The sequence below is a fragment of the Pseudofrankia sp. EUN1h genome, from assembly GCF_001854645.1.
Taxonomy (GTDB): domain Bacteria; phylum Actinomycetota; class Actinomycetes; order Frankiales; family Frankiaceae; genus Pseudofrankia; species Pseudofrankia saprophytica.
This window is the reverse complement of sequence record NZ_MBLN01000048.1, coordinates 230,687-273,932: the sequence shown is the minus strand read 5'-3', so window position 1 is coordinate 273,932 and position 43,246 is coordinate 230,687. Positions and strand designations below refer to the sequence as shown.

28 protein-coding genes are annotated in these 43,246 nt (G+C 73.2%); 8 read left to right on the top strand and 20 right to left on the bottom strand.

Annotated features, from left to right (window positions below):
• Positions 1–926 precede the first annotated feature (926 nt).
• The 5 genes from mftE to BCD49_RS14820 all read left to right on the top strand — a co-directional run bounded on the left by mftE (position 927) and on the right by BCD49_RS14820 (position 4,138).
• Positions 927–1,727 (top strand): mycofactocin biosynthesis peptidyl-dipeptidase MftE, encoded by an 801-nt coding sequence (gene mftE, locus BCD49_RS14840; protein ID WP_083401458.1) that lies wholly within the window; start codon positions 927–929, stop codon positions 1,725–1,727.
• Positions 1,728–1,765: 38 nt separating this feature from the next.
• Positions 1,766–2,614, top strand: a complete 849-nt coding sequence (locus BCD49_RS14835) for an LLM class flavin-dependent oxidoreductase (protein WP_071041580.1) — start codon at positions 1,766–1,768, stop codon at positions 2,612–2,614.
• Between the two features lie 86 nt (positions 2,615–2,700).
• The gene (locus BCD49_RS14830; protein WP_007517909.1) at positions 2,701–3,543 is read left to right on the top strand and encodes a mycofactocin-coupled SDR family oxidoreductase; all 843 of its coding nucleotides are present in this window, start codon (positions 2,701–2,703) and stop codon (positions 3,541–3,543) included.
• Between the two features lie 16 nt (positions 3,544–3,559).
• Positions 3,560–3,880 (top strand): hypothetical protein, encoded by a 321-nt coding sequence (locus BCD49_RS14825; protein ID WP_007517911.1) that lies wholly within the window; start codon positions 3,560–3,562, stop codon positions 3,878–3,880.
• A 51-nt stretch (positions 3,881–3,931) separates the two neighbouring features.
• Complete coding sequence (locus BCD49_RS14820; protein ID WP_027140473.1) at positions 3,932–4,138, top strand: RNA-binding S4 domain-containing protein; 207 nt, start codon at positions 3,932–3,934, stop codon at positions 4,136–4,138.
• Between the two features lie 174 nt (positions 4,139–4,312).
• On the opposite strand, the gene BCD49_RS14815 is transcribed toward BCD49_RS14820, so the two are convergent.
• The 4 genes from BCD49_RS14815 to BCD49_RS14800 all read right to left on the bottom strand — a co-directional run bounded on the left by BCD49_RS14815 (position 4,313) and on the right by BCD49_RS14800 (position 8,126).
• The gene (locus tag BCD49_RS14815) at positions 4,313–5,554 is read right to left on the bottom strand and encodes an ROK family protein (protein ID WP_007517914.1); all 1,242 of its coding nucleotides are present in this window, start codon (positions 5,552–5,554) and stop codon (positions 4,313–4,315) included.
• Positions 5,555–5,932: 378 nt separating this feature from the next.
• Positions 5,933–6,133, bottom strand: coding sequence for a hypothetical protein (locus tag BCD49_RS14810; protein ID WP_007517915.1), 201 nt, complete (start codon positions 6,131–6,133; stop codon positions 5,933–5,935).
• A 234-nt stretch (positions 6,134–6,367) separates the two neighbouring features.
• Positions 6,368–7,327, bottom strand: coding sequence for an electron transfer flavoprotein subunit alpha/FixB family protein (locus tag BCD49_RS14805; protein WP_007517917.1), 960 nt, complete (start codon positions 7,325–7,327; stop codon positions 6,368–6,370).
• Between the two features lie 13 nt (positions 7,328–7,340).
• Positions 7,341–8,126 (bottom strand): electron transfer flavoprotein subunit beta/FixA family protein, encoded by a 786-nt coding sequence (locus tag BCD49_RS14800; RefSeq protein ID WP_007517918.1) that lies wholly within the window; start codon positions 8,124–8,126, stop codon positions 7,341–7,343.
• 770 nt (positions 8,127–8,896) lie between these two features.
• Here BCD49_RS14800 and BCD49_RS14795 point away from each other — a divergent pair.
• Complete coding sequence (locus tag BCD49_RS14795) at positions 8,897–10,309, top strand: hypothetical protein (protein ID WP_007517922.1); 1,413 nt, start codon at positions 8,897–8,899, stop codon at positions 10,307–10,309.
• Between the two features lie 211 nt (positions 10,310–10,520).
• Entirely contained in the window at positions 10,521–11,633 is a 1,113-nt protein-coding gene (locus tag BCD49_RS14790) for an endonuclease/exonuclease/phosphatase family protein (RefSeq protein WP_007517924.1), read from the top strand.
• Positions 11,634–11,784: 151 nt separating this feature from the next.
• On the opposite strand, the gene BCD49_RS14785 is transcribed toward BCD49_RS14790, so the two are convergent.
• The gene (locus BCD49_RS14785; RefSeq protein WP_007517925.1) at positions 11,785–12,765 is read right to left on the bottom strand and encodes a pirin family protein; all 981 of its coding nucleotides are present in this window, start codon (positions 12,763–12,765) and stop codon (positions 11,785–11,787) included.
• Positions 12,766–12,889: 124 nt separating this feature from the next.
• Positions 12,890–13,666 carry an enoyl-CoA hydratase/isomerase family protein gene (locus tag BCD49_RS14780; RefSeq protein ID WP_007517926.1) on the bottom strand — a complete coding sequence of 259 codons (777 nt, stop codon included), beginning with the start codon at positions 13,664–13,666 and terminating at the stop codon, positions 12,890–12,892.
• A 289-nt stretch (positions 13,667–13,955) separates the two neighbouring features.
• Between BCD49_RS14780 and glgX the strand changes: the two genes are divergently transcribed.
• On the top strand, positions 13,956–16,439 hold the full coding sequence (glgX, locus tag BCD49_RS14775) for a glycogen debranching protein GlgX (RefSeq protein WP_071041579.1): 2,484 nt from the start codon (positions 13,956–13,958) through the stop codon (positions 16,437–16,439).
• 102 nt (positions 16,440–16,541) lie between these two features.
• On the opposite strand, the gene BCD49_RS14770 is transcribed toward glgX, so the two are convergent.
• From BCD49_RS14770 to BCD49_RS14705, 14 genes are all read right to left on the bottom strand, one after another.
• Positions 16,542–18,842 carry a pentapeptide repeat-containing protein gene (locus tag BCD49_RS14770; RefSeq protein ID WP_051466228.1) on the bottom strand — a complete coding sequence of 767 codons (2,301 nt, stop codon included), beginning with the start codon at positions 18,840–18,842 and terminating at the stop codon, positions 16,542–16,544.
• 224 nt (positions 18,843–19,066) lie between these two features.
• Positions 19,067–21,622, bottom strand: coding sequence for an alpha-glucan family phosphorylase (gene glgP, locus BCD49_RS14765; RefSeq protein ID WP_071041578.1), 2,556 nt, complete (start codon positions 21,620–21,622; stop codon positions 19,067–19,069).
• A gap of 269 nt (positions 21,623–21,891) precedes the next feature.
• Complete coding sequence (gene acs, locus BCD49_RS14760; RefSeq protein WP_071041577.1) at positions 21,892–23,913, bottom strand: acetate--CoA ligase; 2,022 nt, start codon at positions 23,911–23,913, stop codon at positions 21,892–21,894.
• 184 nt (positions 23,914–24,097) lie between these two features.
• On the bottom strand, positions 24,098–24,961 hold the full coding sequence (locus BCD49_RS14755) for a hypothetical protein (protein ID WP_007517931.1): 864 nt from the start codon (positions 24,959–24,961) through the stop codon (positions 24,098–24,100).
• On the bottom strand, positions 24,958–26,187 hold the full coding sequence (locus tag BCD49_RS14750) for a cysteine protease StiP family protein (RefSeq protein WP_007517932.1): 1,230 nt from the start codon (positions 26,185–26,187) through the stop codon (positions 24,958–24,960). The genes BCD49_RS14755 and BCD49_RS14750 overlap by 4 nt, the downstream gene beginning before the upstream one ends.
• Positions 26,184–27,575 (bottom strand): phosphoribosyltransferase family protein, encoded by a 1,392-nt coding sequence (locus BCD49_RS14745; RefSeq protein WP_083401456.1) that lies wholly within the window; start codon positions 27,573–27,575, stop codon positions 26,184–26,186. The genes BCD49_RS14750 and BCD49_RS14745 overlap by 4 nt, the downstream gene beginning before the upstream one ends.
• Complete coding sequence (locus tag BCD49_RS14740) at positions 27,575–28,768, bottom strand: HpcH/HpaI aldolase/citrate lyase family protein (RefSeq protein WP_071041576.1); 1,194 nt, start codon at positions 28,766–28,768, stop codon at positions 27,575–27,577. The genes BCD49_RS14745 and BCD49_RS14740 overlap by 1 nt, the downstream gene beginning before the upstream one ends.
• Before the next feature lie 382 nt (positions 28,769–29,150).
• Positions 29,151–30,608: a glycoside hydrolase family 26 protein gene (locus BCD49_RS14735; protein ID WP_007517935.1), complete on the bottom strand. Its 1,458-nt coding sequence runs from the start codon at positions 30,606–30,608 to the stop codon at positions 29,151–29,153.
• Between the two features lie 628 nt (positions 30,609–31,236).
• Entirely contained in the window at positions 31,237–35,721 is a 4,485-nt protein-coding gene (locus BCD49_RS14730; protein WP_071041575.1) for a hypothetical protein, read from the bottom strand.
• Positions 35,722–36,212: 491 nt separating this feature from the next.
• A complete protein-coding gene (locus tag BCD49_RS14725; RefSeq protein ID WP_071041574.1) occupies positions 36,213–37,904 on the bottom strand; it encodes an Hsp70 family protein in 1,692 nt (563 codons plus the stop codon).
• Positions 37,905–38,004: 100 nt separating this feature from the next.
• A complete protein-coding gene (locus tag BCD49_RS14720) occupies positions 38,005–38,928 on the bottom strand; it encodes a hypothetical protein (protein WP_007520237.1) in 924 nt (307 codons plus the stop codon).
• Positions 38,925–39,596, bottom strand: a complete 672-nt coding sequence (locus BCD49_RS14715; protein WP_007520238.1) for a TerD family protein — start codon at positions 39,594–39,596, stop codon at positions 38,925–38,927. The genes BCD49_RS14720 and BCD49_RS14715 overlap by 4 nt, the downstream gene beginning before the upstream one ends.
• A 289-nt stretch (positions 39,597–39,885) precedes the next feature.
• Positions 39,886–41,031: a DUF475 domain-containing protein gene (locus BCD49_RS14710; protein WP_035927421.1), complete on the bottom strand. Its 1,146-nt coding sequence runs from the start codon at positions 41,029–41,031 to the stop codon at positions 39,886–39,888.
• 477 nt (positions 41,032–41,508) lie between these two features.
• Positions 41,509–42,084, bottom strand: coding sequence for a TerD family protein (locus tag BCD49_RS14705; protein ID WP_007520242.1), 576 nt, complete (start codon positions 42,082–42,084; stop codon positions 41,509–41,511).
• Positions 42,085–43,246: the final 1,162 nt, after the last annotated feature.

Genomic DNA, 43,246 nt, shown 5'->3' with positions numbered 1-43,246 from the left:
CCAAAGGAACCTTACAAACCCCCACAGACAACACCACCAACCCGGCATCAAACCAGACCAGCAGCGCCACCCGCGGAACGGGGTATTTATGGCACTGACTTCTATGGCACGCTGTTGAGTTCTCAAGGAGCGGACACGCCCGCTTCCATCGCTCTCGCGACTTTCACGGGGTTACCGGCTTCACCGGGTTCCGCTTGAACCGCTCATCCGCCGATTTTTCCGGCTGACTTGCTGTTCGGTGTTGTTACCGTACCGTTTCCGGCGAGAGCCTGTCAAATTGCCTCGGTGTGAGGAACTTGCGTTCTCTCGCCTGGCCCAGTGGGCCTCTTCGGCGGAAGCGGACGATGCCTTCGAGGCACCTAGTCCGAACTTTCCGCTTTTGAGGCTAACCAGCCTTGTTGCTTGGTGTCAAATCGCTCCGACTTGCGTCGGCGACCGCCACGTCCCACTACCCGCGGAGAAACCGTCACTCCACGCGGGGTGGGGACGCCGGTGTCTCCAAGTACTGAAGTTCGCCCATTGAGCGCGTAACCCGCCTGAGGCGAGTCGCGTTACCGGGCTGGTTCAGAACCTTACTCCCTGAGCAGGGCCCGACCGGCGGGGGGTGTCACCACCCTGGTGCGGTGCGGATCCGTACTCCACCAGCGCGAGGCGCCGGTTCGGAGCAGCAGAAGGCTAACAGTACACACGATCGACTCGGATGTCGAGGGCATGACTGTGACGGTGGACACATGTCGATGTCGACTCTGCTAGGCCTACCCGGGCTGGAGCTCGCTAAACCTCGGTCTTCCGGGCCGGCGCCGACGGAGCCGGCCACGCGCCGGACCCGGGGCTCGGCCCGGGGCCCGGCCCGAGGCCCGGCCCGCGCACCGGGCCTGCCGGGACGTGGGACCGCGAGCGGCCGCGAGAGTCATGCTGCTTGGAATATGAGCCCCTCATCGGCATGGCCTCCCAGGCATCGACCTGATGGGCCGGGCGGCCCGCGCCGGACAAAGCTGGGCGGGCTGCGTTGGACCGAGCTGGCCGACCCTCGTCCGATCCTGCTCCTGCCCCTCGGCAGCACCGAGCAGCACGGCCCGCACCTGCCGCTGGACACCGACACCAGGGTCGCCACGGCGATCGCGTCCGCGGTGGCGGTCCGACTGCGGGGCCTGCTCGTCGCCCCTGCCCTCGGCTACGGCGCGAGCGGTGAGCACGCCGGTTTCCCCGGCACCCTCTCGCTGGGCACGGCCGCCCTCGAGCTGGCGCTCGTCGAGCTGGTGCGGTCGGCCGACGAGACCGCGGCCGGCGTCGTCCTCGTCAACGGGCACGGCGGCAACGCGGCCGCGATCCACAACGCGACCCGGTTGCTCGCGGCCGAAGGACGGCGGGTGCTCGCCTGGGCACCGCGGACGGCGGTGGCGACCGCCGCCGGCGTCCCCGGTGTGGCTCGGGACCTGCATGCCGGACGGATCGAGACGTCGCTGCTGCTGCACCTCGCGCCCGAGCTGGTCCGGCTCGACGCGGCGGCCCGAGGCCCCAGCCCGGCGGTGGCCGACMTCGTCCGCCATGGCGTCCTGCCGCTCAGCCCGTCCGGCGTGCTCGGCGACCCGGCCGGCGCGAGCGCCGCCGAGGGCGCCGCGCTGCTGGACGCGTTCGTGACCGATGCCGTCGCGGCGATCCGAGCCTGGCCTGGATACGCCGACCAGCCCGGCGTCGGCCAGGCGGATCCCACCGGGTCGCGGTAGCCGGGCCCCGGCCAGATACCCCGTGGTAGAAGCAACAAATGCATTGCGGCATCTGCGTGCCGAACATCGGCGAGTTCGTCGACCCCCGCCGTGTCGGTGATCTTGCCCGACGGGCGGAGGCCGCCGGCTGGGACGGTTTCTTCGTCTGGGACCACGTGGTCTTCCCGCACGGCGGCGCGCTCGACGTAGCCGACGCCTGGGTGCTGTTGACGGTGGTGGCGCTGGCGACCGAGCGCATCRGGTTCGGGCCGCTGGTGACGGCGCCCGCGCGGCGCCACCCGGGGACGCTCGCCCGGCAGACCACCTCCCTGGACCGGCTCTCCGGCGGTCGGCTCGTGTTCGGCGCGGGCCTGGGATTCACCCTCGAGGCGGAGTTCGGCACCTGGGGCCAGCCGGTGGAGCCACCCGTGGTCGCCCGGCGGCTGGACGAGAGCCTGACGGTGCTGGCCGGGCTGTGGTCCGGGGAGCGGGTGGACTTTCATGGGTCGCAGGTGACGGCCGCGGACGTCACCTTCGCGCCCACCCCGGTGCAGCGGCCGCGACCGCCCGTCTGGATCGGCTGCAACTGGCCGGCGCGGGCCCCACTGCGGCGAGCGGCCCGATGGGACGGCGTCGCGCCGATGATGATCGACCCGCGGGACGGGTCCTGGAACCCGACCCCGGCCGCGGTGGCCGAGATCGTCGCCGCCTTGCGGGAACAGCGCGTCAACGCGGACCCGTTCGACGTGGTGATCACAGGCCGGACCGCCGAGCAGCCGGCCGCGGCACGGGCGGCCGTGGAGCCGATCGCGGCGGCCGGGGCGACCTGGTGGCTGGAGGGCTTCCGGCCGGAGCCGGGGGGATACGACGCCGCCCTGCGCCGTATCGAGGCCGGCCCGCCGCGCTGAGAATCCCGCCGCGAGTCCCGCCACGCCGAGTGAGAATTCCGCCCCGAGTCCCGCCGCGCTGAGAACGAGGAGAAGACCGACCAACAATGGCCTCATCCCACGCCACGCCGACAGAAGCGGACGCGGTGGCGGCAGCGACCGAGGCGCCGGTGGCGTTGGTCACCGGCGCGGCCCGCGGGCTCGGCGCCGCGGTGGCCCGCGCGCTCGGCGCCGCCGGTTACCGGCTGGTCCTCACCGACATCGCCGTGGCGGACGCCGCCGACGCGTCGGCCGGCGGGGGAGGCTACCCGTTCGCCACCCGCGCGCAGCTCGAGGCAGTGGCCGCCGCCCAGGCGGAGGCGATTCCCGTCCGCGCCGACGTCCGGAGCCAGGCCGACATGGACGCGGCGGCGCGGACGGCACTCGACCGCTTCGGCCGGCTCGACGCGGTCGTCGCGGCCGCCGGAGTGATCGCCGGCGGGCCGCCCGGCTGGGAGACCGACGACGAGACCTGGCGGCTGCTCCTGGACGTCAACCTGACCGGCGTGCTCATCACCGCCCGGGCCACGCTGCCCGCGTTGCTCTCGGCGCCTGCCGGCCGGTTCGTCGCGGTGTCGTCGGCAGCCGGCACCCGGCCACTTGCCCGGCTCGCCGCCTACTCGGCGTCCAAGCACGGGGTGGTCGGCCTGGTCCGTAGCCTCGCCGCGGATCTCGCGGGTACGGCCGTCACCGCCAACGTCGTCTGCCCGGGCTCGATGGACACGACGATGCTCGCCGAGACCGCGAAGGTCTACGACCTAGCCGACCCGGGCGACTTCGCCCAGCACGCCTACCTGCGCCGGCTTCTGGACCCCACCGAGGTCGCCGCCGCCGTCGCCTTCCTCTGCTCACCCGCCGCCGGCGCCCTCACCGGCGCCGTCATCCCGGTCGACGGCGGCTTCACCGGCTGATGAGGATCACCAGACGATGAGCGGGAACGGTGCGCCGGGTGACCCGACGGGTGCCGCCCATCGCCACGACACGGTGATGTGGGAGGTACGGGCAGCGCCGGGACGGCTGGCGGACCTGCTGGAGTGGGTACGCGACACGGCAGTGCCGGAGCTGCTCGAGGGGCCCGGCTGCCTGCGTGTCGACGTGTACGACGCGGCGGACGAAAGGGTCGTCGTCATCGCGCGGTTCGCCGGCGCCCCTGCACGGCTGCCCGAGCCGCCGGCAGGTCTCCTGCGCCGCCCGGAGCACGCCTGGCCGTTCCGCCACCTGTCGACCTACGGCCCGACCCGCTCCTGAGCGGTGGGGACGCGTGACCGGGGCGGGACGCGCGTCCGGCATGCTGGGTCGGTGCGAGATATCAAGATCAAGGATGAGATGATCCGGCTCGGCCAGTTCCTGAAGCTGGCGGACCTCGTCGAGTCGGGCGGTGACGTCAAGTCGCTCCTCGTCGACGGCCTGGTCCGCGTGAACGACGAGATCGAGACTCGGCGCGGCCGCCAGCTGGCGCGCGGCGACGTCGTCGCCGTCGGCGAGCAGTCCGCGCGCGTCGGCTGATCGGCGCTAGGCCAAAGGCCACGCGACGATGGCGAAGCCTCGCGTGGCCGGAGGCCATCTGCTCGGCGCTAGGCCAAAGTCGCTCCCCCGGAAGATCGGCTGACGCCGACCTCCCGGGGACCCCCGCGGCGACGATGGCGAAGCCTCGCATGGCCGGAGGCCATCAGACACGGCCTAGCCGACCCAGGCGTAGCAGTCGGGGACCAGGATGAACGCGGCTGCGCCGCGCAGCGCGACGTCGTTCGGGGCGGAGCTGGGTTCGACCGGGACCGCGCGGGCGAACTCCATGCCGGTGTGCCGGTCGTAGGCGTCCCGCAGCGCGTCCCAGAACATCGGCCCGGACTGGGAGAAGCCGCCGGCGACCGTGACGAGGTCGAGGTCGAACGTGGCCGCGCAGGATGCCAGCGCGACGCCCACCGCGTTGCCGGACCGGGCCAGCGCCGCCCGCGCGATCTCGTCGCCCGCCGCCGCCGAGGCGGCGAGCGCCCGCCCGTCCGGCGGGGTTCCTGCCGGATCGGCGAAGCCCGGGGTTCCTGCCGGATCGGCGAAGCCGATCTGGGAGGTCTGCTGGGAGGTCTGCTGGGAGGTCTGCTGGGAGGTCTGCGGCTCCTCAGCCGGCCCGGGCCCGCCGTCGGTCGGGCCGACTTCGACGGGCTTCCAGCCCTCGTCGAGCGCCCAGGCGACGGTGCGCGGACCCGACGCGATCGCCTCCAGGCAGCCGACACCGCCGCAGACGCAGTCCGGCCCGGCAGGGTCGACGACGATGTGGCCGACGTGCCCAGCATTGCCGGACCGCCCGTGGTAGAGCCGCCCGTCGAGGACCAGGCCGCCGCCCACCCCGGTCGAGACCGTCACGGCGAGCAGGTTGCGCGTGTCCCGGCCGGTGCCCATCCAGTGCTCGCCCGCGGCGAGCGCCACCGCGTCGTTGTGGACGAGCACCGCCAGGCCGCCGAACTCCTCACGCAGCCGGGCGCGCAGCGGGAAACCCCGCCACGACGGGATGTTCAGCGGCGAGACCTCGCCTGCCGGCCAGATCATCGGTCCACCGCAGCCGACGCCCACCCCCGCGAGGCCGGCGTAGTCATACCGTCCACCCAGACCAGCGTCGCCAAGGGCCGCGTGCAGGCATTCAACGGCGGCCGCGAACGTGACCTCGGGATCGAGGGTCTTCGGCATCGCCCTGCGCGCGCGGCCGAGGACCGAGCCGTCGGCGTCGACGACGCCCGCGGCGAGCTTCGTCCCGCCGACATCGAGCGCGAGCGCGGTCCGGTTCCGGCCACTCGCGCCGCCGAACCCCGCCGACGAGGTCACGGTGACCGTCGTGGTCGTCGTCGTGGTCACCGGTCCGGCAGTCACGGTGACCGGCCCGGTGGAGCTCGTCGCCGTGTGCGTATCCCGACTATCGCCCGTCGCCATCGCGCTCAGTTTTCCTCTTCCTCGGTTGCCAGCGGCGCCAGCCGCGACCCGCTGGCACCGCCCTGACGGACGGGGCCGCATGCCACCTTGCCGGATCATCATCGCGCACCGGCGGCGGCTGTCCCGTCGTTCTTTGCCAGGCACGCGGAAGTCGCGGCAAAGATGGGCTCGTCTTGTTCTGCGCCCGCGCCCGACTGGCTCCTGCCGTTACCACCGGCAGCCGAGCGAATGCGCCGACGCGGACTCGCGCGCAGTACTATGCGCGACGCCGACCAAGGTACTCAATCGGGCCGGGTCCGAGCAGGTCATTGTCGACCGGATTCTCCGGGCGCCGCGGCCCTGGGCGTGAGGACGCGGACGTATGCGGGCCGGTCCCGGTTACCCCTGCGGGCGGTCGTCCGAGAAGCCGTCCGGCGCGGCCGGTGCCCCTTCTGGTGCCGCTTCCATCCCGCGCGCGGGGTCGGGGGTATCCGCACGCCAGGGGCGGTCGCGTTCCCACATCTCCCAAGGGAGGATCTGCTCGCCGGGACGGTCGTGCGGGTCGTAGGCATCGAAGGCGTCGAGGTCGAAGGTCCGCACGGCCCACCTCCGCTGAGGATGTGCGCCACCGGCGACCTCGGCATCGCCGGTGTCACTCCCGGTGGCGACCGGTGCAGTCATCATCGCCGCAGGCCGGAGCAGAGACCACCGATTCCGAATTGACCACCGGCGCGCCGCCAAACGCCGAGACGGCCGGGTTCCGCCCCGTTTGGGCGGCGACCCGGCCGTCTTTGCGTGTGTCCGTACTACCCGGACGCGAGCTATCGCGTCGTCTCAGCCCTTGCGCTTTTCGACCTCATCGGTCAGCTGCGGGACGACGTTGAACAGGTCGCCAACCAGGCCGTAGTCGGCGAACTCGAAGATCGGCGCCTCGGGGTCCTTGTTGATGGCGACGATGGTCTTCGAGGTCTGCATGCCCGCCCGGTGCTGGATGGCGCCGGAGATGCCGACCGCGATGTAGAGCTGCGGCGAGACGGTCTTGCCGGTCTGGCCGACCTGGTTCTGGTGCGGGTACCAGCCGGCGTCGGTCGCGGCGCGGGAGGCGCCGACCGCGGCGCCGAGGGTGTCGGCGAGCTTCTCCACCAGCGCGAAGTGCTCGGCGGCGCCCAGGCCACGGCCACCGGAGACGACGACCTGCGCCTCGGTGAGGTCCGGCCGGCCCGACTTGGCCTCCGCGACCCGGTCGACGATCTTCGCGCCCTTGGCGACGTCGGAGATCGTGATGTCGACGGGAACCTCGGCCGGCGAGGCCGGCGCGGCGACCGGCGCCGTCGAGTTCGGGCGGACCACGATCACCGGTGTGCCCTTGGTGACCTTGGAGTTGACGATCGTCGACCCACCGAAGATGCCCTGCGTGGCGACCAGTTCCTCGCTCACCGCGGTGGCGTCCCAGATCAGACCCGATTCGGTCTTCGCGGCGGTCCGCGCGGCGATCTCCCGCGAGTCGGACGTCGCGGCGACCAGCACCGCCGTCGGCGACGTGTCGCCGACCAGCTTGGCGAGCACCTCGGCGACCGGCGCGCCGACGTAACCGGCGACGTCGTCGGACTCGACCACGTAGACCTTCGCGGCGCCGTACTCGGCCAGGTAGGGCTTGGCCTTCGCGTAGGTGCCGGGGGCGCCGGTGAACACCGCCGACGGCTCGCCGAGCGAACGGGCGAGCGTCAGCAGCTCGCCGGTGACCTTCTTGGGCTCACCGTCGGCGTGCTCGACGAGAACGAGTACCTCAGCCATAGATCGTTACCCCTCAGATGAGCTTCTGCGCCGCGAGGAAGTCGGCGATCTTCGTGCCGCCGTCACCCTCGTCCTTGACGATGGTGCCGCTCTGCCGCGGCGGCGCCGGCTGGGAGTCGACGACCGTCGAGCTCGCGGCGGCGAGGCCCACCGCACCGGCGTCGAGGCCCGCGTCGCCGGCGGACAGCGTGGTCAGCGGCTTCTTCTTCGCGGCCATGATGCCCTTGAACGAGGGGTACCGCGGCTGGTTGATCTTCTCGACGACGCCGACGACGGCCGGCAGGCTCGCCTCGACCAGCGCGTAGCCGTTGTCGGCCAGACGCTCGATCGACACGGTGCCCGCGCCCGGGTCGACGGTCACCTTGCGGGCCTGGGTGAGCTGGGGAAGCCCCAGCCGCTCGGCCAGCAGCGCGCCCATCACACCGCCACGCGCGTCGGAGGCCTCGGTCGCCGTGATGACGAGATCCGGGGACAGCGTCGCGATGACCTTCGCCAGCGCGGCGGACGTCTGCAGCGCGTCCGAGCCGTGCAGCGCGTCGTCGGTCAGGTGCACCGCCTTGTCGGCACCCATGGACAGCGCCTTGCGGATCGTCTCGACGGCCTTCGCCGGGCCCATCGTGACGACGGTGACCTCACCGCCGTGCGCTTCCTTGATCTTGAGGGCCTCTTCGACTCCGTACTCGTCCATCTCGTTCATGACGTTGTCGACGCTGACGCGGTCGACCGTCTTGTCCGCGGCGTCGAGCTTCTTCTCCGCCCAGGTATCAGGAACCTGCTTGACGGTAACGACGATGTTCACGCCTAGGGGCCTCCGTAGCCAACATAATCAGGTGTCCAGTGCTCTTGACATGGTGGCATCGGTCGCCGCGACATGCCCGATGATCGGCGGCGTGATGCCGGACGCATTGCGTCACAATTCCCCGTCGGTCCGGCAGTCACCCGCGACTGAGTAACCCGGTGGTCCCGGCCGGCTTCCGACCCAAGATCGCCGAGGCGGGCGGCCACGCCGCCGTTCTCGTCCCGTCCGTCCACCCGCTCACGCACTGTCGATCGCCGCTGCCGGCGGGGCGCGCCGGTAGGCGCTCCAAGGGCGTCCAGCTGACGCCGTCCACCTGATGCCTTTTCCTAAGGCCTTTCTACCTGATGCCTTCCCGCCCGGGGAGGCATCAGGGCAACCAGTCCGTCCAGCGACCGCCCATCACCCGGTGACGGGTGGCTCGCGGCCGTTCATCCGCGGCGGCCAGCCGGCCGGTGTTTGTCCATCACCCGTCGGTGCCACTTGCCGCGCACGGACTCGCCCGGGAGGGCGCGAACTCGTCACGACCCCGCCAACCGCTAGTTGGGGTCATTTTCCCCTGTCCGTGACCGTTTGTGGGGCCGACAGAGGGTACCCATCGTCACGGATCCGAGCGGCAGACCCGACACGCCGCCCCCCGAGACCGTGCATTCGCCCGTGACTCTGCACACTCTCTCGGTGAGAAGTCACGAGTCGGCTACTTTCTGGCCCTGGATACGCGTCAGGCGACGACTCTCCCACGTTAAGTAACAGGATTTGAGCCCGGGGGTTCGATGTCCAGCTCCACGCCCGCCAGCGACCCCACCTCACCCAACGTGTTCGACCGCCTGCTGCGCGAGTCCGGTGTCTCCGACACCCGGTTCGCCAGGCAGGTGAACAGCCGGGCCCGCCACCACCGGCGGATCGAGCTCGGGCTGGCGCGCACGACCGTGGGGCACTGGCGGCGTGGGATGCGGCCCCGCGACCCGATGGTGGCCGAGCTCGCCGCCGCCGAGGTGTCGGCGCTCGTCGGCTACCCGGTCCTGCCCGTGGACCTGGGCTGGCGCGGGGAGCACTACGGGCGCGAGGACCTGGGACTGCACGTCGCCGACACGCCTGTCCAGACCGTCAGGACTCTGGCTGGACTCACGGGGCGGGACATGCGACGTCGCGAGCTGCTCGGAGACTCGACGGCCTTCGTCGCCAGCGCGTTCGCCGAACCGGTGCTGTCGAGCATCACCGGCGTCGTCCGGCGGGCGCTGCGCGCCAGCACCGAGGCCGCGGGCGGCAGCAACGCCGCCATGATCAGGGACATGACGGAGACCTTCCGCCGGCTGGACGCGCGGTTCGGCAGCGGGGAGATCCGCAACCAGGTGATCACCTTTCTGCATGACCGCACCCGGGCGGCGATGAGCGACGAACCCGACACCGAGCTGTGCAGCGCGCTCGCGGAGCTCACCCAGTTCGGCGGCTGGCTCGCGCAGGACAGCGACCGGCAGGCACTCGCGCAGCGCTACTACATCCAGGCGCTCAGCCTCGCCGAGCACGCCGACGACGTCCAGCTCGCCGGCCGGGTGCTCGCCGCCATGAGCGACCAGGCCGCCCGGCTGGGATACAACCGRCAAAGCCTGTCGATGGCGCGCGCCGCGGTGGACCGGGCACATCGCCTGGCCGCGCCCACAGTCGAGGCGATGCTCCACGACAAACACGCCTGGGCGTTGGCCCGGGCAAAGGACGAGTCCGGCTGCGTGGAGGCGCTCACCGCCATGGAGCGCGCGATCGAGCGCGGCTCGCCCGGCGACGAGCCGGCGTGGGCGTCCCACTACAACGCGGGTGACGTCGCCGAGTGCGTGGGCCACTGCTACCTGCTGCTGGACCGGCCGGAGCAGGCCACCGAGCACCTGGTCGAGGCGCGCGGCCTGCAGGTCAGCTCCCGAGCCAGGACCCGCAGCTACGCGGAGGCCGACCTCGCCATCGCCTACCTGCGCGGGCGCTCACCCGACCTGGAGGCCGCCCTCGACGCCGGCCAGCGCGCCGTCGACTACGCCGGGCCGGTGTCCTCGGTCCGGGTCACGGACAAGCTGCGCGAGCTCGACACCGCGTTCGACCCCTACAGCGGCTCGGTGACCGTGCAGGAATGGCGCACCAGCGCCGCCACCGTCCTGCGGCGTTTTCCGCCCGTCGGCGGCCCCGACACCGCCCGGTAGCCGTCGCCCTTCCGAGCGGCTCGTCCCCACGCCCGCTTCCGGCGCCACCTGTGGCCGTCTCGCCCGAACACGGACGACGACCCGCGAGCGACGGACGACAGGCGACGGCGACGAGCGACAGGCGACGGCGGGCTGTGATGGTCGTCTCACGTGGATCACGCTCGGGTAGGCCGGGTATGGGGCGGGCGTGCGTAACCGGCACCCTGATGGGGTGAGCAACACGGGGGAAGGCGCCATCGGGGGCCCGACCGGCGTCGGCACCGGCGCGAAACCAGCCACGACCCGGTCGGACATCGAGACCGCGAAGCCGGGGTGGTACCCGGCCGACCTCGGGCGCACGCTGCTCGCGGCGGCGGCCTGGCTGGTCGTGGGCGTGCTGAGCGTGCTGGCGCTGGGCCGGCTGGTGTACCTCGACGACGCGCTGAGCTGGCCGTACTCGGCGTTGAACGCGCTGACGCCACTGCTGTACCTGCCGGTCTACGCCGCGCTGATCGTCGGTTTCGGGCTGAGGCGCAACGCGCTGATGCTGGCGACGGTGCCGCTGATCGGGCTGCACCTGTTCTGGACGGTTCCGGAGCTCTGGCCCGGTGCGGCGGAGAAGGCGCCAGACGGCGCCCAGCAGGTCCGGGTGCTCTCGGCGAACCTGCTCTACCACAACACGTCCGCCGGGCGGCTGGGCACTCAGATCGAGGCGACGCACCCCGACATCGTCGTGCTCGTGGAGGCCTCACGACTCACCCTCGGCGAGGTGCGGAAGTCGGGGGCGCTCGCCAACTATCGCTATCAGCTGGACAAGTCGGCCGAGGGCGCGTTCGGCTATGCCGTCTACTCCCGTTACCCGCTGTCCGACTGGGCCGCGCCCACGGTCGGCGGTAAGCCGCTCCCCCGGATGACCGTCACCCTCGGCGGCGGCCGGCGCTTCGTGATCTATCCGGTCCACACGATCGCCCCGACGAGCGCCGGGGACACCCAGCAGTGGCGCGCCCAGCTCGACCAGCTGGCCACCGAGGTGCGCGGCTCCCGGCTTCCGGTCGTGCTGGCCGGCGACTTCAACGCGACCCGCGACCATCGCCCGTTCCGGCGGCTGCTGAGCTCCGGCGTCCGGGACGCGCACGACGCCGCCGGCACGAGCTGGAGCCCGACCTGGCCCGCGACCACCCTCCTGCCGCCGGTGCTGCGCATCGACCATGTGCTCGCCTCGCCGGCGTTCGCGGTCACCGGCTACCAGCGGGGCGGCCACGACGGCAGCGACCATCTCCCGGTCATCGCCGACCTGGCGCTGCGGCCTGCCCCACCGATTGGCTACGTCCCGGGCCAGGGCTAGTCCGCACGGCCCATCCTCAGATCGCTAGGCAGCCAATCCGGACCTCCCAGATCGGCTCCGCAAGCTCCACCGATCCGGCAGGGACCCCGGGGGACCCCACGGAGGGCGAACGCGGAAGACCGGCGCACCGGAAGCCCGGAGCGTCGCGCGGTCAGCGCCAGGGCGGGGGCGGCGCCGGGACGCGGCCGAGACGGGAGGCCACCGGGCCGAAGCGGCCGGCGCCGTCGCGGTCCGCCCACTGCTCGGACGCCGCGGTCAGCTCGGCGCGCGAGCGGCCGACGAAGTTCCACCACATGACGATCGGCTCCTCGAACGGCACGCCGCCGAGCAGCAGCACCCTGGTCGGTTCGGTGGCGTCGAGCGCCAGCTCGTCGCGGCCCGCGCCGAGGTAGGCGAGCTGGCCGGGCCGGGCCACCGGCTGGGCGCCGGCGGCGGGGGCCGAGCCGTTCCCGACCCGCGCCGCGCCCTCGGTGACCACCAGCGCGTACTCGAAGTCGGGCCGCAGCGGCAGGACCACCCGGCCGGGCCGCAACGCCAGGTCCGCGCCCACCAGCTCGGTGTCGCGGCGAGCCGGCGAGGCCGTCCCGGCGAGCTCCCCGACCAGCACCGTCGCGACGGCGTCGCCGATCTCGACGCGCGGCAGCTCGGCGTGGTGCTCGAAGGCGGCGGGGCCGTGGCGGGTGGCCTCCGGCTGCGCCACCCAGAGCTGGACGCCGTGCAGCGCGCCGCGGTAGTCGGTGCCTTCCTCCGCGTGGACGACGCCGTGGCCCGCGGTCATCAGGTTCAGCTGGCCGGGCCGGACGACCTGCTCGGAGCCCAGGCTGTCGAGATGGCGCACCTCGCCCGCGAGCAGCCAGGTGACGGTGTGCAGGCCGGTGTGCGGATGCGGGCCGATGTCGATGCCGCGCGCGCCGGCGGCCGCGTCCGGCGCCACCGCGAGCGGCCCCAGGTGGTCGGCGAAGCACCAGGCGCCGACGGTGCGCCTGGCGCGGACCGGCAGTGCCCGGCGCACCGGGACCGCCCCGACCGTCTGCGACCTGCTCTCGGTGATCTCCACGACCTGCCCGTCGGCCCGGGCTTCCGGCATCCGTGCGACGGGGACGACGTCCGCGCCGGTCACTGGTCCGCTCATCGCCAGCAGCCCCCTCCATGATTCGCGTAGCCAAGATAGTTTCTTACGCAACAACATGGCGAGGGTCGCCGAAAGTTCCCGGGTTGGCGGTTCCCGGACGCTCGGCGCCGCTGGCGGCGACGGTCTATCGGCCGGTGAACTTGGCCTTGCCCGGACCGTTCTGCTGGAACGACTCCATGCCGTTCTTCTGGTCCTCGGTGCCGAAGAGGCCGACGAAAAGGCCGGTCTCCAGCCGTAGCGCCTCCGACAACCCCGTCTCCAGGCCGTCGTCGATCGCGCGCTTGGCGGCCGCCAGCGCGAGCGCTGGGCCGTCGGCGTACTGCTTGGCCCGCCGCACCGCCTCCGCGTAGACCTCGGCCGCCGGGACGACGGCGTCGGCGAGCCCGATCGCCAGCGCCTCCTCGGCCCCGATCTGGCGACCGGAGAAGACCAGCTCCTTGGCCCTGGCCGGCCCGACCAGCCGCGGCAGCCGCTGGGTGCCGCCGGCGCCCGGGATCACGCCGAGCAGGATCTCCGGCTGGCCGACCTTCGCGTTGTCCGCGAGGATCCGGAAGTCGGCGCACAACGCCAGCTCGAGACCACCGCCGAGCGCGTAGCCGGTCACGGCGGCGAACACCGGCTTGGGAATCCGGGCGACGAGCTCGAACGTCTCGGTGAGCTCGGTCGCCCAGCTCGCCATGGCGGCGCGGTCCTGGGCCGCCATCTCCTTGATGTCGGCACCGGCCGCGAACACCCGCTCGCCGCCGTAGATCACGACGGCGCGGACGTCGGCGCGCCGGGATGCCTCCAGCGCCACCTCCCGCAGCTCGGCCGTGAGCTCGGCGTTGAGGGCGTTCACCTTCGGCCGGTCCAGCCGGATGGTCCCTATCCCGTCCGCAACCTCTAGTCGTACGACCGCCACCGGTCGACCTCCTTGTCCCGCCATCCCTGGGCCAGGCGCCCACCACGCGCCCCGGCCGTCGCCCCGGCCTCGCGGGCCCGGCCGCGGCGCCTCCTGTGCCGACGACCATCGCACCGCGCGGCGGCCCGCGCCGGCCCGACGATGGTGACGCATCTCACGGGACCGCCCGAGGCGGGTGCCGGCGCGCCGGCTGCGGGAACGTCAGCATGATCGGCCGACGTGCCGCCGCCCGTCCACAGGCGTCCCGTTCACCCGGACGCGATCAGTGCGTTCCGTTAGCGTCACCGATGTGTCGTACACGTTCGAACCAGGTCTCACGCGCCAGGACCCCGCGCGCCTGCACGTGCTACCCGGCGCGCCGTACCCGCTCGGTGTGCTGCCCGACGCCGGCGGGGTCAACGTCGCCGTGGTCGCGCCGGGCGCCGATGCCGTCGAGTTCTGCCTGCTCGACTCGGACTCGCCGCTGGGCGAGGGCGGCCCCGGCCGCGGCGAGACCCGGTACCGGCTGCCCGAGCGGTGCGGCGGCGTCTGGCACGGCTACGTCCCCGGCGTGCGTCCCGGGCAGCGCTACGGCCTGCGCACCCACGGGCCGTACGACCCGGAGCGCGGCCTGCGCTACAACCCGGCGAAGCTGCTGCTCGACCCGTACGCCCGGCGGGTGACGGGCACGCTGACGCCGAACCCTGCGATCTTCGGATACGCGGACGGCGACCCCTACGGCCACGCGGCCGACGGCCAGGACTCGACGCCCTTCGTCCCGGTCGGGGTGGTCACGGCCCTCCCGAGCACGGCCACCGGGCGCTCCCCCGCGCCAGGCCGGCGCGGCGGGATCGGCGGCCTCCCGGCGGCGGACCCGACCGCCAACCGGCCCGGCACACCGTGGCGGGACACCGTGATCTACGAGCTGCACGTCCGGGGCTTCACCAAGCTGCACCCGGCGCTGCCGCCCGCCCTGCGCGGCACCTACGCCGGCCTCGCCCACCCCGCCGTCCTCGACCACCTGACCGGTCTCGGGATCACCGCCGTCGAGCTGCTCCCGGTACACGCCCACGTCTCGGAACCGATACTGGCCGAACGCGGGCTGACCAACTTCTGGGGCTACAACACCGTCGGCTTCTTCGCCCCGCACCCCGGCTACGCGGCCACCGACGACCCGGTCACCGAGTTCCGCGCGATGGTGGCCGCGCTGCACGACGCCGGCATCGAGGTGCTGCTCGACGTCGTCTACAACCACACCGCCGAGCAGGACGAGCGCGGCCCGACGCTGTCGATGCGCGGCCTGGACAACACCGTCTACTACCGGCTGGAGCCCACCGACCCGCGGCGCTACCGCGACGTCACCGGCTGCGGCAACACCCTGAACGTCACCTCGCCGCACGTCGCGCGGCTGGTCTGCGACTCGCTGCGCTACTGGGTCACCGAGATGGGCGTCGACGGCTTCCGCTTCGACCTCGCGGCGGCGCTCGCCCGCAACCCCGACGGCTTCGACCCGGACGCCCCGCTGCTGACCGCGATCGGGCAGGACCCGGTGCTCGCCCAGGCGAAGCTGATCGCCGAGCCGTGGGACGTCGGCTGGGGCGGCTACCAGGTCGGCGCGTTCCCCGCGCCCTGGGCGGAGTGGAACGACCGGTTCCGCGCGACCGTGCGCGAGACCTGGAGCGGGCGGGCGACCAGCGCCGCCGATCTCGGTTACCGCATCACCGCGTCGTCCGACCTGTTCGACCATGGCGGGCGCCCGCCGTGCTCGTCGGTCAACTTCGTCACCGCGCACGACGGCTTCACGCTGGCCGACCTGGTCTCCTATGAGCACAAGCACAACGAGGCGAACCTGGAGGACAACCGGGACGGCGACAACAACAACCGGTCCCGTAACCACGGCGTGGAGGGGCCGACCGACGACCCGGTCGTGCTGGAGCGCCGCCGACGGGTGCGCCGGGCGATGCTCGCGACGCTGCTGCTGTCCGCCGGGGTGCCGATGATGGTCGCGGGCGACGAGCTCGGCCGCTCGCAGGGCGGCAACAACAACGCCTACTGCCAGGACAACCCCGTCTCCTGGCTCGCCTGGCCGACGGCGCGGTCTGGCGGGCGGCCCGGCCGATTCGGCGGCGGCTGGTGGCCACGGCGCGCGGAGCGGGCCTCCGGCGCGGACAGCACGAACGGCGCGAACGACTCGAACGGCGGCGGGGAAGGCGCCGACAGCGGGCCGGGCAACGGGAACGACGGTGCTGGTCCCAGGGGTGCCAGCGCCGGCCCGCTGGCGTTGGAGGCACCGGCGCCCGACCCGGCCGGTGAGGACCAGGGCCTGCCCGAGCTGGTCTCCTGCCTGCTGGCGCTACGCCGGGCGTCACCCGCGCTGTGTCGAKGGCAGTTCTTCCACGGCGGCCAGTCCAGTGACACGCACCGCGCCGACATGACCTGGTTCCTCGCCGACGGCACCCAGATGTCCGACGCCGACTGGAACGCGCCCAATCCGGCCACCGTCGTCGCGTTCATCGCCGGCGACAGCCTCACCTGGCTCGGCCCGGACGGAACACCGGCAACCGGCGACAGCCTGCTGCTCATCCTGCATTCCGGCGAGGAGGACGTCGACGTCCACCTCCCCGGCGCCCCCTGGGCGTCCCGCTACGACCTCATCCTCGACAGCGCCGCCACCGACCTGACCGGCCTGCGCACCGCCGTCGAGGATCCCCGCTGGCCCCTGGCCACCTACTCCGCCGGGGGGACCCTGCGCGCGAGCTGGTCCTCCGTCGTCGTCCTACGCGCCCACCGCTGACGGATCGGGCGGCGGCGTCTCGTCGATCCCCAGGCGCCGCGCGCCGTTGGCGAAAGCAGCGTTTCCCCGCCCGCTCCACCACAGCGGCCGAACTCCTGAAGGTCAGCCGCGGAGCACCGGTTCCGCCTCCGGGAGGCGGCGGATGGCCGGAACGTGACCGTCGAGCTCGCCGGCCTCGAAGCGGACACCGTTCATGAGCCACCAGAACGCGCCGTCGCTCGTGGGGCCGGCGAGCAGGTACGAGCCGTCAGCCAGCAGGGCCGCCCATCCCTCCGGCAGGCCGACCAGCGTCGCCAGGACGCGCCCGTCCGCGGCGTCCCACAGCCGGATCGTCCCGTCGTCCCCCGCGGAGACGACGCGGGTGCCGCCGGGGCAGAAGGCGACCGACCCCACCGAGCCGGTGTGCCCGGACAGCTGGCGCAGTTCCCGCCCGTCCGCCGCGTCCCACAGCCGCACCGTACCGTCGCTCCCGGCGGTCGCGAGGCGGATGCCGTCCGGCGAGAACGCCAGCGCGCGCACCCTCGAATCGTCCCGGCCCGGGAGGGTGCGCAACGCCCGGCCACGCGCCGTGTCCCACAGCCGCACGGTCCCGTTGTCGCCCGCGGCGGCGAGGCGAGCTCCGTCCGGCGAGAACGCCAACGCCCATACCGGCCACTCGAAGCCTTTGAGCCTCCGCAGCAGCCGACCGCTCGCCACCTCCCACAGCCGCGCCTTCCCATCGCTGCACCCGGCGGCGAGGCGGGTGCCGTCCGGCGAGAACGCCACGTCCCACACACTGAAATCGCCGCGGCTCACGAGCGTCCGCAGCAGCCGACCGCTCGCCACGTCCCACAGCCGCGCCGTCGCGTCGGACCCGTTCGTGGCGACGCAGGCGCCGTCCGGCGAGAACGCGAGCGTGCCGACCCCGCCGGGGCCACCGTCGAGGTGGTACCGCTCCCGGCCGCTCGCCGTGTCCCAGACGCGCATCGTGCCGTCGGATCCGGCGGAGGCGGCCAGGGTCCCGTCGGAGGACAACGCCGCGTCGCGCACGGCGCCTGTGTGGCCGGCCAGCCGATGTAGCTGATGCCCGCTGGCGAGGTCCCACAGCCGCACGGTGCCGTCGTCCCCGGCGGCGATGAGGCGGTCGCCGCGCGGGAAGAGCGACACCGCCAGGACTGCGCCGTTGTGAGGGGTGAACGTACGCAGTAGTCGGCCGGTGGCCACCTCCCACAGCCGAGCCGTCCCGTCGTCCCCGACGGTCGCGATCGTCATGCCGTCCGGCGAGAACGCCACGGCGGACGTCTCCTCGGACTGGGTCGCGAGCTCGCGGATCTCTCGTCCGCCGGCCGCGTCCCACAGCCGAGCCGTCCCGTCCTCGTCTCCGGCGGACGCGAGGAGGGTGCCATCCGGCGAGAACGCGACAGCGGTGACGCCGGAGGGGTGGCCCGTCAGCCGGCGGACCTCGCGGCCGCTTGCGACCTCCCACAGCCGAACCGTCCCCTCGTCCCCTCCGGTGACGATCTGGGCGCCGTCCGGCGAGAACGCGACCGACCGCACCGCGAAGCCGCCGTCACCGAGCACGTGCAGCCGCCGCCCGTCGGCCGTCTTCCACAGCCGCGCCGTCCCGTCGTACCCGGCGGCCGCGACCACGGCCCCGTCCGGCGAGAACGCGACCGACACCACCGAGCCGGTGTGGCCGGTGAGCTCATGCGCCTGCCACCCGCTGACGACCTCCCACAGCCGCGCCGTGCCGTCGTCGCCGGCGGAGGCGAGACGGGTGCCATCCGGCGAGAACACCACCGCCTGCACGGATCGCCGGTGACCGGTGAACCGGCGGATCTCGCGCCCGCTGGTCACGTCCCGCAGGCTGACCGTCGCGTCGGGCCCCGCCACGGCGACCAGCGCACCGTCCGGCGAGAACGCCACCCCACACGCGAGGGAGTCGTCGCAGACGAGCTGGCTCAGTTCCCGCCCGCTGGCCACATCCCACAGCTGTGCCGCCCCGCCACCGGAGGTGGCGAGCACGGCGCCATCCGGGGAGAAGACGACCGTCTCCAGCATCGCGGGTGCCCCCGCAGTGACGAGCCGGATCTGGTCGCGGCCGGCGACCGCCGCGTCGGCCAGCTCGCGGCTGACCAGCATGGCCGGGTCGAGCGTGCACGACAGCAGCGCCGCCCGGCGGAGCCGCGCCCCGGTGAGCGACGCCCCCGTCAGGTCGGTGTGGATCAGCCGCGCCCCGCTCAGGTCCGCTCCGGTCAGGTCCGCGCGGGCGAGAGAGACGCGGTCGAGCACCGCGCCGGCCAGGACTGCCCCGCGCAGGGTGGCCCCGGCGAGCGTCGTGTGGATCAGCCGCGCGTCCCGCAGGTCCGCGCCGGTCCAGTCGACACCGGCGAGATCCCGCCCGAACAGCTCAGCACCTTGCATATCCACGTCATCGCCCCTTGTGACGTCCCAGCCACCGTGCGGGAATTCTCGACGCGGATCTCGGGCATGCGCAGTCGTGGAGATGACGCCGCGTCCGGACGAGCGGTGTCCGCCGCACGACGGGCAGTGCCCGATCCGGCGGGCACCCCGCGGAAACGACCGTGCCCGGGCCGACATGGTCGGCCCGGGCACGGGAACGTGACTCGGCGGTCAGGTGGCGGTGATCAAGGAGTGGTGATCAGGCCGACCTCGGCGGAGCTGGCGAGGAGGGGGTGGGCGGGCAGGACGTTGACGGTGTAGCCGAACGGGCCGGTGCGCGAGAGCGGGATGGTGCCCTCGAAGCGGTGGCCGCCGCCCTCGGCGTCGCCGGCGGGGTGCAGGTCGAGCGTCGCCGGGTCGAGCAGCCGGTCGGTCTCGTCGACGCGGCCGTAGGACGCCCGCACGACGACGTCGGACGCCGCCAGCTGGCCGAGCTCGACCGTGGCGCGCACGACGAGCTCCTGGCCGACCTGCGGGGTGTCGCCGAGGCCGGTCGAGTCGACGTTGACGACCCGCACGCCCGACCAGGCCGAGCGCACCTTCGCCTTCCAGCCCGACAGGCCCCTGGCGCCGCCGAAACCGTCGGCCGCCGCCGCTCGCGCGGACACCCCGGCGGGGACGTAGTACTTCTCGACGTACTCCTGGACCATCCGGGTCGCGAGCACCTTCGGCCCAAGGGTCGACAGGGTGTGGCGCACCATGGCGGTCCAGCGGCGCGGCACGCCGTCCGCGCGGTCGTAGAACCGGGCGGCGACGGCGTTCTCCAGCAGGTCGTACAGCGCGGCCGACTCGATGCTGTCGCGCCGGTCCGGGTCCTCGACGCCGTCGGCGGTCKGGATCGCCCAGCCGTTCTGGCCGTCGAACATCTCGTCCCACCAGCCGTCCCGGATGGACAGGTTCAGGCCGCCGTTGAGCGCCGACTTCATCCCGGACGTGCCGCAGGCCTCCAGCGGGCGCAGCGGGTTGTTCAGCCACACGTCACAGCCCGAGTAGAGGTAGCGGGCCATGCCGATGTCGTAGTCCGGCAGGAAGACGATCCGGCGGCGCACGGCCGGGTCGTCGGTGAACTGGACGATCTGCTGGACGAGCTGCTTGCCGCCGTCGTCGGCCGGGTGGGCCTTGCCCGCGATGACCATCTGGATCGGCCGCTCGGCGTGCAGCAGCAGCCGGGTGAGCCGGTCGCGGTCGTGCAGCATGAGCGTGAGCCGCTTGTAGGACGGYACCCGGCGGGCGAAGCCGATGGTCAGGATGTCCGGGTCGAAGACGTTGTCCACCCAGTCGAGCTCGCCGGCGGCGGCGCCGCGGGCGAGCCACGAGGCACGCAGCCGGCGGCGCACCTCGGCGACCAGCCCCTCGCGCAGCTCCCGGCGCGTCGACCACAGCACCTCGTCGGAGATCTTGTCGATCTTCGCGAAGCCCTGGCCGTCCGGGGAGAGCAGCGGCGGCTCCGAGTCGCGGTCGGCCAGCTCGATGAGCGTCCGCGAGACCCAGGTCGGCGCGTGCACGCCGTTGGTGACCGAGCCGATCGGCACGGCGGCCGGGTCGAACCCGGACCACAGGCCGTTGAACATCTCCCGGCTGACGATGCCGTGCAGCGCGCTCACGCCGTTGGAGCGCTGCGCGAGGCGCAGGCCCATGTGCGCCATGTTGAACATGTTCGGGTCGGGCTCGGCGCCCAGCGCGAGCACCCGCTCGACGGGCACGCCGTCCCAGGCGTTGTCGCCGCCGAAGTGCCGGGCGACCATGTCCTTCGGGAACCGGTCGATGCCAGCCGGGACCGGCGTGTGCGTCGTGAAGAGCGTGCCCGCGCGGGTGGCCTCCAGGGCCTCGTCGAAGCTCAGCCCGCCGGCGGCCAGCTCGCGGATCCGCTCCAGCCCCAGGAAGCCCGCGTGGCCCTCGTTGGTGTGGTAGACGTCGGGCGTCGGCGCGCCGGTGACCTCGGAGAACACCCGCAGCGCCCGGACCCCACCGATGCCGAGCAGCATCTCCTGCAGCAGCCGGTGGTCGGTGCCACCGCCGTAGAGCCGGTCGGTGACGCCCCGCTCGGCTGGCTGGTTGTCCTCGACGTCCGAGTCGAGCAGCAGCAGCGGGACCCGGCCGACCTGCGCCTTCCAGATCTGGGCGTGCAGGGTGCGGCCCTCGGGCAGCCCGACGGCCACCTTCTGCGGGACGCCGTCGGCGTCGGTGAGCTGGGTGAGCGGCAGGCCGTGCGGGTCGATGCCCGGGTAGCGCTCCTGCTGCCAGCCGTCCCGGGACAACGACTGGACGAAGTAGCCGGCGCGGTAGAGCAGCCCGACGCCGATGATCGGCACGCCGAGGTCGCTCGCGGTCTTGAGGTGGTCGCCGGCGAGGATGCCCAGGCCGCCGGAGTACTGCGGCAGCACCTCGGTGATGCCGAACTCCGGCGAGAAGTAACCGATCGCCGACGGGGCGCCGGGAAGATTCCGCTCCTGGTACCACAGCCGAGCGTTCAGGTACTCCTGAAGCTCGTCGAAGGCGTCGGTGAGCCGGCGCAGGAAGCGGCGGTCACCGGCGAGCGCGACCAGTCGGCCGTGGTCGACCTCGCCGAGCAGGCGGACCGGGTCACCCTTCGTAGCCCGCCATAGCTCGGGATCAACAGACTCGAAAAGGTCAAGCGTCTCCGGGTGCCACGACCAGCGGAGGTTCATGACAAGGTCGGCGAGCGGAGCCAGCTGCTCGGGAAGCTGCGCGCGGACGGTGAACCGTCGGAGTGCTCTCACGAAGACGTCAGCCTAGACAGTGCTCGTGAACTGGCCACGCCCGGGTCTCACCCTTGGGTTACCAACAAGAAAACCCTTCGACATCACGGGTGAAATGGGACACCGATGCTCCGATAGTGCCCCATTCCAGACCGTGTTGACATTTACACCTTCGAGCCATCGCGCGGCACCGCCGGCCCGTCGCCGCTCGCGGCGACGCGTGTCAGCGGCGGAGCGGGGGCGCGGCGGGGAGCGGGCCGAGGCGCCGCTCGCCTCGACCCGCTCCCGTCCTACTTCTCGTCCGCGTCGGCCTCGGCGACCTTCGTCGCGAGGGCCGCCATCACGGCGGGGTCACGCAGCGTCGTCACGTCACCGAGCGCACGGCCCTCCGCGACGTCCCGGAGGAGCCGACGCATGATCTTTCCGGACCGGGTCTTCGGCAGGTCGTCGGCCCAGATGATCCGCTTCGGCCGGGCGAGCTTGYCGATCCGGGTGGCGACGTGGTCACGCAGCTCGGCGACCATGGCGTCGTCGCCGACCCGGTCGCCGGCGAGCGTCACGAACGCCACGATCGCCTGGCCGGTCTGCTCGTCGGCCTGGGCGACGACCGCCGACTCGGCGACCGCCTCGTGCGCCACGATCGCCGACTCGACCTCGGCGGTGGACAGCCGGTGCCCGGAGACGTTGATGACGTCGTCGATCCGGCCGATGATCCAGAAATAGCCGTCCTGGTCGAGCCGAGCCGCGTCGCCGACGAGGTAGACGGTCGGGCCGAACCGGGAGAAGTACGTCTCGACGAATCGCTCGTCGTCCTTGTAGAGGGTGCGCAGCATCGACGGCCACGGTTTGGTGACGACCAGGACCCCGGTGCCCTCGGAGATGGGCCGGCCGTCCTCGGACAGCAACGCCGGGCTGTAGCCGGGCAGCGGCCTGGTCGCGGAGCCCGGCTTCGTCGGGGTGACGCCCGGGACCGGGGAGATCATGATGGCGCCTGTCTCGGTCTGCCACCACGTGTCGACGACCGGGCAGCGCCCGCCACCGATCACCTTGTGATACCAGAGCCACGCCTTCGGGTTGATCGGCTCGCCGACGGTGCCGAGCAGGCGCAGCGAGCTCAGGTCGTGCCGGTCGGGGTACTCGGCGCCCCATTTCATGCACGCGCGGATCGCGGTCGGCGCCGTATAGAAGACGGTCACCTTGTATTCGTCGATCAGCTTCCACCAGACATCGAAGTCCGGGTAGTCCGGCGCGCCCTCATACATCACGCTGGTAGCGCCGTTCGACAGCGGGCCGTAGACGATGTAGGAGTGGCCGGTGATCCAGCCGACGTCGGCGGAGCACCAGTAGATCTCGGTCGCCGGGTCGATGTCGAAGACCGTGCGGTACGTGTAGGTCGCGCCGAGCAGGTAGCCGGCCGTGCTGTGCAGGATGCCCTTCGGCTTCGCCGTCGAGCCCGAGCTGTAGAGGATGAACAACGGCGCCTCGGCCGGCATCGGCTCCGGCGGGCAGACCGGGTCCGCCGCGGCGACCAGCTCCTCATACCAGACGTCCCGGCCGGGCGTCATCGGCGCGCGCTCGCCACCGAGGCCCGCCGCGCCCACCGCCTCCACGACGATGATGTGCTCCAGGCTCGCCAGGTCGCCCATCTCCGCGTCGACGCCCGCCTTCACCGGCGCGGTGCGGCCCTTGCGGCGCGCGCCGTCGACGGTGATGAGCACCTTCGCGTCGGAGACCTCCATCCGCTCCTTCACCGCCGACGGGGCGAACCCGCCGAAGACGACGTTGTGCACCGCGCCGATCCGGGCGCAGGCGAGCATCGCCGCGGCGACCTGCGGGATCATCGGCAGGAAGATGCCGACGACGTCGCCCCGGCCGACGCCGAGCGAGCGCAGCCCGTTCGCGACCCGCTGCGTCTCGTCGAGCAGGTCGGCGTAGGTGATCGCGCGCCGCTCGCCCTCCTCGCCGGCCCAGTGGAACGCGACCCGGCCGCCGTGGCCCGCGGCGACGTGCCGGTCCAGGCAGTTCGCCGAGACGTTGAGCTCCCCGTCCTCGAACCACTTGTAGAACGGCGGGTTCGTGTCGTCGAGGACCTCGGTGAACGGCCGGTCCCAGTTCAGCAGCTCGCGCGCCTTGGTGGCCCAGAAGGCGACCGGGTCATCCGCGGCGGCGGCCACGTCGGCGCCGACCGGATGGCGACGGGTGAAGCCGGCCGGCGGATCGAAGTTCTCCACCGCGAGCAGCCGCTCCAGCTCCGCCTCGAGCGTGCCCGCGACCCTCGCCGGCCTGGTGTCGGTCTCGTCGGTGGTGCTCACGCGTCCTCCTACGTCGTCGAGGGAGTCGGACCGCCCGTTCCGGCCCGGTCCGTCTCTACCACGGCGGTGAACGTCGCGTCGATCGCCAGTGCGCCGGGCGGCACGGGCCAGGCGGCCAGCGGCACAGGTCCGGTCGACGGCGGACCAACACGGTGCCAGGCGGTACCACCCGCGCGGCAAGCGGTCATGGCTGGGGCACGGGTAGGGCGGGGAGACCGTCGACGAGGCCAGCGAGGTGGGCGAGCAGCTCCTCGCCGGCGAGGAGACCGGGCGCCGCCGTGACGTGCAGGTTGGGGGCGGTCCAGTCGCGGTCGTGGAGCTCGCCGTGGGCGGGGCGGACGGCGGTGTCGGCCGCGAGCAGCATCGGGGCGTCCAGCAGCGAGTCGCCGGCGGCGGCGACCCGGTCGGCGCCGGCGCGGCGGGCCACCTCGGCGAGCGCGGCCTGCTTGGTGAGCGCGGCCGGGACGAGGTAGACCTTGCGGCCCTGCACGGAGACGGTCCAGCCTTCGGCCTCGACCTCGGCGGTCACCTCGGTGAGGTCGGGGATGCCGTCGCGGTCGTAGGCGACCAGGTAGACGAACACGTCGTCGGCGACCCTGGTCAGCCGGCACCAGCCACCGGTGGCGAGCCGCCCGGCGACGTCGAGCATCGCGGCGAGCGGCGCCCCGGCGCGCAGCCTCTCCGCCACCGTGGCGGCCCAGGCCGGGTCGGGTTCGCCGTCGACGAGCAGGTGACCGCCGTTCGCCGCGACGGCGTAGGCCGGCGCGACCCCGAGGTCGACCCGGCGGTACTGGCCGAGCGTGCGGGTCGTCACCGGCACCAGCACGGCGCGGCCGGCGAGCTCGGCGACGCTGGCGAACGCCGCCTCGGTCATGAACGCCGCCGGTTCGCCGTCGAGGTGCTCGACGGTGACCAGGGGCGGCTCGGCGGCGCCCTCGGGCAGCCGGAACGAGCGCCGCGAGAAGATCAGCGTCTGGTCGAGGTCGCACGCCACCAGCCACCGCGGCGCCGGCGCGGCCTCGCCGGCCGCGGCCTCCGGGAGCGTCACTGGCCAGCTTCGGTGGCCGGGCGGTACCGGGACTGCGGGGTGTGGAACTCCGGGGTCTCCCCGTCGGCGCGTACCGGGCGGACGAGGCCGACGCAGGAGAACGGCAGGCCGGGCATCTCCTCGACCGGCACCCCGCGCGCCTCGGCGAGGGCCAGCACGTGCGCGAGCTCGTCGGCCCGGCCCGGGGCGATCAGCACCCGCCACGGCACCCGGCGCAGCAGCACCCGGGTCGCCTCGCCGACGCCCGGCTTCACCATCGCCACGTCGGGGATGTCGTACCGCTGCGCGATCCGCTCGACGGCGGCCCAGCCCTCCCAGGTCGGCGTCCGGTCGCCGGCCCACAGCCGCGGCCAGGTCTCGGCGACCTCGTCGGCGACGTCGGCGAACCGGGCGACGACCGTCTCGACGAAGTGGCGGGACAGATCGTGCGGTTCCAGCTCGCGGTAGTACTTCGCGCCGTGGAAGTCGTCGGGGCCGATGTGCTCGGCGTTCAGCACCGTCCGGCTGACCAGCCCACTGACCGTGGAGTTCAGGCAGGCGCTGGGGATGAGGAAGTCGTCGCGGGTGCCGTAGAGCGGCACGCACCTGGCGGGGTCCGCGAGCACCGCCAGGGTGTCGTCGAGGCCTAGCGGGACGACTGTCTCGGTGAGCACCCGGGTCATCACGCCCTTGCCCGTCCAGCCGTCGACGAACTGCAGCGCGGCCGGGTCGTGGCGGTCGGTGAGGTGGCGGACCGCGTTGAGGTCGACCCCCCTGTCCTTGATCACCGAAATCGCGTAGTGCGGCACGTCGAGGCCGTAGCGGAAGGCGTACCAGCGGCGCATCAGGATGCCGATCGGCGTGCCGGCCCGGGCGATCGAGACCAGCACCGGCGCGGGCTTGGCGACCCGGACCAGCTCGGAGACCAGGCCGGCGGCGAGCGCCACCCGGGTCGCCGAGCGCTCCAGGGCCTGGCGGTAGAGCGCCAGGTAGCCCTCGTCCGGCTGGTACTCGACCGGCAGGTCCTCCGAGTAGTGCCGGCCGCGCTGCATGTCCTCCTCACGGTCCTCGGTGGGCCGCTCGAGGGCGACGGCGGAGAGGTCCTTGAGCAGGAACGTGACGTCCGCGGGGTGGTAGGAGCCGGAGCCGATCGTGCCGGGCAGGCCGGCGCCGGGCAGCGCGTCCGGTGGGACCGGGCCGGCCGCGGGCCAGCCGGCGGCGGGCGTCGTCGAGGTGCTGGCGGTCATCGGGCGGCCGCCGGTACGAAGGACGGCAGCGTGACGACGGTGACCGGCGCGCAGCGCCGCAGCGCCTCGACCAGGCCGGCGGGCCGTGYCGCCCCCTGCGCGCCGGCGCCGTCGTCGGTGCCGTCGTCGACGACCACGACGATGTCGTCGTAGCGGCCGGGCGCGACGTTGTAGACCTGGCTGACGCGGCCGGGGTCGTCCGGCGCCGGGAACTCCAGCGCGCACCGGATCGCGTAGCCGGGCACGTCGAGCGGGTGCACCGGTGAGCGGGTGGTCGACTGGTAGCGCACGTCGCCGCCGGTCGCCCGGCCGAGCGCCGCGGCAAGCCGCATCGGGGTGTACATGAGCTCCTCCGTCCCCAGCACGAGCGTCCGCCCGCCCGGCTCTGCCAGCCGGTCCGCGATCGCGGCGGCCACCTCTCCGACCGTCTGGTCGAGCAGTCCCCGATGGCGCGGCGCCCAGCCATGCCGCCCGCCGTCGGGCAGCTGGGCCGGCCAAGGCGGGCGCAGCCACGTCACCGGTCCTGGCGGGCCCGGCGGTGCCGCCGCGAGGTGTCCAGGCGCGTCACGCTCAGGCCCACCGCGTTCAGGCTCACCGCGCTCAGGCGCGCCATGGCGTTCGCGCAGCGCCCGGGCCCGGTCTGCCACGTCGGGCGGCACCGCGACGGTCGCGGACACGAGCGAGACCACGTCGACGGGCACGCCCAGCTCGGCCGCCAGCTCGTCGAAGCGCGCCCGCGCCGCCGCCGGCCGCGCGTCCAGCAGCGTGGCCACCGTGTAGGCGGGGCGCCAGGCGAGCGCGTGCATCGCCCGGATGGTGCCGAGCGCCGTGTTGCCGGTGGACAGCTCGTCGTCGACGAGCAGCAGCGGGCGGGGGTCGGTCAGCAGCCGCGGGTCGGCGGGCAGCAGCCAGTGGTGCACGGCGTGCGAGTGCGCCTCGGCGAGCTCCAGCTCGGAGCGCATCCCGGCGACCGCGCGGCGCGTGGTGTGCAGGTAGTCGGCGCCGGCGAAGCCGTCGGCCACCGCGTGCCCGAGGGCGGTCGCCGTCTCGCAGTAGCCGAGGACGAACGGCGCGTCGCCGGCGCGGCCGACGGCCGAGATGTCGCGCGCCCTGGCGGCGAGCGCGGCGGCGGCGCCGAGGGCGACCTCGGCCGGGACCGGCAGGTGCTTGCCGAGCACCCGGCTTACCAGCAGGTGCGCCCGGCGCGGGTTGCGCCGCAGCGCCAGGCCCACGACGGCGCGCAGCCCGGCGCCGGTGACGTCCTCGGTCACCTCGGCCGCGAGGCCCAGCGCCTCCCACAGCCAGCCGTCGTCGTCCCCGCCGCCCCCGGCCGGCAGCCACTCCTCCACGGGAGACCCGGCCGCCAGGTCGGCGGGTACCGGCGGCATCAAGCCGCGACCGTCTGGCTGGCCGCGAGCACGTCGACGAAGGTGTGACCCTCGCGAAGCACTCCGAAGGCGGCGGCGCGCCTGGTCACCGTCTGCGCCCAGATCCGGTGCGGGCGCAGCTCGTTCATCTTGTTCGCGTAACGGCTGGGCTGGACGCCGCCCGCATCGCCGGCGAGCACTATCTGCGCGTCCTCGTACTCCTCGTGGGTGACGACGTAGAGGGCGTGGACGGCGGAGACGTGACTGGGATGGATGACGGTCTTGCCGATCAGGCCGTTCGCCTTGTCCAGCACGACTTCCTTGATCAGGCGGTCGAGGTCGGCGGAGACGAGATCCTGGCGCAGCGCGGGGCCCTGGACGTCCGAGTCCGCGAGGTCCGCCGTGGCGAACGGGGTGACCCGCAGGGTGCTGAGGAACAGCCGCTCGGRCTGGGCGAAGTACTCCCAGACCGGCCCGGTGACGACGTGGTCACCACCGCGCGCGCAGACGTTGACGATGTCGGCGATGCAGTCCCGCACCACGGCTATGTCGTAGATGGTCAGGTCGCGGTCGCGGCGCAGCCCGTAGAGCCCGGACAGGTCGGTGGCGCCCAGCCGCACCGCCAGCACATGGTCGGCGTGCTTGTCGACGAGACGGCGCACCCCACGCAGCGTGTCCAGCCGGGTCTCCCGGTAGATGACCTCGGGGCTTTCCAGCACGGGCATGGCCCACAGGGGACGGCCGATCGTGTCGCCGGCCCGCAGCACCGCCTCGAGCGCCAGCTCGCCGCTGTCCTCGACGAACTTCGGCAGCACGAAGCCGGCGAGCACGTCCGCCGCCGCCGGTGAGAGCCCGGCCACCAGCGCGGGGATCTGCTCGGCCGCGCGCACCCGCACGAACAGCAGGCCGGAGTCGCCACCGACGCTCGGCGGCTCGTCGCCCAGCTCGTTGAGGGCGCGCACCACGTTGGCCTGCGCCGCCGCCACCTCGTGGTCGGCCACCGCGTCCTCGAGGCAGAGCACCATCGAGGCGACGCCGGCCGCCGCCTGCCGGCGCACGTCGTCCGCGAGCCGCGGCCGGGTCCCGGGGGCGTACAGCGTCGCGCCGAGCGCCGTCGCGACCATCCGGCGGTCGCCGTCCCGGGCGATCTCGGTCGGCGGCAGATGGAACAACGCACCACTGACCGCCGAGTCGAGGAAGGCGAAGTGTCGCACCGCAGCGGCTCCTTCTATCTCGACGGGCCTCGCCTCTGGGCGCGCGGCTCGGCGACTGCCCGCCGGGACGCGCTCACGCGCCGCCGGACCTGCGAGAACGTCCGACGCGTCGGACCGTACCTTCCAGAAGGGGTAGATCGCTGGGAAACGTCCTACTGACGCCTTTCAGACATTTGTCCGTAATGCCCACGTTCCATACCGGGCCGGTTCAACCGGTTACGGACCCGATCGGCATGCGCCCAGCCGCCCTCCGCCACAACACATCGATCATCAATGGCTACTTTCCGCGACGGCGCGATCCCGTCACAGCCCCCCGCGCCTCCGCCAGAACCCCGCGAGCCGGCCCGTCGCGGACGGGCCGGCTCGCGGAGCGGAACGGCGGCTAGACCCCGCCGTCCCAGAGCTTCTTGTACTCGGCGGCCGAGTTGGGGTTCTGCCCACCGTTCAGGATCGTGGAGCAGACGTTCCCCGGCATCGGGTCGTCGTAGTAGGACTCGTAGCCCATGACGTCCTTGTTCGCGACGAACGTCTCCCACATCTTCTTGATGTAGAGCGGGTTGTCGCCGCCGGGGTTACCGGAGCAGGACGTGACGCCCCACTCACCGACGGAGAGCTTCTTGCCGTGGTCCCTGGCCATCTTGGCCGCGTAGCAGAGCCCGTTCGGGTCGTTGCACTGCCGGTCGAACGTGGCCTCGTCGGGCGACGGCGGGAACATGTCGTACGGGTCGATCCCGATGTAGTCGACGTACTCGTCACCCGGGTAGGCCGGCCAGGGCGTGCCCCCGTTCGGGACCGGCGAGTTGTGCGCGTTGAAGGTCCAGTCGATCTTTATGTTCGGGTCGGTGGACCGGATCGCGGTGGCGACGTTCTGGAAGCACTTCACCCAGTTCGTCGGGTCGGCGTCGACGTGCCAGTACATGAAGTCGCCGTTGAACTCCCAGCCGATCCGCACGATCGAGTCGCCACGGTTGTGGTTCACCAGGAAGGTGCCGAACCGCTTCCACTGATCGTTGTAGGCCCCGGTCGCGCACTCCGCGTTGTTGCCGACCCCCTCCGGGTACAACGGCTGGCTGATCACCAGCTTGCCGGGGAAGTTGGCGAAGTCGTTGACCGGCCAGCTCGGCTCGACGATCGGGTCCCAACCCTGCTCACGGACCGTGAACACATGGGCGAGGTCGACCTGCCGGCCTCGCCAGCTGCCAAAGTCCAGGTAGGGCTGCATCTCGTTCGCCGGGTGGACGCCCGACATCCACGGAAGGCCGGACAGCTTGCCGGCGGTGTCCAGCTTGCTCGTGTCCGCCGGCGCCTGGGGGGCGGGAGCGGTCGATGGCGTGACCGTCGGAGCCGGCACCGGCTCACCCACGGCCAGCTGGCCGGTGGCCTTCCGCTCGCCCTGCGAGGCGGTCACCGACACGTTTCCGGCGAAGCCGGCCGGCACCTGGAACCCGAGCAGGAAACGACCCTCGCCGCCGGTCTTCATGGTGGCGGAGCCGCCGAGCTGGTCGGTGACGGCGTCGATCTTCACGTCTTGGGAGGGCAGGAAGCCCCGACCCCCGACGAGCACGATGTCGGTGTCGAACAGCACGATCGCCAGCGCCGGCACGCCGGGCACGGCGCTGCTCTGCCCGCCCTGGTCGAGCGGCGTCGCGGCCGCTGACGGCGTGGCCGCCGGCGTGGTCTCCGCCGGCGTGGTGGCCGCCGAGGCGGCCGTCACGCCGGGCACCAGCACCGCCAGCAACGCGACGGCGAACAGGCTCGCCAGCGCGGCGAGCGCGCGTCGGCGGGAGCGCCGCCGACGGTAGGGACGCCGGATGGGTCCGCCCGCCGACACGGCGGGCATGAAATCGACGGCTCGCTGAACCGGACGGCTCGCCGGAGGGGACGGGCGGCCGTTGTCTGCCAAGGCCATGCGGACGCGCTGCCTTTCGGTTGTGGCGGGCGAGTCGGCGACCGCGTGGGCCGGCCCGTCCTTCCGCCGTGGGCGTGAAGCATCCGGGAGGTGTCGGCGCACGTCGGGGGCGGCGGCGCGCGGCTCCGTCCCCTCCGGAGTGGCCGTAACGGCCCTCCCAAACGGCGCCCGCCACCGTGCCCTGGACGACGTGCCGAATACCGGCGCACCCTCGGATACACGGCATTACTTGATCAGATGCATGGTAATCGCCGCGCCGAGGCCAGCGACAGCGCCCACCGGGAAACACTTCCGGACATTCTGGGACGCCTGTCCGCATGTGCGTCGCGATTCCGACAAATAGGCGCCAACCGCCGCCAGAGAACGCCGCGCGACCTACATTCGATCTACCAGGACACAACGACTAGGCCGTTGGTACCCCCACTCAAGGAGCACGCCCGCCGACCGGCCCGCTGGTCGGCGGCCCCTGCCGGCGGGCTCTGCTGGCAGGGGACACGGACCAGCGGTCCTCGGCCAGCGGTCCTCGGCCAGCGCGTCGACGCTGACGCGGTGAAGGCCCTTAGCCCACCACGAGCGCGTCGTCCGCTGGATGCTCCACCACGACCGGGTCCTCCGTGCCGTCGGTCACAGGCAGCACCCTGATGCCCCAGGGCAACAGAGCACCGTCGAGACGGACCTCCATCGTCCGGGTGCCCCGCTCGGTCGACGGCGCGAGCCGGGCGAGCGCCTGACCCTCGGCGAGCTCGGCTGGCGGAAGGGTCCCGGGGCGGGCGACGAGCACCAGCTCGGGCACGGCGCCCCCGCTGCGGACCCTGACCCGCAGGACGCGCCGCCGCCAGCCGGCCCGCGCCACCGAGTAGGCGACCCAGGGCTCCCCCGAGCCGCCCTCGGGCGGCTCGTCGGCCAGATCGTCGTCCGCGTCCTCGTCGGGTTCCGCGGCCATCTCCACACCGTCGTCGAACTCGTCGCCGGGATGGCCGGCGGCCGGCGGCGCGGTGGCGGGGTCCGTGAGCTCGGCCGGCGGCGAGACGGCCAGATTGTCCTGGTACTCGCCGCGACTCGACGACCCGGCACCGTCACCTTGCTGGCCGTCCGGGCCGGCCGGGGCGAACAGGCCGCCGTGCATCGCCGGCAACGTCCACCCGGGCCGCGGGCCCGGCGCCGGGCCGTTCGCGGGCGGATGCCAGGCGGGCAGGGCGAGCGCCGGAAAGTGCCCGTCCAGGCCAGCCGTGTCCGCCGGAGCCGCGGGAATCCACGGCGGAAGGGTGGCCGGGCCCGCCGGGCCCTGAGCCGAGGCTGGCGGGCCCTGAGCCGGAGCTGGCGGGCTCGCCCAGCCCGCCGCGCCCGGCCACCCGCCCGCCTCGGGCGTTGACGAGGGCGGGGGCGACTGGGGCGACGGTGCCGGTGGCCGGGGGGGCTCCTGGCCGGGCTGGGTCTGTGCCCCCGGCCTCGGCACGACGGGTAGCCCGGCGCCCGCGGTCGGCGGGTTCACCATCGGCGGCAGCGGCCCGGCGGGCGCCGCCGGGCCCCGCGACCCAGCCGGCCCCCCCAGCCCGGGATGCGGAGCCGACCCCGGCCCCGCTCCCCACAGCGACACGGGCGGCGGCGGCCCGGGCAGAGGCGGACCCGGCATCCCCGCCGACGACATCGCGGCAGGCGGCGGCATGGACGGCGTCGCGGCCTGGGACGGCGCGGACGCCTGGAGCGGCGCGGGCGGCATCGGCGCGGACGGCGACCTCGGCGCCGCTCCCGAGGGTGACCCAAACTGCGCGCTGGCCGCCTGCTGCATGGCGGGCGCATGCGGCGCCCCACCGGGACGGGGCGGACCGGGAGGCATCCCCGCGGCCAGCGCCGGGCCGGGGGCTGGCATCGCGTCGGGGTGCTGCGCCGCGTGACCATGCGCCGGTACCACCGGCAGCGCCGAGGTCGCGGGCGGCACGGGCAGCGCGGCGCCGACGGGAGACGGCACCGGAAAGGCCCCGGTGGGCGTCGGCAGCGCCCCGGTGGGCGGACCGGGCGGCAGCGGCGTGAGATAGGACGGCTCCGGCGCGGCCGGGGCCGCCGGCACGACCATCGGCCCCGTACCGGCGAGGCCGGCCGGATGCGGTGCGGCGGGCGCCCTGGCGAGCAGCTCGGCGCCGGCGGCCGCGGCGCGCGGCTGGCCGTTCACGCGGAACACCGGGAAGCAGGACACGTAGTACGGCCAGCCGTCACGCGGCGCGGCGAGCCGCCAGCCGCCACCGCGCAGAGCCAGACCCGCGGTGGTCACCGTCGCCGCCGAGGCCGCGGGGTCGTCCGGGCTGGTCGGCATCCGGTCGCGCCGCCACAGCACCCTGGCCTCGGTGAGCCCCGGCGCGAGCCGGAAGAACAGCACCAGCTCGTCGCCCCGGTCCTCGGCACGCAGCTCCGTGACCCCGCCGGGGGCCACATGCTGGACCGGCCGGCCGACGACGCCCCGGCCACCGAGCACGCTGACCGGGGTGTAGATCACCGGCCCGGCCGCGGCCGAGTCCAGCAGCCGGCCGCGGCGGCTCGCGCCGACGAGGCGAGCGGGGCCCGTGGCGGTACCCAGCGCCAGGTCGGCGTTCTCCTGGCCCAACGGACCGGCCGCCGCGGATGGCTGCGTCGGGTACCGGCCGCCGGACGGCGCCATCGTGTCCGGCAGCACGCCCGGCGTGGCGTAGATCCGGACGTCCGACCCGGGCAGCGCCGTCCAGCGCAGCATGGTCTCGCCGGCCGCGAACGCGACCGACAGGTCGAGGACCGGCCGGGGCCGCAGCGCCACCGCGACCGAGGCCTCCACGCCCGGTGTGCGGGCGGGCGAGCCGTCCGCCTCGACGTACTCCACCGAGAGCCGGTACCGGTAGGTGACACCTGGCTGCACGTCCGGATCGGTCAGCACCCCGCCGCTGACCCGCGTGTGCCGGACCGAGCGGTCCACGTCGCGAGCATCACCGGTGGGCAGCGCGAGCCCCGAGGTGKGCGGCCCGGCGGCCCCGTCGTCGAGGGCCTCCATCGGGTCGACCGGATCGATCGCCTCGACCGCCCGCTCGACGGTCACCAGTTGAACGGGGCCCTCCAACCGCCATGTCAGCCGGACGCCGTCCGCGGTCTGCTGGGCTCGAAGCCCCTCGACGTCCCGGCTGAGGACCACCGGCACGGTCCGCGCAACCGGCGAGTAGCGGCTGCCGGAGACCGCCGTCACCTCGTAGTACACCGGCGTCCAGGCGGGCGCGCCGGCGTCGGTCAGCTCCGTGGCGGTGGTGGTGCCCAGAGCGAAGCGGGCCGGCGGGGCGCCGAGCGTCCCGGCGACCACCCGGTCCACCCGGAACGACACCGGCGTGGCCGTGTCGGCGGTCCGCCAGCGCAGCAGCACCGCCCCGCTGGCACCCGGGGAAGCACTCCCCGCCGGCGCCACGAGCAGGTCGACCGGCGCCGCGAGCGGGAGAGCGGCCAGCGCCGCGAGGGCCTCCGGGCTGTCGGACGCGCTCGCCAGCACGGCGACGAGCGCCGCCTCCCGCGCCGCCGGCGGCAGCGCGAGCGCCGCGTCCACCCGCCGGCGGATCATCGCCTGCGCCATGGTCAGCTCTTCGAGGACCTCGGCGGCGACCCGGCCGTCCGGGCCGGGCACGTCGGCCGCCTGCGCGACCAGCCACCGGGCCCGATCCAGCGCCGCCTCGGCCCGCCCGGCGCCGCGGTCGTCCGCGAGCGCTCGCCAGCCGGCGTCGGCGGCGGCGAGGGCCGCCGCCACGCGCGCGGCCAGCTCGTCGCCGGCGGCGACGGCGGGAGCGCCGACCGCGGCGAGCGCTGGCCGCGCCCGGCCGACCGCCTCGGCCGCCTCGGCCGGCCGGCCGTCGTCGAGCGCGCGGCGGATCGCGGCGAGCGCCTCGGTCGCGTCCCTGGACTGGCGCACGCTCTGCCCGCACTGCCGGCAGACGACGGCGGCCGCCTCGGTAAGCCGCCCGCAGGTGGGGCAGACGATGTAGAGATCGGTGTCGCAGTATCGGCAGACCCGGACCTCGCCGACAGGCTCCGGGCGCCCGCAGCCCGGGCAGACGACGAAGTCGACCGTCGCGCCGGTGCTCACCGGGACGCCCAGGTCGCGGGCGAGGCCCAGCACGACCGACCTGACCTGGGCCGCGGACAGGCCGCGGCCGGCGCCCAGCGCCCGGCGCATCAGGCCTTCGAAGGCGACCGCGGTGATCTCGCCGTCCAGCAGGACGTGCTCCTCCACGGCGGCGCGCAGCTCGTCGGCCGCGTCGGCGAGCAGGCCGGCGGTGTAGGCGGCTGGATCACCCTCGAGCAGCCGGCCGCGGACCAGGGCGAGCAGGTCCGCGGTGACCGTCTTCTCCCGGTCGTGCGGCCGGCGGGCGTTCACCGCCGCGACCGCCTCGTAGGCGGCCACGAGCCGGGCCGGCGGGCCGTCCGGCGCCACCCCGAGGAAGGCCCACAGCGAGGCGGTCGAGGCGTGGTCCCCGCGGCGCAGTGCCCGCAGCTCGTCGAGCCGGTCCCGGATCTGGCCACGCGCGTCGGCGGGCAGCGGCGCGACGCCCACCCCGGCGGCGTCGTCGATGAGCCGCTCCCTGGCGAGGCGCACCTCGAAGCGCTCGCCGGCCACCCCGGCCTGGGCGGCGAGCCGTCGCAGGCCCTCGACCCTGGAGACCGGGATGCCGCCGAACCGCTCGCGCACCGTGGCCAGGTAGCCGTCGACCTTGGCCAGCCGCTCGGTGTCGCCGTCGCGGCGGGCCTCGACGACGCGCTGGCGCGTCCGTTCCCGCGCCTCGGCGTCGCGCAGCGGCGCCTCCCACTCCGCCCGGCGGCGGACCAGCTCGGCGGCGAGCGTGGCGTACTTCGCCGAGCTGCGCTCCCGCTGCAGGAACGCGAGCACCCGGGCGAGCCGCGCCTGCACCTCGGCGTCGGTGTCGCCGCCCTCGGGATCGAGGTCCGCGACGAAGAACGGGTCGTCGAGCCGCAGCGGGGAGCGCGCGCGCAGCACCGCCAGCACCCGCTGGCGGTAGCCGCTGCCGTCAAACGCCGCGCTCACGCCTCACCTCATGTAAACGCCGTGCCGAGCGAGCGAGCGCCAGCCGCCCGTACATCCACCACCGTCAGAACCGAACGGGCAGCCGTTCACGGACGGGATCTCGTGATCGCGCCGTCACCACCGACCAGGCGGCATCACACGACGACGCCAGGTCGGCCTCCCCAGCCGCCAGATCCATACGCCACCCAGGTTACGGACCGGCCCGAGCCGCCGATACAACGGGTTTCCAGGCGTCGACCCCGAATCGGGCCAGCCGCACCAACCCCACTCGGACGCCGCCTCACCCGCCATTCCGGTCTTGATCGGACATCGAGGAACGGACGCCGCACCGATCCGGACGCCACACCCATCGGGCGCACGGATCCGGACGCGCCGATCCGGGTGCATGATCCGGACGCGCGGGGCAGGCCGGCCTCGCATCCCCGTTTCGCGTCCTGGGACCGGCACCGGCTCTGCCCCGGCGTCGACCTGACTCGGCGGCGGGACGGGGACTACTCGCGGCGCTCGATGAGCTTGCCGACCTTCTCGGCCTCGGCGGTGCGCAGCGCCTCGCTGCCCACGCCGGCGGTGACCCGCAGCACCAGCGGCTCCGGGGTACCCGGGTGGGTGGCGCGCACCTCGATCGTCTGGTCGCGGCCCATCACGAAGCTCACCTCGACAGGTGTGCCCCTGGAATGGCCGGACGGAATGCCGCGCAGCGCGTCGGCGACGATGACCTTGTTGTCCTCGATGACGGGCGACGCGACCGCGGTGCCCTGCTCGAAGACGCGGATGTCGACCTCGGTCTGGTCGTCGGTGACGGTATAGAAGGTCCTGGTCACCGAGATCGGCAACGGGTCGTTCTGGTGAGCGAGGAACGCCGCCACCGGCCGGCCCCGGTCTTCGGCGAAGATCCCGAAGCCGCGCGACGTGACGTTGGTGACGGTGGTGCGCACGAGGCCGGCGACCGCCGCCGCCGGCAGGCCCACCTCCCCCGCCCGCTCGGCCGCCGCCGCGGCGATGTCGGCGTCCGAGGCCGCGGTGAGATCGTCGTCGGCCCCGATCCGCCCCGCCTTGACCAGGTCGTCGTGGACGGCACGTTCCAGGGCCTTCTTCTGGCCGTAGACCGCGGCGCCCTTGGCGACGGCGAGATCCGGGTCGACCAGCTTGCAGACCAGGCCGAACTCCTCCGCGAGCCGCCGCGCGACCGCCGGCGACTTGCTCATGCCGCCGACGAGCAGGCAGGTGTCGATCTTCTCGACACCCTTCTCCCTGGCCCGGTCCAGGACCGAGCGGGTGAGCTCGACGGTGCGGTCGAGCAGCGGCTTGGTGAGGTCCTCGAACGCCGCCCTGGTCAGCTGCACGCTGGTGCGCCGGCCGCCGTGCACCACGAGCACGTCGACGCTCTCCCGGCCCGACAGCGCGAGCTTGGTGTCCTCCGCGGACGTGAGCAGCTCCTGCTCGTCGTAGACGTCGTCCAGCGGGTCGCCGGCCTCGGGCTGCGCCTCCACGAACCGGCGGGCGAGATGGCGGACCAGCTCCAGGTCCCAGTCGGCGCCGCCGAGCTCGTGGTCGCCGTCCGTGGCCACGACCGTGATGCCGCCCTCGCGCAGCCGGATCACCGTCGTGTCGAAGGTGCCACCGCCGAGGTCGTAGACGAGGACGGTCGACTCCGCCGCGCCGTCCTGGGCGAACCCGTACGCGAACGCGGCGGCGGTCGGCTCGTTGATGATGTCGACGACGTTCAGCCCGGCGAGCTCGCCCGCCAGCTTGGTCGCCTTGCGCTCCTCGTCGCCGAAGTAGGCGGGCACGGTGATGACGACGTCGGTCACCGGACCGCCGGTGGCTCGCTCGGCGTCGCCGACCAGCGCCTTGAGCACGAGGCTGGAGACGGCTGCCGCCGTGTACTCGACGCCGTGCGCGACGAACCGCCAGTCGGACGTGCCCATGTGCCGCTTGACCAGGCTGGCCACGTCGTCCGGCCGGATCCGCAGCTGCCGCTTGGCCTGCGTGCCGACCACGAACGAGACCTGGCTGTCGGCGCCCTCGTCGAACAGCACCACCGACGGAGTGGTCGGCTGCGACTCGATGTTGCGGATCACGTCCGGCCGGCCGTACTCATCCAGCCGGGCTATACACGAGTACGTCGTGCCCAGGTCGATCCCGAAGACCTTGGCGYCCCGGGCGCCGTTGCCCTCCGCCACGCCGCCACCGTCCCTTCTGGCGCGCCGCGTCCCCTACGGTCGTCGACCCGCCTATTCCGTCCTTTGTACCTAGCGCGACCGAGCCACCCGTCACCAACCCCTATCTGTGGCGGTAGACCTCGGCCTCGGCGGGGCGGAGCACGGTCGAGGTGCCACGCACGAAGCCAGGCCGCACGCCGCGGGCGATGGTGCGGTCACGCGCGGGCTCGTCGGTGCCGATGCCGCGCAGCGCGAGGTGGCGCGTCGGATCGAACTGACTGCCCGGCACGGCGATGTAGGGCCGCACATCGGCGGCGATGTCGAGCACCTGCAGGAGCTGCTTGCGCAGAATTCCCGCCACGCTCTGCGGGTCGTCCGCGCCGAGGCTCGACATCTGGTCGTGCAGCCTGATCAGGCCGCGCAGCAGCGGGGCCATCGCCTCGGTCAGCTCGCCCTGGCGCAGCCGGGTGTTCTCCTCGTGCAGCCGGTCGACCAGCTCGACGTCATGCCGGCGCAGCCGGGCGAGCTCGTCTACCCGGCGGGCGAGCGCGGCCAGCTGCCCGGCCAGGTCGCCGACGGCCCCGCCCGGCGGGGTCGGCGGACCCACCGCGAGCCCGGCCGGCATCCCCCCGGCCACCCGCTCGCCACCCGGAGGGGTGAGAGGCCGCTGGGGCGGCGCGCCCCAGTCCGGGCCACCACCCGACGGCTCGTCGCCTCGGTCGTAGCTGTCGTAGGACCCCGCCTCGAAGGGCGGCCGGCCGTCGAGGGCCCCACCGGTCCGGCCCGGCATGCCCCGCGGGTCGGAGATCGGGTTGGAGATGTCGACAGCGCTCCCGGCCGCGGGCTTGCCGCGCCCCCCGTCGGACGTCGACATGATCGGCAGCGTCGTCGGTGAGCCGCTGGGGCTCCCCAGCCCGGGGAGCCCCGCCACGTCGCCGTCGTCCGGCCCGGCGCCCTGGCCCTGCCCGGACGGCCCGACTGGGTCCAGCCCGGGGAACCAGCGGCCGGACCGCTCGCGGCGGCGACGGGAGTGCGGCTCGGTCACTTGCGGCCCGGAGTCCAGTTCAGGCCCCAGTTGTAGAGGGCGTCCAGCTGGCGGTGGCCACCGACGTACCGGACCTCCCGGCTGACGGTGAAGTCGCCGGCGCCGTTGTTGGTGAGCAGCGCGATCGCGCACATCCGGTTGCCGCCGGCCTGCTCGTCGAGGCGGACCTCGATCGGCGCGCCCTGTGCCGGGGTCAGCGTCACGACCGCGTCGGCCTGATCGAAGGACGCGACGCCCTCGTAGATGAAGGCGAAGATCAGGACCCGGCGGATGTTGGCCGCCTGCGCGAGGTTGACGTAGAGGTTCTCACCGCCGGTCGCCGCACCCGTGCGGTCGTCGGCGTCCAGCACGACGAAGGGCGGCGCGTCGAACGACCCGAAGCTGTTGCCCAGGGCCTGGACCACGCCGGACTGGCCGTTGGACAGCTCGAACATGGCGGCGAGGTCGAGGTCGATCCCGTTGTTCGCGCCGAGCACGCGCTTGAGGAATCCGCCCTTCTGGGGGGCGGAGCCCGTGTTCCAGTTGAGGTTGACGTGCAACCGCCCGCCGCCGCCCTGCTTGGAGAGCGATACGGAGGGAGCGGACTTGGTGAGGGTGACCTTGCTCAGGGACACGCCGGGCGCCGCGCCAGGCGTGTCGCTCGGACGCTTCGAGTAGTCAATTGCCATGTCCGCTCCTTTGCGGTGTCGTCCGCGACGGCCCGTCGGATCGGGAGGACCGGGGGCGGCCCCAACGCGGACCTTCCGGCCAGCACCGGCCCGACGACCCCGTCAACCATTCTGCACAGCGGTAGAAGGTGTGGAGTACCGCCATCACGGCCCGGCCGGGAGGGACTTCCTCCCGGCCGCGCGGCCGGGCCGTGCACGGGCACGGCACCAGCCGCCGGCTAGAGGACCGCGGATGGCCTTACCGTTTGACCGTTGGCCGCCTTCGCGCGCGGCCCCGGGTCGTACGCGGTCAGGACTTGGCGCCGACCGGTTCCGGCGCCTCCTGCTCGCCAGCCTCGTCGCCTTCGTCACGGTTCGCGTTGCGGTGTCGCATCGACGACAGCAGGGCGATACCGATGAAGGCGACACCGATCAGCCCGGTGACGATCTCGGGAACCTCGGTCTCGATCGACACGGCGAGAATGACGGCGAGCGCGCCGATCGCGTAGTGAGCACCGTGCTCCAGGAACACGTACTCCGACAGYGTTCCCTGCCGCACCAGGTAGACGGTGAGCGACCGGATGTACATCGCGCCGATGCCCAGGCCGGCGGCGATGATGAAGATGTTCTGCGAGATGGCGAACGCGCCGACGACGCCGTCGAACGAGAACGACGCGTCCAGGACCTCGAGGTAGAGGAAGAGGAAGAAGGCCGCCTTCCCCGTCGCCTGGACCACGCCGCCGCGCGGGGCACCGGTGGCCGCGACAGCGCCCGGCTCCGCGTCGCCGTCCTCCTCCTCGGCCCCGATCCCCTGCGCCTCGAAGAACTCACCAAGGCCGCGCACACCCAGATAGGTCGCGAGGCCCGCGAGCCCGGCGACGAGGACCTGCTCGGTATGGCCGTCGGAGAACGCCTCGCCGACGACGAGCAGCGCGACCAGCCCGAGCACCACGGGAATGACGTCGAGCTGGCCGGCCTTGCGCAGCGGCTCCTCGATCCAGCGCAGCCACTGGACCTCGCGCTCGGGGTCGAACATGAAGTCYAGGAAGATCATGAAAAGGAAGATGCCGCCGAAGGCCGCGATCGCCGGGTGGGCGTTGTGCAGATGGCCGGCATAGGTGAACCCGTCACTCACCTTGTCCGAGTTGACCGCCAGGTCGATGACCTGTATCGGCCCAAGATGCGCGGTGAGCGCGACCACGACGATCGGGAAGATCAGCCGCATCCCGAAGACGGCGATGAGCACACCCACGGTAAGGAAGAGCCGCTGCCAGACGGGGCTCATCCGGCCCAGGATGGTCGCGTTGATCACCGCGTTGTCGAACGACAGGCTGATCTCCAGGACCGCGAGGATCGCCACGATCGCGGCGGCGTGCCAGCCGCCGAGCACTCCGGCCGCCGCGATGACCACGGCGGTTATCGCGAAGGACCAGCCGAAGATCCGCAAGATGTGCACCAGTACCAGCACCTCCGCGGACCGGTTGAGGAAGGTGGCCGGCGGGCACCTGGCACTGCGGCTCCGGTCCGCCGGAGTCCGCCGCACCGCCGTCACTGGCGCCGCCGTCTGTCGCGCCGCCCCGAGCGCCCGGTCCTCCGCCCGCGCCTGGCGGCGCCGAGTGGCTCCGGCGAGCTGGGCCACGGGCCGAACGACCTTCGACACGCTCGTGGTACCTGCGCGGCTCTCGGCATCGTAGCCAGCACCACGGAGGACAAAGGTGACAAGCGGGCGACACGACGCCAACAATCACGATCCCAGCCAGGACCGCCACCCTCGGACTGCTATCCGCCACCGTGCGCCACCGTGCCATGGACGCGGGCGACCACCCGGATGACGCTCAGCTCGGTGGTCCGAGAGCCCTGAAAGACCTGGTTCCTGCCGGATCAGCGAAGATGATCCGGCAGGAACCGGAAGGCCAGGTGCTCAGACGTTCGCTCAGACGTTGACGCCGTAGTCCTGCGCGATGCCGCGCAGGCCGGTCGCGTAGCCCTGGCCGACCGCGCGGAACTTCCAGTCGCTGCCGTGCCGGTAGACCTCACCGAAGATCATGGCGGTCTCGGTCGACGCGTCCTCGGACAGGTCGTAGCGAGCGATCTCGGCACCGCCGAGGTCGTTGACGATCCGGATGAAGGCGTTGCGCACCTGGCCGAAGCTCTGCTGACGCGCCTCGGCGTCGTAGATCGACACCGGGAAGACAATCTTGTCGATTTCCGCCGGCAGGTTGGCGAGGTTCACCTTCACCTGCTCGTCGTCACCCTCACCCTCGCCGGTGAGGTTGTCGCCCTGGTGCTCGATCGCGCCGTCCGGGCTCTTCAGGTTGTTGAAGAAGATGAAGTACTGGTCGGAGAGCACCCGGCCGTCGGCGCGGCAGGCGATCGCGCTCGCGTCCAGGTCGAAGTCGCTCCCGGTCGTCGTCCGAGCGTCCCAGCCGAGGCCGACGATCATGCTCGTGAGACCAGGCGCCTCCTTCGACAACGAGACGTTGCCACCCTTGCTGAGGCTGACTCCCACTGTGTTTCCTCCCGCTGTCCGTGCGGACGGGGCTTCGGCGCCCCGAGCACCCTAGCCCCGGCTCGCTGCCAGTGTGATCGACAGCCTATGCCCATAGGTGGGCAGACCAGACGCTCGCCCGCTTGGGCGGCATCCACCGGGACCTCTATGAGCCATACGAATGATGGCGGCCCGGAAGTTCCCAGCGCGGGCGGCGCGCCGAATTGGTGGTTCGCTCCGTTGGGGGATCGGGGCCGGGGCAGAAGGTTGTTGCCTGGTTCGCTCCGTCCGGGCGGCGTGCTGTGTCTCTGGTTCGCTCCGTCCGGGCACGGCCCTCCGGCAGCCCGCTCGCCTGGCGGCTCGCGGGCTACCTCCGGGCCGCGGGGTTCCTGCCGGATCGGCGGAGCTTGCGGAGTCGATCTGGCAGGTCCGCCTCCTGCGCTCACGTGCGCTCCGGCGACCTCCGCTGCGGCCCAACCACGTTCGCTTCGCTCCGTGGCCGGGCCTCCGCGGAGGCGCGCCTCCGCGCCGCACGGTCACCCGCCGCTTAACGTCACCCATCCGAAGCAGTCCCATCCGTAGGGCCACTTCGCTGCGCTCGTGGAGTGCCTAACACGGTGATCGTCGAGCAATCCATACCCATCAGGCGCGAAGACCGCCCCACGAGCGCAGCGAAGTACCCATATGAACACGGTGGTTTCGGTTAGTGACGTCCCAACGCAAGGTGACCGCTCTGGCGCGGAGCCCGCCTCCACGGAGGCCGCCCACGAGCGAAGCGAAGTGCCTACATGAGCGCTGAGGTTTCGGGTTGGTGACGATCAGCGGTAAGTGACCACGCGGCGCGGAGGCCCGCCCACAAGCGAAGCGAAGTGCCCACATGAGCGCTGAGGTTTCGGGTTGGTGACGATCAGCGGTAAGTGACCACGCGGCGCGGAGGCCCGCCCACAAGCGAAGCGAAGTGCCCACATGAGCGCTGAGGTTTCGGGTTGGTGACGATCAGCGGTAAGTGACCACGCGGCGCGGAGGCCCGCCTCCGCGGAGGCATCCCTACGAGCGAAGCGACGTAGGGGTGCCGCAGCGGAGGTCGCCGCAGCGCACGTGAGCGGAGGAGGYGGACCTCCCAGATCGACTCCGCAAGCTCCGCCGATCCGGCAGGAACCCCGCGGCGCGGAGGTCCCGTGGG

Excerpts from the sequence above, each read along its gene's own strand:
- BCD49_RS14815 (WP_007517914.1), bottom strand. The coding sequence starts at position 5,554 with ATGGCGACGGGCGATAGTCGGGATACGCACACGGCGACGAGCTCCACC.
- BCD49_RS14715 (WP_007520238.1), bottom strand. The coding sequence starts at position 39,596 with ATGGCAATTGACTACTCGAAGCGTCCGAGCGACACGCCTGGCGCGGCG.
- BCD49_RS14735 (WP_007517935.1), bottom strand. The coding sequence starts at position 30,608 with ATGCCCGCCGTGTCGGCGGGCGGACCCATCCGGCGTCCCTACCGTCGG.
- BCD49_RS14825 (WP_007517911.1), top strand. The coding sequence starts at position 3,560 with ATGAGCGGGAACGGTGCGCCGGGTGACCCGACGGGTGCCGCCCATCGC.
- BCD49_RS14785 (WP_007517925.1), bottom strand. The coding sequence starts at position 12,765 with ATGAGCGGACCAGTGACCGGCGCGGACGTCGTCCCCGTCGCACGGATG.
- BCD49_RS14770 (WP_051466228.1), bottom strand. The coding sequence starts at position 18,842 with ATGCAAGGTGCTGAGCTGTTCGGGCGGGATCTCGCCGGTGTCGACTGG.
- BCD49_RS14805 (WP_007517917.1), bottom strand. The coding sequence starts at position 7,327 with ATGGCTGAGGTACTCGTTCTCGTCGAGCACGCCGACGGTGAGCCCAAG.
- BCD49_RS14750 (WP_007517932.1), bottom strand. The coding sequence starts at position 26,187 with ATGACCGCCAGCACCTCGACGACGCCCGCCGCCGGCTGGCCCGCGGCC.
- BCD49_RS14830 (WP_007517909.1), top strand. The coding sequence starts at position 2,701 with ATGGCCTCATCCCACGCCACGCCGACAGAAGCGGACGCGGTGGCGGCA.